Genomic DNA, 47,791 nt, shown 5'->3' with positions numbered 1-47,791 from the left:
GACCATCGACAGGTTCACCGCCATGCTCGACGAGTACATGGTCTGGTACAGGGACAAGCGCATCAAGACCGAATACGGCATGAGCATCATGGACAAACGCGTCGAGCTCGGGCTCGTCGCCTGAACATCTGTGATAACGTGCTGAACGACCATACAGACAACGAAGTCCAACAAAACGTCACCGCCCCCATCAGCTTTTGCCTCCAACTCCCCGGACGCCAATAGGCAGTAAGCCAGACAGGTGATTCACACCCACACAAACGCCCGAATAGCCATTTATTATCTCGCTTTCGCCGGGCGGCGCAATACTCTTTGTTTACCTTTTTGGTATATGATTTATACCATCTGATTACCGTTGGGAGGTTATTATGGGTAAAGTGATTGCCAATGTCGATGACGATGTGAAGACGCGTGCCGCCGCCCTGTACGAGTCCATGGGAATGAGCTTGAGCACCGCGGTGAACATGTTTCTGCGTCAGTCGCTCGAAGAGGACGGCGTGCCGTTCAAGCCCCGCCGGTATACGGGCGTGCGGTTGACGCCGACCGAGGAGACGCGACGCGCGATGGTGGAAGCTGAAGCCAAGGAGCTTGGGCTGATTCCTGACGACGCCGTGGAATGCCGTACGGAGGATGATGTGCGCGAGCACCTGCGCAAGCTGAGGGGACATGCCGAATGAGTTACATCATCAAGTTCGATTCGCGTTTCGATGCGGATTACGAGTGGCTGGGCCGCGTTCATCCCGAACTGCTGGATGATCTGGATGACGCCATTCTGATGCTACGTGAGGACGGCGAACTACCCGAGGGGTATCGTCCGCACGTGTTGGGCAACGCCGGCGGCAACTACAACGGGCATTGGGAGTTCCACTTGGCCGGTGATATCGACGTGCTGGTGCTGTACTGGAAACGCGCCGGCCATACCGTGATTCGCATGGTCCGCATCGGCACGCACGCCGAACTGTTCCAAGGCGAGGTGCTGTAGCCGAGGATTCCATCGAACCGCATCACATGCCCGTGGTGCGGTTTTCTTATGTCGTAAGGGCGAGAAAACGCTTAACCGTACGATAGGAGGCTTTTAGCAGGCGTCCTATCGTCCGGGGTGGTGACGTTTCGCTTTGGTGTCCGATGTCCGTGCGGCGGCGGTGCGTGTGCGGATGGTACGTCATCCCCTCATGAAGATAATTATTGGGCAACTTGACCAATTATGATGATGGCAGAAACTAGACGGCTTGCCTAGCATGGTGGCAGAACACAGATACAGGACGTAAGGAGGCCATCATGACGAATATCAATCAGGATCCCCGCGAACCGCGTGCCGGACAGAACGGCGACCCGTATGCCAACCCGTACGTGAACCAATCGAACAATCCGTATGCGGGGCAGTACGGACAGCCAGGAGGGAACGGTGGTTCGGGCGATCCGTGGAACAACCGCCCGGTCGACCCGTTCAAACTCATCGAGACCATGCTGCCGCAGCACACCAAGAACTGGGTGCGCGGCTTCTACGGCATAATCGGCGTGGCCGCCGTCCTGCTTGGCGCCGCCCTGCTGTTCTGGCCCGGAGCCACGTTGAAGGTCGCAGCCGTCCTGCTCGGCATATACCTCGTAGTCTCCGGCCTCGTGCGCGTGGTCGTCGCCATCGTCGAGCTCGGTCTGCCGAGCGGGTGGCGTGTGCTCGACATCCTCGTCGGCGTACTGCTCGCCGTCGGCGGCGTGGCCGTGCTCAAGAACGCCGCCCTGTCCGGACAGACCTTGGCGGTGCTCGTCACCATGACCGTGGGCATCGGCTGGATGCTCGAAGGTTTCATGGCGCTCGTCGAATCCTGGCGGCTCCCGAGCTCCGGATGGGCCGTGCTCTACGCCGTCGTCTCCATCATCGCTGGATTCGTGGTGCTGCTTTCGCCCATCAGCTCCACCGTGTGGCTCGTCGTCTTCGCCGGATGCGCGCTCATCGTCATGGGAGTCTCCGCCCTCGTGCGCGCCTTTACGTTCGGCAGGCTGCCGAAGGGCCGCTGAAGCGCGGTCGCGCGCTGAGCCATATCTGAGTTGGGACGTCTGGCCCATGCCGCCTGCCCACGCGTCCAGCATTCAGTCGTCGTCCCGGCCACCCCACCATCCCACCCCGCCCGATGTATCGCAACGCTGATAGGCTGGCATACGGTCTGAATCCTAGAACGAGCAGCGGCGACAAGCGTCCGGCGGCTGTTCGACAACCGTTTTCCAAGGAGACACGCATGGCTGAAAACACCGAACACCTCGCCCTGTGGGGCGGCCGCTTCACCTCCGGCCCGTCCGCCGCGCTCGCCCGCCTGTCCAAGTCCACCCAGTTCGACTGGCGTCTCGCCGACGACGACATCGCCGGCTCCCGCGCCCACGCGCGCGCCCTCGGCCGCGCCGGCCTGCTGAGCACCGAGGAACTCAACAACATGGAGGCGGCGCTCGACGAGCTCCAGCGTCGCGTGGACGACGGCACGTTCGCGCCCATCGAGGACGACGAGGACGAGGCCACCGCGCTGGAACGTGGTCTCATCGACATCGCCGGCGACGAGCTCGGCGGCAAGCTGCGCGCCGGCCGCTCCCGCAACGACCAGATCGCCTGCCTGATCCGCATGTGGCTGCGCCGCCACTCCCGCGTCATCGCGAAGCTCCTGCTCGAACTTGTGAACGCGCTCATCGCCCAGAGCGAGAAGGTCGGCCGCACCGTCATGCCGGGCCGCACCCACATGCAGCATGCACAGCCGGTCCTGCTCGCCCACCAGCTCATGGCCCACGCGTGGCCGCTGCTGCGCGACGTGCAGCGCCTGCTCGACTGGGACAAGCGCATCAACGCCTCCCCGTACGGTTCCGGCGCGCTCGCCGGCAACACGCTCGGCCTCGACCCGGAGGCCGTGGCCCGCGAGCTCGGCTTCTCCCGTGTGACCGACAACTCCATCGACGGCACCGCCTCCCGCGATCTCGTCGCCGAATTCGCGTTCGTCGCCGCCATGACCGGCGTGGACATCTCCCGTCTGTCCGAGGAGATCATCATCTGGAACACGCAGGAGTTCGCGTTCGTCAAGCTCGACGACGCCTACTCCACCGGCTCCTCCATCATGCCGCAGAAGAAGAACCCGGATATCGCCGAGCTGGCGCGCGGCAAGTCCGGCCGTCTCATCGGCGACCTCACCGGTCTGCTCGCCACGCTGAAGGGCCTGCCCACCGCGTACGCGCGCGACCTGCAGGAGGACAAGGAGGCCGTGTTCGACCAGGTCGACACGCTCGAGGTGCTGCTGCCCGCGTTCATTGGCATGGTGCAGACCATGCGCTTCGATGCGGACCGTCTTGAGACGGAGGCTCCGACCGGCTTCGCCCTCGCCACCGACATCGCCGAATGGCTCGTCAAGAACGGCGTGCCGTTCCGCCACGCCCACGAACTGTCCGGCGCGTGCGTGAAGCTCGCCGAAGGCCGCGGCCAGGAGCTGTGGGACCTGACCGACGAGGACTTCCAGTCCACGTTCGCTGCGTTCCTCCCCGCCGAGAAGGCGCCGGGCGTGCGCGAGGTGCTGTCCTCCCACGGTTCCGTCGACTCCCGCAACGGCAAGGGCGGCACCGCCTACGGCCGTGTGCGCGAGCAGATCGCTGACGCCAAGCGCGAGGTCGAGGAGCTCAAGGTGTTCGCCGACTCCAATTCCGACGGTTCCGCCTACAAGGCTCCCGGCACCTTCTGATTCGACGCCGGCCGCCGGCCGATGGACTGGTCGGCGGGGTTCCGTCCGGTTCCGTGACGTTCCAAGGGTCTTCTCCGATTCATCGGGGGAGACTCTCGTCGTATCCGCCGATTCGTCCGTCTTTCGCCCGTCCGTCCGGTTTCCGCATGTCCCGTCCATCCGCCCATGTCACGGCGGAGGCGTACTCTGGCCGCATAACGAACGGGAGCCGCAAGGCTGAGAGGAAGCACGAAGCTTCGACCGGGGAACTTGACGCGGGTCATGCCGCCGTAAGGAATCGTTGTCGTTTGGGATTTCCTTATCCAAGTCGACCGGGAGTCATACCGGGGACCGTTTCGCAACATAATCAAGCCATGTGGGTTGGCGAACGGCGGCCGTTACTCGTCCGGCCGCCCGGATCCTTCCCGCATGGTCGCATGTCAGGGCACATGAATGGGCGCACCACTCAAGGTACGGCTTCCGTTCGTGTGCCCTTTTTCGTCGGCGGCGCCGACGGGATCGTCATCCGTCACGACGGGGAAAGGAAGGAACACCCACCATGCAGGTCAACGGCGAACAGGTCACGTTGGAGAAGCCGGTCAGCGTCGCCGACTATCTCGAGGCGCACGGCTTCAGGGCCGAACGCGTCGCCATCGAGCTCGACGGCGAGATCATCCCGCGCGAACGCCGCGCCGAGACGATGCTCGACGACAGGAGCGTCATGGAGATCGTCCAGTTCGTGCAGGGCGGCTGAGGCCGCATCCGCACCTGCGGCATCGCCCGCATCCGTATCCGAGCCCACATCGCCCCGCATCCAATCCGGAAGGAACCCCATCATGAGCAACATCAACCCCGTCACCGAGGCGTCCGTCGACGCCACGCCGCTGCCGCCCCAGCCGGCGGTCATCAACCCGGTCGGCACCGCCGCGCCGATCCTACCCGTCGAGGACAAGCCGCTGAACCTCGGCGGCCACGAATTCCATTCGCGCTTCATCCTCGGCTCCGGCCGCTACGATCTGAACCTCATCAAGGCGACCGTCGAACATGCGGGCACCGAGATCGTCACAATGGCGCTGCGCCGCGCCACCACCACCGAGAACAGCGTGCTCGACTACATCCCCGAAGGCATCACGCTGCTGCCGAACACGTCCGGCGCGCGCAACGCGGAGGAGGCGGTGCGCATCGCCCGTCTCGCGCGCGAGGTGTGCCACACCGATTTCGTCAAGGTGGAGATCGAGCACGAGACCAAGTATCTTCTGCCGGACAACGCCGAAACCATCCGCGCCACCGAAATGCTGGCCAAGGAGGGGTTCGTCGTCATGCCGTACATGTTCCCGGACCCGATCGCCGCACGCCAGCTCGAGGAGGCCGGCGCCGCCGCCGTCATGCCGCTCGGCTCGCTCATCGGCTCCAACATGGGCCTGCGGATGCGTGACTTCATCGCGATCATCATCGCCAACGCGAACGTGCCGGTCATCATCGACGCGGGCATCGGCCGGCCCAGCCAGGCCGCCGACGCGATGGAGATGGGCGCCGACGCGGTCATGGCGTACACGGCCGTCGCCTCCGCCGGTAACATCCCGCTCATGGCCGAGGCGTTCAAGCACGCCATCGACGCCGGCCGCGCCGCCTACCTCGCCGGACTCGGCAAGGTGACCGAAGGCCACGCCGTCCCGTCCAGCCCGACCACGGGGTACCTGCACTGATGGCCGCGGACACGGGGGCCACGACGCTCACCGACGAACGGCTCGAACGCTATTCGCGCCATCTGATCCTGCGCGGCGTCGGCGTCACGGGGCAGAGGCGTCTGCTCGCCTCCTCGGTGCTCATCATCGGCGCGGGCGGACTGGGGTCGCCGGCCGCGCTGTATCTGGCCGCCGCGGGCGTGGGACGCATCGGACTGGCGGACGGCGACGTGGTCGACCTGAGCAACCTGCAACGCCAGATCATCCACACCACCGCACGAATCGGCGAGCCGAAGGCCGAATCGGCCGCCGCCGCGATCCGCGCGCTCAACCCGGACGTCACCGTCGAGACGTTCGACCGGCCGGTCGACGCCGACGATATCGCGGACCTCATCGCGCGCTACGACCTCGTCATCGACGCGACCGACAACTTCTCCGCCAAATTCCTCATCAACGACGCATGCGTGCTCGCCGGCAAGCCGTTCATCCACGCGGGTGTCGTCGGCTTCGCCGGGCAGGTGATGACCGTCGTGCCCGGCGCTGGCCCGTGTTACCGCTGCATCTTCCGCGACATGCCCGCCGCCGGCGAAGTACCCACCTGCCGCGAGGCCGGCGTACTCGGCGAGGTCGTCGGCGTGATCGGCAGCCTCGAGGCGACGGAGGCGCTGAAGCTCATCATCGGGGTGGGCGAGCCGCTCGTCGCGCGCATGCTCACCGTCGACGCGCTGACGATGAACATCCGCCGCGTGCCGCTGCCGAAGCGTGTGCCCGACTGCCCGGTGTGCGGCGACGCCCCGACCATCACCGCGCTCGACCCGGACCGCTACATCCAACCGGCCTGCGCGCTCTGACGCGTAGGTCCGGCATCATCGCGGGGCTCCGGCCGCGGAGCCCCGACCAATCGAAAGGGGAACCAGTCATGCCGATCGCACTGGACATCACAGGACTTGCCGGGGCCGACGTTTCCGGAACCGGTGCGGAACCGTCGTTCCGCCGCATCACCCCGGCCGAATTCGACGCGCTCGACCGAAACGACGTCACGCTGCTCGACCTGCGCGAGCCCGCCGACGTGGCCGCATATCCGATCGAAGGCGCGATCAACGCGCCGCTCGACCCGCTGGCCCGGGTCCTGAGGACCGTGCCGAAGGAACGCACCGTCGTCGTCTACTGCACCGAAGGATGGTGGAGCGAGGAGGTCGCCGAAATCCTCGCCGAGCGCGGCTACGACGTGGCGAGCCTCGAAGGCGGGTTCCGCGCATACCGCGAATTCCTGCGGGAACGGCGAGACGGGGAACAGGAGCCGGAGCCGCAGCGGCCATGAACGGCGGTCCTTCCGCAACCGTCCTTCCGCAACCGTCTTGTGAATCATCCTTGCGGGCGTGGCCTTCGGAAACGCGCGTGCCCTACCATCGGTCACGGAAACCCGACATATCCGCGACCGTCCGGTGGGATTCCGGATCCGGTGTCGCGCAACGAATCGATAAGGACGACAACACCGTGTCACGTCTGCTTACCCGTACGCAGATCCGTGAGCTGGTCGCCAGGCATGGCCGCGACGTGCTCGCACATCCGAACATGCGCAGCGAGCGCATGAACTACCAGCACGGCAACGTGACCACGTTCGCGCACTCCATCCGCGTGGCGTGTCTGGCCGTGTGGCTCGCCGACCGCATGCACCTGTGGCGGCGCGTCGACCTCAGGTCGCTGATCCGCGCCGCCCTGCTGCACGACTATTTCCTCTACGACTGGCACGACTGGGACGGCGGCGCGCACCGCCTGCACGGGTTCACGCACGGCAACGCGGCGCTGGTCAACGCGGCGCGGGACTTCCGCCTCAACGCCATCGAACGCGATGCGATCTCCTGCCACATGTTCCCGATGACGCCCACCGCGCCCAGCTATGCGGAGGGGTGGCTCGTCACGCTCGCGGACAAGCTGTCCGCCACGCGCGAGACGTTCTCCCTGGACCGGTTCAACAAGGGGAAACGGCCGGAGGGGGCCGCGCGATGAGTCCCGCGCCGTTCCCGCTCGCCCTCGACTACCTGTTCCTCTGGTTCCTGTTCTACAGCTTCTGCGGCTGGACGTACGAGTCGATTCTCGTCTCCGTGCAGGAGCGTCGCCCGGTGAACCGTGGCTTCCTCAACGGTCCGTTGTGCCCGATCTACGGCTCGGGCGCCGTGCTGGCCGTCGTCCTGCTCGGCGGATTGCACGGCAGGCCCCTCGCCGTGTTCGTCGTTTCCGCCGTGGGTGCGTGCGCACTCGAATACTTCACCTCATGGGCCATGGAACGGCTGTTCCATGCGCGATGGTGGGATTATTCGAACTTCCGCTTCAACCTCAACGGCCGCATCTGCCTGCTTGGCGCGCTGGTGTTCGGCGTCGGCGGCGTGGTCATCGTGGATGTGGTCCAGCCGCAGGTGGCGGCCGTCACCGCCATGATCCCCCTGACCGTGGTGCATTGGTTGTCCCTCGTGCTGTTCGTCGCGGTCGTCGCCGATACGATCGTCACCGTGACGGGCATCGTGGACCTCGAGGGCAGACTCGACCGGTTCCGCGAGACCGTCGCGAAATACGGCGACGCGATGCGCGAGAAGGTCGGCGACGCCGTCTCCGGCGTGGCGTCCGGCATGTCCGGTGTGGCATCCGGCGTGGCGTCCGGCGTCTCCGGCACGGTGGACCACGTGTCCGCCTACGCGGGCGAGGTGCCCGGCATGGTGGGGGACGCCGTCTCCGGCATCGCCGGCGTGGCCGGTCGCACCGGCGAACGGTTCGGCGAATCGCTCCAGTCCGGCCGTGAGATGTCCGCCGAATTCATGGCGCGCATCCGTCAGACCGCCGGCTCCGTGTTCAACCGTCAACAGCGCCGCATGATCGCCTCGTTCCCGAAGCTGCGCACCAGCCGCGACAGCCGCAACAACGAGGCCCTCGAACAGCTGCGCGAGGCGTTCGAAGGCAGGCGCGGCGACGGCCGCTGACCGTCGCCGCCGTCCGATGCATGCCGATGCGTTCCCGCGCGTTCCGGCCCCGTGCGGCCGTCGTTCCGGCCCCGTGCGCTCCGGTGCGGGCGGCCGATGCGATGGTCCGTATGGCGCCCTGCCTCACTGTCGCCGCGTCCTGCGAGACTGGGAGACGCTTGAAATCCGAGTAGAGCACCGTCAGTACACAATTCGATAGGGAGAGCGACCAAGTTATGGCTCACGTCATCGACTTCAAAGAGGCTGGGTTCGACACCCTGCTCGATGAACTGGAATGGCGCGGATTGATTTCCCAGTCCACGGACAGGGATCGACTCGCGAAGGCGTTGAACGGAGAGCCGATCAGCTATTATTGCGGCTTCGATCCGACCGCCGCCTCCCTGCACATCGGCAACCTCGTCCAGCTCATCAACATGCGTCACCTGCAGGCGGCGGGCCACCACCCGATCGCCCTCGTCGGCGGCGCCACCGGCCTCATCGGCGATCCGCGCCAGTCCGGCGAGCGCACCCTCAACCCGAAGGACGTGGTGGCCGGCTGGGCCGAGCGCCTGAAGAAGCAGATCGGCGGCATCCTCGTCACCGAGGGCGCGAACCCGGTGCGTTTCGTGTCCAACTACGACTGGACCGCGCAGATGAGCGTCATCGACTTCCTGCGCGACGTCGGCAAGAACTTCCGTCTGGGCACGATGCTCGCCAAGGACACCGTGGCCCGCCGCCTCAACTCGGAGGAGGGCATCTCCTTCACCGAGTTCAGCTACCAGGTGCTGCAGGGCAACGACTTCCTCCACCTGTACGACGAATACCACTGCACGCTGGAGCTCGGCGGCTCCGACCAGTGGGGCAACCTCACCTCCGGTCTGGACCTTATCCACAAGGTGCGCGGCGTGGACGTCAACGTGTTCACCAGCCCGATCATCACCGACGCGTCCGGCAAGAAGTTCGGCAAGTCGGAGGGTAACGCCGTCTGGCTTGACCCGACCATGCTCAGCCCGTACAAGTTCTACCAGTTCTGGATCAACCGTCCGGACGTGGAGATGGAGAGCCTGCTGAAGGCGTTCACGTTCCTGCCGAAGGCGGAGATCGAGCGTCTGGTGGAGGAGTCGAAGACCAATCCGGGCCGTCGCGAGGCGCAGAAGGCGCTCGCCTGGGAGGTCACCAGCTTCGTGCACGGCGAGGCCGCCACGCAGGCCGCGATCGACGCCTCCGCCGCGCTGTTCGGCCGCGGCGGCGACCTGAACGCCATCGACGAGGACACGCTCGAATCCGTGCTCGACGGCTTCAAGGTCGTCGATGAGAACGGCGAGCACGTGTTCCCGTCCGTCGAGGCGGGCGTGCGCGTGATCGACGCCGCGCAGGCCGCCGGACTGTTCAAGTCCGCGTCCGAGGCGCGTCGCGCCGTCAAGTCCGGCGGCGTGTACCTCAACAACGCGCGTGTGGAGGACGAGGAGGCCGTGCTCGGCGACGGCGATTTCCTCGCCGGCCGGTTCGCGCTGATCCGTCGCGGCAAGAAGGCGCTCGGCGCCGTCGAGAAGCACTGATTTTGTAGACGTTTCAAGACGTTTTCGGACGTCTCAGTAGGAAAGGCAAAGACACATGGCAGAAGGCAACGAGCGTTCCGGCAAGTCGTTCGGCGGACGCAAGGGCGGTTACGGCCACGGCTCCGGCCGTCCGGGCAACCGCGGCGGCAAGGGCTTCAAGCCGCGCGGCAACGGCGGCAAGTCGTTCGGCGGTTCCCGCGGCGGCTTCCATAAGGACGGCGAGCGCGGCGAGCGTCGCGAGGGCGGCTACCGCAAGGACTTCCACAAGGACGGGTTCCGCAAGGACTTCCATCGCGACGGCGACCGTGATTTCCGTCGTGACGGCGACGGCGAGCGTCGCGAGGGCAGTTTCCGCAAGGACTTCCACAAGGGCCCGCGCCAGGGCGGCGACCGTGACTTCCATCGCGACGGCGAGCGTCGCGGCTACGGCAAGTCCGGTGGCTTCCGCAAGGGCGGGTTCCGCAAGGACGGCGAGCGCGGCGGCTTCCGCAAGGACTTCCATCGCGACGGCGACCGTGATTTCCGTCGTGAGGGCGACGGCGAGCGTCGCGAGGGCGGTTTCCGCAAGGACTTCCACAAGGATGGCGACCGTGATTTCCGTCGCGACGGCGATCGTCGCGGCAACGGCGGCTTCCGTCGTGACGACCGCCGCGGCGGCAAGGGTGGTTTCCGCAAGGACTTCCATCGTGACGGCGACCGTGATTTCCGTCGTGACGGCGACGGCGAGCGTCGCGAGGGTGGCTTCCGCAAGGACTTCCACAAGGACGATCGTCGCGACTTCCACAAGGACGGCGAGCGTCGCGGCGGCAACCCGCGCTACCAGCGCGACGACCATCGCGAACGCAAGTTCCACAACGACGAGCCTCGCGAGGAGCGTCGCCGGTTCACCGACGAGGAGAAGCGCGAATACCGCGACCAGAAGCGCAGCGAGTACATGAGGAAGCCGCGCCGCAACTCCGACGGCACGATGAGCTTCCCTTCGCAGAACCCGTACACCGACCGCCGCCCCGGCGAGCCGAAGATGCCCAAGGGCCTTGAATATTCGATGCTGTCCAAGGACGAGAAGGAGCGTCTGCGCGGCCTGTCCAAGGAGCACTCCGAGAACATCGGTCTGCACATCCTCGCCGCCTACACGCTCATCGAGGACGATCCGAAGGCCGCGCTCGAACACGCCAAGTGGGCCGCCAAGCAGGCCTCCCGCATCGACTTCGCGCGTGAGACGCTCGCGTTCATCTGCTACCGCATGGGCGACTACAAGCAGGCGCTGCGCGAGTTCCGCACCGCCTACCGCATGAACGGCTTCCTTGACTACCTGCCGTTCATCGCCGACTGCGAGCGTGGTCTCGGCAGCCCGAAGAAGGCCATCGAGATCGCCGTCTCCGACGACGCCAAGTACCTCAAGGGCGAATCCAAGGCCGAGATGTTCCTCGTCTACGCCGGCGCCCTCGCCGACCTGGAGCTGTGGGACAAGGCCATCGAGATCGTGCACACGCTGGGCCGTTCCAAGGGCCTGACCGGTCCGTACCGCATGCGCGCCCTGCAGGCCGAGCAGCTGTTCCTCGAGGAGGCCGGACGCAACGACGAGGCCATCGATCTGGATCAGGTCATCGAGAAGCTGGAGAACCAGTACGCCGACTTCGACGAGGATGAGGAGAGCGACGACGTGGTCATCGACCACGACCTCGAGGGCCTCGAGGATCCGGAAGTGCTCGAACAGCTCGGTATCACCGAGGACGACGCCCAGTACGCGCCCGAGGACGAGACCGAGGAGGCCGAGGACGACGGCGAGGTCAAGGAGGGTGAGACCTCCGGCGAACCCGCCGAGGGCGAGACCGCCGACGAGGACGAGACCCAGGCTCCGGCCGAGGAGGCCGAGGACGGCGCCGAATCCACCGAGGAGCCCGAGTCGGAGGAGACCGAAGCCGTCGAGGAGAAGGCCGAGGAGGAGTCCGCCCCGGCCGAGACGGAGCCTGAATCCGAAGAGGCGGAGACCGAAGGCGAGACCTCCGACGAGGATGAGACCGAGGACGAGCCTGCCGAGGGCGAGACCGGCGAAACCTCCGCGGACGAGTCCGAGGAGCCCGCCGAGACCGAGACCGAAGCCCCGTCCGAGGCGTGAACACGGCCATGACGCAGTTCCTCAAAGGCACCGCCAAGCCGATCGCCGAAGCCTACCAGCTGGCCCTGCTGGACCTGGACGGCGTCGTCTACCGGGGCAAGAACCCGGTGGAATACGCCGCCGACTCCATCAGGGCCGCCGAACGGGCCGGCATGACCATCGAATACACGACGAACAACTCGTCGCGGTTCCAGCACGTCGTTGCCGACCAGCTCAAGGGCTTCGGCCTCGACGTGGAACCCTGGCAGGTCATCACCTCCTCGGTGGTGGCCGCCCGCATGGTCGCCAAGGCCCTGCCCGCCGGATCCACCGTGCTCGTCATCGGCGCGGAGCATCTGCGCGAGGAGGTCACGCGCGCCGGCCTCGTCATCACCGACGACCCGCAGGACCGGCCGCAGGCCGTCATCCAGGGCTGGTACCCGGAGATGACCTGGCAGATGATGGCCAACGCGGCGTTCGCCGTGGAGGCCGGAGCCACCTACTTCGTGACCAACCGCGACCTCACCATCCCGCGCGAGCTCGGCATCGCGCCCGGCTGCGGCTCCATGATCCGCGCGGTCATCGCCGCCACCGGTGTCGAACCCGTCGCCTCCGCCGGCAAACCCGAATCGTACATGTACGACGAGGCGCGCGAACTCAACGCCACCGGCGGCCAGGCGCTCGTCCCCAAGGAGCGTTCGCTCGCCGTGGGCGACCGTCTCGACACGGACATCGAAGCCGGCAACCGCGGCGGCTACGACTCCCTCGCCGTGCTCACCGGCGTGACCAACCCGCGCGAGCTCATGCTCGCGCCCGCCCACCTGCGCCCCACCTACATCGCGCCCGACCTGCGCGCGTTCGGCGAGACCATGCCCGAACCGCATGATCTGGGCGACGGCCGATGGGAGTGCGCCGGCCGTCACGCCACGTTCGACGCGGCCACACGCACGCTCGCCGTGGACGATGCCACGTCCGTCGACGCGCTGCGCGCCGCCGTGTGCGCCGCATGGCAGGCCGCGGACGCCGGTACGGACATGGACGGCGCCACCCTGCCGGAGTTCGCCCTGTGACGGATTCCGTGACGCCTCCCGCGACATCCGACGACGCGAGGGAACCGCTCGACGAGCGGTTCCCCGCGCTCAAGGACATCGACGCCATGGACGACGGGCGCCGCATCGACACGTTCCAGAACGTGCTGGACGCACTGCGGCGTGAACTCGACTCGATCGGCAAGTGAGGCCCCTATGCGCGACATGAACGACACCAACGACCTCGGCGTCGGCCCCGACGGCGCCGACGAACCCCTGGACATGCCCGACAGGCTCGACCTGTGGCTCGTGGCCGGGGGAGTGGTCGACTCGCGCACCAAGGCGCGCAAACTCATCAAGGACGGCAAGGTCACCGTCAACGGCACGGTCGTCACCAAACCCGCGTACGCCGTCACCGGCATGGCGCGCACGCGCATCGTCGTCGACAAGGGTGACGACTACGTCTCCCGGGGCGCCTACAAGCTCGTCGGCGCGTTCGAACGGTTCGGCGCGCAGGGCCTGCCCGAACCGGGCGGCATGGACTGCCTCGACATCGGCGCCTCCACCGGCGGGTTCACCGAAGTGCTGCTGCGGCGCGGCGCCGCGCACGTCATCGCGCTCGACGTGGGCCATGGACAGCTCGCGCCGCGCATCGCCGCCGACCCGCGCGTCATCGAGATGAGCGGCGTCAACGTCCGCGAGGTCACGCCCGCGGATCTGCCATGGCGGCCCCGGATGATCGTCTCCGACGTGTCGTTCATCTCCCTGACCTACGTGATCCCCGTCATCGCGGCCATCGCCGCGCCCGGCGCGCACATCGTCCTCCTCGTCAAACCGCAGTTCGAGGTGGGCCGCGAGGGATTGGGCGAAGGCGGCATCGTCACCGACCCGGACAAACGCGCATGGGCGCTCGACCATGTCACCGCATGCGCGCGCGAACATGGCCTCGACGTCGTCGCCACCGCGCCCAGCCCCATCGAAGGCACGCACGGCAACGCCGAATGGCTCCTGTACGCGCGGGCGTGAGCCCGCATGACGCGCCGCGTCCGCGGGAGCGCGCGTATCGCGGCACGTCAGGGGCGCGTCAGGCGCCGAGGAACTGGTCGATCTGGCTCTGCTTGCCGGCGAGGATGAGCTCGTCGTTGCGGCGCATGATGAGCTCCGTTCTCCCCGTACTGGAACTCCTTGCCCGGCGACTTCACGCCCACCACCACGATGCCGTAGCGGTCATGCACCTGCGCCTCGGCGATGGTCTTGCCGGCCATATGCGAGGGCGTATGCACCTTCACCACGGTGTGCGGTCCCTCGATCTCGATGTAGTCCAGGTAGTTGCCGGACACCAGATGCCCCACGCGACGGCCGGCGTCCGTCTCCGCGTTGATGACGTGCCGCGCGCCGATGCGCTGCAGGATGCGCGCGTGCTGCACGGACACCGATTTCGCCCACAGGTCCGTGATGCCGGCGTCCAGCAGGTTGCCCGTGGTGATGACCGAAGCCTCGACGCTGTCGCCGATGGCCACCACGGCCGTGTCGAACTGGGAGGCGTCGATCTGCTCGATGGCGAGCACGTCGGTCATGTCCGCCTGGACCACCGGCAGATGCGCCGACCAGCGGGCCACCAGCTCAGGATCCTTGTCCACGGCCAGCACGTCCTGGCCCAGCGCGTTCAGCGTGGACGCCACGGAACTGCCGAAACGGCCCAGGCCCACCACCAGGACGCTGCGGCCCTTGCGTTTGCTCGGTTTGACGGCCATATCACCATGCTCCTTCGAGGTTGGGAATCATTGAGTGGATCGATTGCGATCCGGTCGGGAATCAGCGGGGAATCGGTCGGGAGATCAGCCCACCACCACCGTCTCCTCGGGGTAGCGCACCGCCTCCGGCGAGCGCGGACGGCTGATCGAATACGCGATGGTCATCGGACCCAGCCTGCCCACCACCATGGTGATGGCGAGCACCGCCAGCGCGGCCGGATTGTCCTCGCGGGCCACGCCCACCGTGTACCCGCCCAGACCGAACGCCGAACAGGAGTCGAACAGGGCGTTCGTCAGCGTGGAGCCGGAGACCAGCATCAGCGCCACCGAGGAGGCGAGCACCAGCATCAGACAGGTGGTGGTGATGCTCACGGCCGTCATCGCCACATCGGTGTGCAGGCGGCGACGGAACACGTTGATGTCCTTGTGCCCGGTGAACGAGGCCCGGCAGATCAGCAGAATCACCGCGAACGTGGTGACGCGGATGCCGCCGGCCGTGGACGTGCTGCCGCCGCCGACGAACATGATGAAGCTCATGAACACCTTCGTCGGCTCGCTCACCTGCGGCACCCACGACAGGTCGAAGCCGGAGCTGCGCGGCATCACCGCGGCCACCACCGCGTGCCTCAGACGCGAATCCAGGTCCGCGTCCTTGAACAGGAACGGGTTGTCCCACTCCACGAGCAGGAACCATGCGAGCGAGACCGCCACGATGATGAACGTCATCGACAGGGCGATCTTCGTGTGCAGGCTCCACCGGCGCGGCGGCACGTGGCCTTTCGCGCAGCGCATGAGGTTGAGCAGCACGGGGAAGCCGAGCGTGCCGCAGAACGCGGACAGCATGATCGGCATGCCCACCGCCCAGCTGTTGACGTGCAGTCCGGCGCCGTCCGGCGTGAACCCGGCGTTGTTGTACGACATCACCGCGAAGAACAGCGCCTCCCACAGGCTCTTCTCCCAATCGCCCCCGTTGACCTTCATCAGACCGGGGGAGAGGGCCACGAAGGTGACGGACTCGATGAGCAGGGTGGTGGCGATGACCACGGTGAGCACGCCCTTGATCTCGTTGAGCTTCGACGTGCCCAGTTCGCTGGCCGTGAGCAGCCGCTGCGTGGCCTTGAGATGATGGTTGATGGCCAGGGTGATGAGCGAGGCGAACGTCATGACGCCCAGACCGCCCATCTGCACGGAGACGAGCAGCACCGCCTGGCCGAACAGCGTCCAGTGCGTGGTTGAGTTCACGATGGAGATGCCGCACGTGGACAGCGCGGACACGGCGGTGAAGAGGGCCGTGGAGAATGTGGTGGTCTCGCCCTTCGGCGTGGACGGGGGCAGCAGCAGCATGCCGGTGGCGATGACCACGAGCGCCATGAAGTAGATGATGGTGAGCCGTCCCGGATGGGAGATGAGATGCTGCAGGAACGTGCGCTTGCGCGGCCGTGTGTCCTCGGACGCCGCCTGTGCGAACGTGTTGCCGGAGAACCACCAGGCCAGTCCCCGGGAGGTTTCGCGGTTGGAGGACGATTCGTCAAAGACGAGGTTCGACATGGTCTCCTCTCCGCCGTCCGGGCCGTGGCCCCGTGCGCGACGCGTCCGTACGGTGACGGGACGCGTCGCGTCTTTACGATTTCCTTACCTCGACATTGTAGGCCCATTGGCGGTCAAACGTCCGTCCGGCGCCTGACGAGTTCGTTCGGTTCGGTTAGGATTGGTCGCGAGTATATGACCTTTTGTACCAAGGGGGATGGCAATGGCCGGCGTTCGTCATGCGGTGGTGGTGACACATACCCGGTTGCGTCGCAGCGGCACCGTGGTGTCCGATGTGGTGGGCCGTCTGCACGACGCCGGGTTCGACGTGTCGATCATCGACAACCTCGAGGCGCCCGCGTTCGACGTGCAGCCCCCCGTCGTGTCCGACGACACCGAGATCGTGGTGGTGCTCGGCGGCGACGGCACGATCCTGCGCGCCGCCGAACTCGTGCGCTGCACGCGCACGCCTATCCTCGGCGTGAACATGGGGCACGTCGGCTTCCTCGCCGAATTCGAGAGCTTCCAGATGGACGAGGCCATCCGGCGTATCGCCACCCGCGATTACTCCATCGACGAGCGCATGATCGCCCACGTGGACGTGTGGCTGCCCGGCGCCGACAGGCCCATCGAGAACTGGGCGCTCAACGACATCACGCTCGAACGCGCCGACCGCGGCAAGATGGTCGAACTGTCCATCAGCGTGGACGACGTGGAGATGAGCTCGTTCGGCGCGGACGGCGTCATCGTGTCCACGCCCACCGGCTCCACCGCGTACGCGTTCTCCGCCGGCGGCCCCATCATGTGGCCGAACGTCAAGGCCCTCCAGCTGGTGCCGCTCGCCGCGCACGCCCTGTTCGCCCGTCCGCTGGTCATCGGCGCCGACTCCACGTTCACCATCACCATCCTCGACGACTCCATGTCCGGCGGGTGGATCTGCTGCGACGGCCGACGCCAGCGCGCCCTGCCGAAGGGCACGCGCGTCGACGTGCGCGCCTCGCGCGGCACGCTGCGCCTCGCACGCCTGTCCGGCGCGCCCTTCACCGACCGTCTCGTCACCAAGTTCGACCTGCCGGTCGTCGGATGGCGCGAGCAGGCCGCGCACGGCGGCCCGAACCGTGCGCAGCGCGACGGCGCCGACTTCCGCTCCGCCTACGCCGACCACGCCGACTACCACGGGCACGGCGGGGATGCGGCCTCCGCCGACGGTGCCTCACCCGCGGACATGGAGGCCCGCTGATGCTCGAGGAACTCTCCCTGCGCGACCTCGGTCCCATCCGCTCCGCCGTCATCACGCCCGCGCCCGGCATGACCGCCATCACCGGCGAGACCGGCGCCGGCAAATCCATGCTGCTGAGCGCGCTGTCGCTCATCTCCGGCGGCCCCGCCAACGCCAAGCGCGTGTCCGTGGGCGCATCCGAAGCCTGGGCGCAGGGCATCTTCGCCGTCGACGACGAGGACGGCGCGGACGAGCCCGCCGAAGCCGAAGGCGACGACGCCGACGAGGCGCTCGCCGGCGGCGCGCTCGCCATCGCCCGCCGCGCCGGCGTCGAACCGGAGGACGGCGAACTGTTCCTCGCCCGCACCGTACGCGCCACCGGACGCTCCCGCGCCGTGCTGGGCGGCAGGACCGTGCCGCGGTCCGTGCTCGCCGCCGTGGCCGGCGAACTCGTCACCATCCACGGCCAGGCCGAACAGCTCAGGATCGCCTCCGCCGCCCGCCAACGCGACTTCCTCGACCACGCCGCCGGCGACGACCGCGAACTGGCCGCCTACCACGCCGCATGGCGTGCGCTGGCCGACATGGACGCGCGGCTGGAACGCCTGCGCTCGCAGGAATCGTCCGCACGCGCGCAGGCCGACTACCTGCGCGAATCGGTGGACCGCATCAACGCGGTCGACCCGCATCCGGGCGAACTGGAGGAGCTCAAGGCGAAACGCGAGCGCATCGAGAACGCGGCCGACATCGCCGAAGGCGTGTCCCGCGCAATCGGCGCGCTCGACGCCTCCCAACTGGACATCGGCGACATCGAGACGCCGGGGGCCTCCGACCTCATCACCCAGGCCGCGCAGGCGCTGCGCGGCATCCACGTCTCCGGCGGCGAATTCGGCGAACTCGCCGACCGTCTCGACTCCGTGAACACGGACCTCGCCGACATCGTCTTCACCCTGTCCGGCCATCTCGGCGAGGACATGGGGGAGACGGACCTGGACACGCTCAACGCGCGCATCCACGACCTCGACGAGCTCACCCGACGGTGGGGACCGTCCGTGGAGGACGTGATCGCCTGGCGCGACAAGGCCGCGTTCGACATCGAGGACCTGGACGCCTCGCCGGAGAAGCTCGCTGAACTGGAATCCGAACGGGGCCGCCTGCACGAGGCCGCCGCGCAGGCCGCCGACGCGTTGTCCGCGGCGCGCGCCGCGGCCGCCGCACGGCTCGCCGCGCGCGTCACCGAGGAGCTCTCCTCGCTCGCCATGGACGGCGCGTCCCTCGAGATCCGAGTCACGCCGCGGTCCGGCGACGACGCGCTCGACGCGAACGGCGGCGACGACATCGCGTTCCTGTTCACCCCCTACGAGGGGTCGCCGCAGCTGCCGATGGGCAAAAGCGCGTCCGGCGGCGAACTGAGTCGTCTCATGCTCGCCCTCGAACTGTCCGCCGCGGACATGCATACGGCGCCGGGCGGGGACGACGACGAGGCGGCGTCGGCGGCCTCCGCCGGCATGACGTTCATCTTCGACGAGGTCGACGCGGGCGTCGGCGGCAAAGCCGCCGTCGAACTCGGCAGGCGGCTCGCACGGCTCGCCCGCAGCTCGCAGGTCATCGTCGTCACGCATCTCGCGCAGGTGGCGAGCTGGGCGGACGCGCAGTTCGTCGTCACCAAGGAGCCGCCGGACGCGGACGACGACGATCTCGGCGTCGTCACCACCGTGAACGAGGTGCGGGACGACGCGCGCGTCCACGAGGTGGCGCGCATGCTCTCCGGCTCCGAATCCGAAGCCTCGCTCGACCACGCCCGCGAACTGCTGGAGGACTCCCGCCTATGACCGCTGACGTTTCCCGCCGCAAGGCCGCCATCTTCGACCTCGACGGCACGCTCCTCGATTCGATGGGCGTGTGGGACCAGGTCGACATCGACTTCCTCGCCAAGCGAGGGATCGCCGTGCCCGACGACTACATGACCATGGTCGCGCCGATGCAGTTCCGGCAGATAGCCGAATACACGATCGCGCGGTTCGGCCTTCCGGACACGCCCGAGGCGCTGATGGACGAGTGGGACGACATGGCGCGCGTCGCCTACGCCACCACCGTCGAGGCCAAGCCCGGCGCGCTCGATTATCTGAAGGACCTGAGGGCCCGTGGCGTCAGGCTCGGGGTGGCGACCTCCCTGCCGCCGCGTCTGAGGGAACCTGCGTTGGAGCATGTCGGCATGCTCGGGCTGTTCGACGAGATCGTCTCCGTCGACGATGCGAACGACGTGGGCAAGGACAGGCCGGACGTGTTCCTGCTCGCCGCCGCGCGGCTCGGGGTGGAACCACGCGACTGCACGGTGTTCGAGGACCTGCTCGTCGCCATCCGTTCCGCCAGGTCCGTCGGCATGCGCGTGTGGGCCATGCACGATGACTCGTCCGACGCCGACTGGTCCACGATCTGCGACGAGGCCGACGGCGTCCTCTTCGACTTCCACGACGCCCCGCGCGACTTGTAGGACGCGGCCCCGGTCCGGATGCGACGCGGGGCTCAGCGCACCGGCAGCAGGTCGGACGGACGCTCGGCCGCGTAGCGGCGGCGCTCCAGCTCCTCGCCCTCCTCACGTTCGACGATTTCGGCGGCGATGCGGTCCGTGAGCCGCTTGATCGGCGCCTTGTAGATCACCTCGTCGTACCAGCGGTCGTTGCGTTCCACGGCGTCGGCCTCGCGGTCGACTTCGATGAAGCCGAGTGATTCGAACATATGGCGGGCGCGCAGGTTGAACGACCACACCTTGACGGTGATGGTCTTCGCGTGCAGTTGTTCGGCGGCGAGACGGATGCCGAGCTTCATCGCCTGGCTGCCGTAGCCGCGGCCCTGGAAATACGGGCCGACGAGGATGCCCATCACGGGGTCGCGGTCCGGGTCCTCGCAGCCCCATGCGGCGATGTGCCCGATCGGGTTGCCTGCCGGGTCGAGGATGGTGCGGCCGAAGCGGTGATCGTCGTCGGTGTCGCTCCAGGCGTGGAACTGCTCGTCCACGGTGGCGGCGGGCACGGCATCGGTGCCGGCGCGGCATCCGTCGGCGATGGCGTGGTCGTTCCACCATTGTTCGAGCAGCGGGTAATCGGATGGTTCGGTCTTGCGCAAGGTAACGGCGTTGTCTGTCATGTTGGCTCCCTTCACGGCTCATTCTAAAACCGGCGGAATCGGCGACATGGCCGTGTTCACCGGCAATTCACATGGGTTGCCGGTGGTTGCCGGTCCCGGAGCACGAGGCCTTCCTGCCGTAGAACAAACCCCCTCGGTCGCACCGAAGACGACCGAGGGGGTTTCGGGGATATGAGGGGGCGCGACTACAGCGCTTTGGCGGCCTGCTCGACGAAGGCCTCCATGCCGTCGATCGGGACGACCGTGTCGAAGCGCACGTCGGCGGTCTCCAGGCCGCGCAGCGCGGCCGGGGCGGTCGTGCCGGTCTCCTTCGCGAGCACGTCCATGCACTCGAAATCGGTGCCGGTCGCGTCGAAGCCGAGCGACTCGTTCACCACACGCGGGAACTTGTACGGGCTCGCGGTGGAGAGGATCACGCGCGGGGTGAGCGGATCGCGCGGCATCTGCTGCGCCACGAAGTACGCGCACGCGGTGTGCGGGTCGATGACGTAGCGGTTCTTCTCCCAGCAGTCGGCGATCATCGCGCGCACCTGGTCCTCGTCGGCCCAGCCGCAGCCGAAGAACTTGCGGATCTTGGCGAGCAGCGTTTCCGGGATCTCATACGTGCCCCAGTTCCTGAGGTCGTTCATGAGCATCGAGATGAGGCGCGTGTCGCCGTCGGACAGGTAATAGAGCATGCGCTCGAGGTTCGATGAGATGAGGATGTCCATAGAGGGGCTGATCGTCTGGAAGAACGGGCGCTGGCGGTTGTACGTGCCGGTCGTCAGGAAGTCGAACAGCACGTTGTTCTTGTCGGAGGCGACCACGAGGTGCTTGACCGGCAAGCCGAGCAGCTTGGCGTAGTAGCCGGCGAGGATGTCGCCGAAGTTGCCGGTCGGGACCACGAACTCGACTTCGTCGCCCACGTTGATGACCTGATCGGCGAGCAGCTGCGCGTACGCGGAGAAGTAGTAGACGACCTGCGGCACGAGACGGCCCACGTTGATGGAGTTCGCCGAGGAGAGCACCACGTGCGCGTCCTTGGCGAGACGCCCGGCGAGCTCCTTGTCGCCGAAGATGCGCTTGACGGCCGACTGCGCGTCGTCGAAGTTGCCCTCCACGGCGGCCACGTTCACGTTCGAGCCGGTCTGCGTGGTCATCTGCAGCTCCTGCACCTGGCTCACCTTGCCCTCCGGGTAGAAGACGGTGATCGCGGTGCCCGGCGCGTCGGCGAAGCCGGCCAGCGCCGCCTTGCCCGTGTCGCCGGAGGTGGCGGTGAGGATCATGATCTTCTCGTCCGTGTCGCCGCCGGCCGGCGTGGTGCGCGCCATGAAGCGCGGCAGGATCTGCAGGGCCACGTCCTTGAACGCGGAGGTCGGGCCGTTGAACAGTTCGAGGATGTAGTCGTCGCCGAGCGGCTTGAGCGGCGTGATGCGCGGGTCCGACCACTGGTCGCCGTAGGCGGCGTCGATGCACGCCTTGAGCTCGTCCGCGCTGAAGTCGGGCAGCAGGGCGCCCAGTACCTCGGCCGCGATCTCCTGATAGGACTTGCCCGGCAGGGAGGCGACATCCACCTTGGTCTTGCCCAGATCGTCCGTGACGAACAGGCCGCCGTCGTCGGCGATGCCCTTGCGGATCGCCTGCTTGGCGGTCAGCGCGTCGGTGGTGGAACGGGTGGAATGGAATGTGGTGGCCACGGCGGATTCCTTAATATGCGAAACGGGGATGATAAACCACTCACCAGTCTACCGGCGACCCTCCCAACGTGCGGCGCTTCTCCCATGGTGCGGTCACACATAATCAACACAACGGCGGAATCGTGCCGTTCCGGGACACCGCACCATGAGGGTTTTGCCGCACCATGCGCATAGGGCAGATGGAAAGGGCGGGTGTGGGGCGGCGTCCAATGGGTGAGATTCGTCATACGGCGGAAACAGGTTCGCCACAAACGCCCCGTACACTCGGCGCCCGAACGGCAAACCAGTCGTTACCCACACCGTCTAAGGAGCACGAATGACCGCTTCACCCCTCGCACAGAAAGCAACCGACGCGTTCAACGCGCCCATCAGCGCCGCCGATCCCGAGATCGCCGAGCTGCTCGACTCCGAACTGCGCCGCCAGCAGAGCGGCCTGGAGATGATCGCATCCGAGAACTTCGTGCCGCGCGCCGTGCTGCAGTGCCAGGGCTCCGTGCTCACCAACAAGTACGCGGAAGGCTACCCGGGACGCCGATACTACGGCGGCTGCGAGTACGTCGACCAGATCGAGACCATCGCCCGCGAACGCGCCAAGAAGCTGTTCGGCGCCGAATACGTCAACGTCCAGCCGCACTCCGGCGCCCAGGCCAACGCCGCCGTCTACCAGGCGCTCGTCAAGCCCGGCGACACCGTCCTCGGCCTCGCCCTCGACCACGGCGGCCACCTCACCCACGGCATGAAGATCAACTTCTCCGGCAGGTTCTACCACGCCGAAGCCTACGGCGTGAACCCGGAGACCTTCCGCATCGACCCGGAGATCATCCGCCAGCGCGCCCTCGAGACCCACCCGGCCATGATCATCGGCGGCTGGTCCGCCTATCCGCGAATCGAGGACTTCAAGGCCATCAAGGAGATCGCCGACGAGGTCGGCGCCAAGTTCTGGGTGGACATGGCCCACTTCGCCGGCCTCGTCGCCGCCGGCCTGCACCCGAGCCCCGTGCCGTACGCGGACGTCGTCTCCTCCACCGCCCACAAGACGCTCGGCGGCCCGCGTTCCGGCTTCATCCTCGCCAAGCAGGAGTACGCCAAGAAGCTCAACTCCTCCGTGTTCCCCGGCCAGCAGGGCGGCCCGCTCATGCACGTCATCGCCGGCAAGGCCGTCAGCTTCAAGGTGGCCGGCTCCCCGGAGTTCAGGAACCGCATGGAGCGCACCCTCGAAGGTGCGAAGATCATCGCCGAGCGCCTGCTCGCCGATGACGTCAAGGCCAACGGCATCTCCGTCCTCACCGGCGGCACCGACGTGCACCTGGTGATGGTCGACCTGCGCAACAGCGAGATGGACGGCAAGCAGGGCGAGGACCTGCTCGCCCAGTGCGGCATCACCATCAACCGCAACACCGTCCCGTTCGACCCGCGCCCCGCCTCCGTGGCCTCCGGCCTGCGCATCGGCGCCAGCGCGCTCGCCACCCGCGGCTTCGGACCGAAGGAATACGAGGAGGTAGCCGACATCATCGGCACCGCGCTCGCCGCCGGCCCGTCCGCCGACGTCGAGGCGCTCAAGGCGCGCGTCGACAAGCTCGCCGAGGACTTCCCGCTCTACCCGGACCTCGACCAGATCCACTGATCGGCCGAGCCGCCCACGGCCAGGCGCGGATCGCGCCGGCGCATCCAGCAGGCTCCCCTCCTAGGGGAGCCTGCTTCCGTATTCCGGTACATGTATCTGGCCTCGATGTACGCTACAGTTGGGGTCTATGACGAACAGGAGGAATCCATGGTGACATCGGTGTCGTTGAAGGTGCACAACCAGGTGTGCATGCGTGCCCTGCATGCCGCCAGGGCCCAGAAGAAGCTGGCGCGGACGCACGCCGACGCCAAGAACGCGCTGCTGAACGCCATCGCCGACGCGCTCGACGCGCGCGCCGGGGAGATCGCCGCCGCCAACGCCCTCGACATGGCCGCATCGCGCGAGGCGGGCATGGACGAAGGCAAGCTCGACCGCCTCCGCTTCGACGAGCCGCGTGTCAAGGCCGCCGCCGAAGGCGTGCGGCACGTCGCCACCCTGCCCGACCCGGTCGGCGAGATCGTACGCGGCTACACCCTGCCCAACGGCCTGCGCCTCAACCAGACGCGCGTGCCGATCGGCGTCATCGGCATGATCTACGAGGCCCGGCCGAACGTCACCGTCGACGTCGCCTCCCTGTGCATCAAATCCGGCAACGCCGCCATCCTGCGCGGCGGCCACGCCGCCGAACGCACCAACGCGGCCACGCTCGCCGTCATCGGCGACGTGCTGGAGGAGCGTGGCTTCAGGCCGGGGCTGGTCGCCTCCGTCGACGAATTCGGCCGTGAAGGCGCCACCGCGATGATGGAGGCGCGCGGCTACATCGACCTGCTCGTGCCGCGAGGTGGCAGGGGACTCATCCAGGCGGTCGTCGAGAACTCGAAGGTCCCGGTCATCGAGACCGGAGCCGGCAACGTGCACATCTACGTGGACGCCTCCGCCGATCAGGACAAGGCCCTGCCCATCCTCATCAACGCCAAGACGCAGCGGGTCGGCGTGTGCAACGCCGCCGAGAAGCTCATCGTGCACGCCGACGTCGCCGACGAATTCCTGCCGAAGGCCGCCGCCGCGCTGTTCGCGCACGGCGTGGTCATCCACGCCGACATCCGCGCGTACGAGACCCTCGGGAAGGCGTTCCCCGAACAGGTCCGCACCGATGCGCAACCTGAGGGGCTGCTCTGCATCGCCAGGGACGAGGACTGGGACACCGAATACCTGGCGCTCGAGATCGGCGTCAAGGTCGTCGACTCGCTCGACGAGGCCATCGACCACATCAACGAACACTCCACCGGACACACCGAATCCATCGTCTCCGAGGACTACACGGCCATCGAGGAGTTCACCTCCCGCATCGACTCCGCCGTGGTCATGGTCAACGCGTCCACGCGTTTCACCGACGGAGGCGTCTTCGGCTTCGGCGCCGAACTCGGCATCTCCACGCAGAAGATGCATGCACGCGGCCCCATGGGACTGCGGGAGATGACCACCACGAAATGGATCGGCTACGGCATGGGACAGGTGCGCGCATGAGCGAAGGAACGGACGAAGGGACGGACATGAACGAGAACATGACGGGTGTGACGGATACGACCGACGCGACCTCGGACGGCGTGCAGGGTCCGCAGACCGACGTCCCCGCCCCGGACGACGGCATGAGCGTGCCCATCACCGAGCTGCGCACCGACCTCGACCTCGACGATCCGCGCTGCGGACTCAAGATCGCCGCCGAGCGCCTGAGCATCGTGCGTTACGTGTTTCTCGTGCAGATCGAGGACGGCATCGCCTCCGCATCCCAGCGCGCATCCCTCGAATACGCGGACGCCGTGCTCATCGGCTGGCCCGAGGAGGACGCGCCCGACGTGGTGGATCTGGACGAGACGCAGCTCAAGTCCGTGCGCTACCACATGGAGCTCATGGAGGACTACATCCGCCGCTTCTCCACGCTCGAACGCGAAGGCGACGTGGACGGCATGACCGACACGCTCATCCGCGTCACCGAGCGCGTGGCCGAGGTGCGCCGCATGTACCAGCCGGACTTCCCGCTGCCCACGTTCGCCGAGATCCGCCGCGTGGTGCAGGACGAATGGGACGAGGACATGGGCAAGATCGACCCGAAGGACGACGATCCGACGGCCGCGCAGATCGAACGGGAGACCGAACAGGAGGACGGGCAGGCCGCCCGCGGTGAGCGTCCCGACGACGCCGTCGCGGCCTCGGAACGCCCGGACACGAAGCCGACGGCGGGTGATCGCGCGTGAACGCCGACGAACGCCGTATGTCCGACCTGTCCGCCGACTCGGTGCTCGCCGGCGCCAACGCGGCCAACGTGGGCGTGCCCGGCGCCGGGGGAGCGGGCGCGTCGGCCCCCTCCGAAGGCGCACGTTCGGCGGTGCGCCGCTCCGCGCGGGGCAACCTCCACGCCACCCCGCGCATCGGCATCATGGGCGGCACGTTCGACCCCATCCACAACGGCCACCTGGTCGCTGCCTCCGAAGTGGCATGGGTGTACGACCTCGACGAGGTGATCTTCGTCCCCACGGGCCGGCCCGTGTTCAAGCTCGACAAGCACGTCACCAACGCCGAGGACCGCTACCTCATGACGGTCATCGCCACCGCGTCCAACCCGAAGTTCACCGTGAGCCGCGTCGACATCGACCGTCCCGGCGTGACCTACACCATCGACACGCTGCGCGACATCCGCGCCCAGCATCCGGACGCCGAACTGTTCTTCATCACCGGCGCCGACGCCGTCGCGGAGATCATGCAATGGAAGGACGCGGACCTCATGTGGGAGCTCGCGCACTTCGTGGCCGTCACACGCCCCGGCTACTCCTCGCCCGAAGGGGTCAGGCTCCCCGAAGGCAAGGTGGACACGCTCGAGATCCCCGCGTTGGCGATCAGCTCCACCGACGTCCGCCGCCGCGCACGCCACGACGAACCGGTCTGGTATCTCGTGCCCGACGGCGTGGTCCAGTACATCGGCAAGCACGGGCTGTACCGGTAGCCGGTTCCGTCCGTCTCCGTCCGATTCCGCCGCTCGGCCGCGGGCGAACGCGTCCGAGGGCATTCCCGGGTTGTCTGTAGGGTGGAATCATGTCATTCTCAGATTTCCTCGGCATGTTCGACCCCGGATCCAACCCCCGCGGCCCGCGCGGCGCCCGCCGCGACGATGAAGGCCCGGACGACGACATCGTCATCGACGTGGAGGACGACGACGCCTCCCGTTCCGGCTCCCGTTCCGGCACGAACGGACGCGCCGGGAACCCGTACTTCCCCCGCATCACGCGCAAAGGCTCCCGTCCAAGCGGACCGGGCTTCCGCCCCGGCGCGCCGGGACGCGGCACGAAGATCCTCATCGGCGTGGTGGCGGCGCTCGCCATCCTCGCCGGCCTGTTCGTGGGCCTCACGCAGTTCCTCACCGACCTCATGTGGTACGGCCAGCTTGGATTCCAGTCCGTCGTCTGGACGCAGCTGGGCGTGAAGGTGGGGCTGTGGGTCGCGTACGCGCTGCTCATGGCCGTCGTCGGCTTCGTATCCGCATGGCTGGCCATCCGCGCCCGCCCCGATGCCGCCGACGGTTCGCGCGTGCGCGTCGACGGCGACGTGGTGGAGGTCGGCCGCACGGTCAGTTCGAAGACTGCACGGCGCATCGCCGTGGCCGTCTCCGCCGTGGTCGGCGCGGTCTTCGGCGCGCAGTTCAACGCGAACTGGGCCGACGTGCTCCTCCTGTTCCACGCCCAGAGCTTCGGCGTGAAGGATCCGCAGTTCGGCATCGACAACGGCTTCTACGTGTTCGTCCTGCCGGGTCTGCGGCTCGTCATGTCGGCCGTCTCGATGCTGCTGCTCGTCGGCATCGTCTTCTCCGTCGTCACCAACGTGCTCATGGGCGGCATCCGCCTGACCATGCCGGTCAACGGCCGCGGCCTGTTCGCCATCACCAGGCGCGCCCGCCGCCAGACCGCCATCTGGCTCATGCTCAACCTGTTCGGCCTGTCCGCGCAGATGGTCCTCGGCGTCTTCGCCCACCTCACCCAGCAGGGCTCGCGTATCACCGGCGCCACCTACACCACGGTGAACGCCACCATCCCGGTCACGTTCGTCATGGCGGCGCTCGTCGCCATCCTCGGCGTGGTGCTCGCCGTCTGGCTCATGCGTTCGCACGCGCTCGAGGGCAGCGCGCCCATCGGCGTGCGCGCCTCCGCGGCGCTCAAGGCGTGGCGCACGCCCATCGCGGCCATCGCCGTCGTGGTCGTCGTCTCCATGGTCCTCACCGTCGTCTGGCCGGCACTCCTGCAGCGCTTCCGTGTGAACCCGAACGCGCAGGAGATGGAATCCACGTACATCCAGCGCAACATCGACGCCACGCGCGCCGCCTACGGCCTCGACAAGCTCAAGACCGAGAACTACAAGGCCACCACCAAGGGCGAGTCCGGGGCGTTGAGCGCCGAAGGCGAGACCACCGCGCAGATCCGACTGCTCGACCCGCAGGTCGTCTCCCCGACGTTCAAGCAGCTCCAGCAGTCCAAGCAGTACTACACGTTCGCGGACACGCTCGCCGTGGACAAGTACGAGATCGACGGCAAGAGCCAGGACACGGTCATCGCCGCGCGCGAGCTCGACCTCGACGGCAACGACAACCGCAACTGGGTCAACGACCACACCGTGTACACGCACGGCTACGGTGTCGTCGCCGCCTACGGCAACCAGGTGACCTCCGACGGCCAGCCGCGCTTCTTCGAATCCGGCATCCCCACCCAAGGCAAGCTCACCGAAAGCCAGAAGTACGAGCCGCGCATCTACTTCTCGCCCAACATGAGCGAATACTCGATCGTCGGCGCGCCCAAGGGCACCGCCGCATGGGAGTTCGACTACCCGACCGGCTCCAAGGGCGCTACGAACACGTTCAACGGCGACGGCGGACCGTCCGTCGGCAACCTGTTCTCCCGCCTGCTGTACGCGATCCGCTTCGGCTCCGACCAGATCCTGTTCTCCGACCGCGTCACCAGCGCCTCGCAGATCCTCTACGACAGGTCCCCGCGCGAACGCGTCGCCAAGGTCGCGCCGTACCTCACGCTCGACGGCCGCGTCTACCCGGCCGTGGTGGACGGGCGCGTCAAGTGGATCGTCGACGGCTATACCACGTCCGACGCCTACCCGTACTCGCAGATGACCGACCTGGGCGACGCCACGCGCGACTCCACCACCGTCTCGTCCTCCACGGTGAGCGGTCTCGGCTCCCAGCAGGCCAACTACATCCGCAACTCCGTCAAGGCCACCGTGGATGCGTACGACGGCTCCGTGGACCTGTACGTGTGGGACAAGGACGACCCGGTCATCAAGGCGTGGGAGAGCGTGTTCCCCGGCCAGTACCATCAGCTGAGCGAGATCAGCGGCGACCTGATGAGCCACATGCGCTACCCGGAGAACCTGTTCAAGGTGCAGCGCGAGCTCCTCGCCAAGTACCATGTGACCTCCGCCAGCCAGTACTATTCGGGCGAGGACTTCTGGCAGACGCCGGTCGACCCCACCGAATCCCAGCAGGCCCAGGCACAGGACATCCTCCAACCGCCCTACTATCTGACGCTGCAGACCGGCGGCACCAAGGAGCCGGTGTTCTCGCTGACCTCCTCGTACATCCCCGCCGGCACGTCCACGCGCGAGATCCTCACCGGATTCCTCTCCGTGGACTCCGACGCGGGCGACGAGAAGGGCGTGATCGGTCCGAACTACGGCACGCTGCGATTGCAGGAGCTGCCGAAGGACTCCAACGTGCCCGGTCCCGGCCAGGCGCAGAACAACTTCAACGCGGACGCCGACGTGTCCAAGGAGCTGAACCTGCTGCAGTCCGGCTCCACGAACGTGGTGCGCGGCAACCTGCTCACCCTGCCGTTGGGCGGCGGTCTCGTGTACGTGCAGCCGGTGTACGTCAAGTCGTCCGGCACCACGTCGTTCCCGCTGCTGAAGAAGGTGCTCGTGGCGTTCGGCGACCAGGTCGGGTTCGCCGACACGCTTGACGAGGCGCTCGACCAGGTGTTCGGCGGTGATTCCGGCGCCTCGGCCGGCGACGCCGGCAATGCGTCCGGTTCGGGTTCGTCTGGTTCGTCCGATTCGTCCGGTTCGAATGAGGGTTCGGCGACGGGCGACGGTTCGACGTCCGGTTCCGGTTCGTCCTCGTCCGGGGAGGGGACCGATGCGTCCGGCGGATCGGGTTCGTCCGGTGCGTCGTCCGCTGAGCTGAAGCAGGCGCTTGCCGACGCTTCGCAGGCGATGAAGGACGGTCAGGACGCGCTGAAGAAGGGCGATTGGACGGCGTACGGCGAGGCGCAGCAGCGTCTCGAGGAGGCGCTGGACAAGGCCGTCGAACTCGAGCAGTAAGGCGTCGTCGCCGGCAGCCGTGCCGGCATGATTTGAGGCCGATTGCCGCGGGAACCTTCCGGCTCCCACGACAATCGGCCTCCTGCGTTATGTGAGCGGCCGAATGCCGCGTTGACATACCGGTCATCGCGACAATCGGCCGTTGGCGTCGCGTAGGCGGCCGAATGCCGCGGTATGGTTGCGATTGCCGCGATTCCCGGCCTCCTGAGTCGCGTAAGCGGCCGATTCCCGCGGACGATGGTGTGTCGTCGCGACAATCGGCCGCTTGAGGTGAATCACTGATTCCTCACCGTAAGGCACCGGGACGCTGGCCCCGAGAGAAGGTCCGGGACGCGGGTCAGTTCTTATGCAGCTTCTCGTTGAGCTCGATGCCGGTCTTGCGGTAGCGGGCCTCGATGCGGCCGTTCACCGAGTTGCGGATGAACAGGATGTTGTCCTTGCCGGACAGATCCGCACCCTTGACGACCTCGAGCGGTTCGCCCGCGGCGGCCTTGGCCTTGTCCCAGACCGTGACCTTCGTGCCGGCGGTGACATACAGTCCCGCCTCCACCACGCAGTTGTCGCCCAGGGAGATGCCGATGCCGGCGTTCGCGCCGAGCAGCGAGTGCTCGCCGATCGAGTTCCTGAGCTTTCCGCCGCCGGAGAGCGTGCCCATGATCGAGGCGCCGCCGCCGATGTCGGAGCCGTTCCCGACCACCACGCCCTGCGAGACGCGGCCCTCCACCATCGAGACGCCGAGGGTGCCGGCGTTGAAGTTCACGAAGCCGGCGTGCATCACGGTGGTGCCCTCGGACAGGTGGGCGCCGAGACGGACGCGGTCGGCGTCGCCGATGCGCACGCCGGTGGGGACGACGTAGTCGATCATGCGCGGGAACTTGTCCACGCCGAACACGTTCACCGTCGTGGCCGGGGCGACGGCCGGAAGTCCGGCGTTCGCGGCGAACGACTGCGCCGCGGCGGTGGCCGCCGCCTCGACGTCGGCCTTGCGCAGACCGAAGTCCTCCACGGCGAACGGACCGTAATTGGTCCACACCACGTTGGAGAGCGCCGCGAAGATGCCGTCCAGGTTCAGCGTGTTCGGTTTGGCCAGACGCATGCTCAGCAGGTGCAGCTTCAGGTACGCGTCCTCGGCGCTTTCGATCGGGTCGTCAAGACCGGTCACGGTGAACACCGGCACGCGGCGCACGCCGCGCGCATCGGCCTCGTCGTGCGCGAGCACGCCGAAATCATGGTTCGGGCGGTCGGCGTCGGCCGGTGCGGCGCCCACGGTCAGGCTCGGATACCACACGTCGAGGGTGTTGCCGGCGGCGTCGATGCTCGCCAGGCCCCAGCCGTACGCGGTGCGTTCTTCAGTCATCTGCGATGCTCCTTACATCAGGCGGACAAACGATATGACACCGCCCACTGTAACGCCTGGGGAGGGATGACGCCTGCATCCGCCCACGTCCCCGCGCCCGGCGGGCGACGCGTCGTTACGCGGTGGGCGTCATATGACCAAGCGGTACGTTACAATCACGCATCGTGAGTGACTTCAGGCAGGATGAACGCGGGCAGCGCGAGCGCCGCCGCCGCACCATGGTGCGCGCGGTGTGCATCGTCATCGCCGCCGCCATGCTGCTCTCCCTGGTCGTCCCCGCCATCTACGCGGGGCTTTGACGCATCGTCACGCGCATCCCACGCGTGACGTTCCCTTCGCCATCCCCGGCAGGTTCGCGGCCGTGCGGGAGGGAGGGACCACGGAACGCGGCGATGGTGCGCGGACGCACGGTCCTGCGGGAAGCTCGGCGGGACATCCATTCCAAGGCAGTTCATAGGAAACAACGTAAGGTAGTGAACGATGGCAGAATTCGATTATTCCCAGGCGCTCTCCGACGTGCGCGCCAAGTATGACTCCATCGCCAAGGCGCTGGACGTCGACCGCATGAAGGCGGACATCAAGGAGCTGGAGCAGCAGGCGGCCGCTCCCGGCCTGTGGGACGACCCCGAGAACGCGCAGAAGGTGACGAGCCGTCTTTCGGCCGCCGAATCGCAGCTCAAGCGCCTCACCTCCGCCGGCACGCGCATCGACGACGTGGAGACCCTCATCGAGCTCGGACGCGAGGAGGAGGACCAGGACTCCCTTGACGAGGCGCAGGCGGAGCTCGGCAAGATCGGCGAGGACCTCGACGCCATGGAGATCCAGACGCTGCTCGACGGCGAATACGACGAGCGCTCCGCGGTCGTCACCATCCGCTCCGGCGCGGGCGGCGTCGACGCGGCCGACTTCGCGCAGATGCTGCTGCGCATGTACCTGCGCTACTGCGAGCGCATGGGCTTCAAGGCGAAGGTCATGGACACCTCCTACGCGGAGGAGGCGGGCATCAAGTCCGCCACCTTCCAGGTGGACGCCCCGTACGCGTACGGCCGCCTGAGCGTCGAGGGCGGCACGCACCGCCTCGTGCGCATCTCCCCGTTCGACAACCAGGGCCGCCGCCAGACGAGCTTCGCGGCCGTCGAGGTCGTGCCGCTCGTCGAGGCGACCGACCACATCGATATCCCGGACACGGACATCCGCGTCGACACGTACTGCTCCTCCGGCCCCGGCGGCCAGGGCGTGAACACGACCTACTCGGCCGTGCGCATCACCCACCTTCCCACCGGCTTGGTCGTGACGATGCAGGACGAGCGCTCGCAGATCCAGAACCGTGCCGCCGCCATGGCCGTGCTCCAGTCCCGACTGCTCGTGCTGCGCCACGAGGAGGAGGCCAAGAAGAAGAAGGAGCTCGCCGGCGACATCAAGGCCAGCTGGGGCGATCAGATGCGCTCCTACGTGCTGCATCCGTACCAGATGGTCAAGGATCTGCGCACCGGCTACGAGACCTCGCAGACCCAGGCCGTGTTCGACGGCGACCTCGACGGCTTCATCCAGGCGGGCATCCGCTGGCGCCACGAGGAACGTCGTGCGGCGCAGCTGGAGGCCGAGCAGGCGGCCCAGGCCGCGTAACGCGCGGCGGTCGACGCGTATGACGGCCGGCCCCTCCTCATCCCGGATCGAACGGACGGGGGAGCGGGGCCGGCCCCGCGGCCTCGGGCCGCATGATGCATCCCGCAGGAATGTGAAGGGCGAGAACCAGGAAGGGGCAACATGGCGCTCATCTCACTATCGCACGTCAGCAAGGTCTATCCGAAGGGCACGCGTCCCGCGTTGGACGATGTCAACCTCGACATCGAACGCGGTGACTTCGTGTTCCTCGTGGGGGCGTCGGGCTCCGGCAAGACCACGCTGCTGAGCCTGCTGCTGCGCGAGGAGGAGGCCACCGGCGGCGAGATCCGCGTGGCGGGCAACGATCTGAGGCGCATCTCCAATCGTCAGGTGCCGCAGTACCGCCGCTCCATCGGATTCGTGTTCCAGGACTACAAGCTGCTCAACAACAAGACCGTGTGGCAGAACGTGGCGTTCGCCCTCGAGGTCATCGGTACGCGGCGTTCCACCATCAAATCCCTGGTGCCGAAGGTGCTGCAGACCGTGGGACTCACCGGCAAGGAGCACAACTACCCGCATGAGCTGTCCGGCGGCGAGCAGCAGCGTGTGGCCATCGCCCGCGCCTACGTGAACCATCCGCAGATCCTGCTGGCCGACGAGCCCACCGGCAACCTCGACCCCACCACCTCGCTCGGCATCATGGAGGTGCTGGACGCCATCAACCGCACCGGCACCACCATCGTGATGGCCACGCACAACGAGGAGATCGTCAACTCCATGCGCAAGCGTGTGGTGGAGCTCCACACCGGAAGGATCGTGCGCGACGAGGAGCACGGCTCCTACGATTCCGCCGTGTTCTTCCCGGACGCCGCCGTCGAATCCAAGGCCCATCAGGCGTTGGGGACGGACGCCCGGTTCCGCCCGCAGGCCGCCGGCGGCGACGGCGAAGGCGAGGTCGACGCGGCCGCCGCCATCGAGGCGGGCGCCGCGGCGTCCGGACTGATGGACGCCCACACCGCCATGGGCATCGACGGCGACGAGGGCATCGCCCGTCTCGCCCAATCCGTGCATTCGGGACGCACGGGACGCTACGGCGAGGCGTTCGCTCCCGTCGAGACCACGCTCACCTGGGGCAGGGGCCTCAACCTCGAGGAGCTCGCCAAGGCCAAGGAGCAGGCGGAGCTGCAGACGGCCGGAAAGGAGACCTCCGCGGCGGACGCCTCCGAAGGAACGGGAGACACGGACCAGTCGGCGTCTCCCCGTACCGGTGCCGACGCGGCCGGAACCGACGGACGGTCGGAAAGCGTCGCGCCCGCGGACCAGGACGCCGCCGGGACCGACGGCCGTGACGACGCCGATCGGGACGAGCCCGCCCGGGACACGCATGACGAAGCCGTACGGGAACGCCGTTCCCAGGAGCCGCCCGCGCCTCCGGCATCCCCCGCATCGTCGACGTCGCAGGAGAAGAACACGGACGATACGGCGAAGCACGCCGGCGAAGGGCTGCTGACGCCGCCCGCGCCGCCGTCGTTCGCGGCCGGCGCCCGCGTCGGGGTCGACGGAGGACAGCACACGGACACCATGCAGAACAAGGGGGAGACCCGATGAGGGCGCGATTCATCCTTTCCGAAACCTGGACGAGCCTCAAACGCAACGTGCCGATGATCATCTCGGTCATGCTCGTCACGTTCATCTCCTTCGTGTTCATCGGGGCGTCCGCACTGCTGCAGGCCCAGGTCACCCGGGCCAAGGGCGAATGGTACGACAAGATCGAAGTGGTGGTATGGCTCTGCCCGGACGGCACCAGCCAGGCCGCCACCTGCGCCTCCGGCAAGGCGCCCACGCAGCAGGAGGTCGTGGACCTCGAGGAGTTCATCCAGGACGAGCTCACCGACAACGTCTCCAAGATCACCTACGTGAGCCGTGAGGACTTCTACAAGAACACGTTCCTCAAGCAGTATCCGGACGGCAACTACCAGGGGCGCACCCTCACCGCCGCCGACATGCAGGATTCGCTCCAGCTCAAGCTCAAGGACCCCACCAAGTACAAGATGGTCTCCGAAGTGCTGTCCGGCAAGACCGGCGTGGAGGAGGTCGTCGACCAGAAGCAGATCTTCGACCCGGTCTTCGCCGTGCTCAACCGCGCCACGGCCGTCACCGTGGTGTTCGCCGCCGTGATGGTGGTGGTGGCCATCCTGCTCACCGGCACCACCATCCGCATGTCCGCGGCGTCCCGCAAGAACGAGACGGAGATCATGCGTCTCGTGGGCGCCTCCAACTGGACCATCCGCCTCCCGTTCATCCTCGAGGGCGTGGTGGCCTCCGGCATCGGCTCCCTGCTCGCCTGCGGCACGCTCGCCGGCATCGTGCAGGTGTTCATCACCGACTGGCTGGCCCAGTCGGTCAGCTGGATGCCGTTCGTCACGCAGTCCACGGTATGGCTGTTCGCCCCGGCGCTCGTGGCCGGCGCCATCCTGCTGTCCGTGGTGGCCTCCGCCATCTCGCTGCGACGCTACCTCAAGGCCTGAGCCCGGACGGCTGCCGGAAGGGGCCGCCGGTGAAGCCCCGGGAGGAATCCCGCTGGACGTTTCAGGAACCTCCGTTACAATGGCACTCACGTGACATGAAGGAAGGACGATTACAAGTGGTGAACCGTTCGAAATACGTCGATGCAGGCATCGGTCTCATGCTGTCCGCCGCGATGACGCTGGCGGGAGGAATGGCGCTCACCGTCATGCCCGTCCCGCAGGCGAAGGCGGTCTCATACTCCGAGTACCAGCAGAAGGTGGCGAACCACAAGAACCTCAAGGCGCAGCTGGCCGGCGTGAACCAGGACCTCGCCAACAAGATCATCCAGCTGGACAGCCTCACCAACGACCAGATCCCCGCCGCCAAGGAGGCCGCGAGCAAGGCCCAAGAGACGGCGCAGCAGGCGCAGGACCTCGCCGACGCCACCAACGAGCGTCTCGAGGCGGCCAAGAAGGACAAGGCCGATCTGGAGGAGAAGATCAAGCAGACCGGCGCCGAATACGACGACGCCAAGGATTCCGTGGCCGAGATGGCCCGCAACAGCTTCCACGGCTCCGACGCCTCCACGGTGATGGAGGTGGTGACCAACGCCACGACCACCGACGATTTCGTGGCGCAGATGCAGTCCGACGCCGCCGCCACGCGCTCCGCCGCGAACGCGGCCAACAGCGCGGCCACCACGCTCAACACCTCGATGAACCGCAAGGAGCGTCTCGCCGCCATCGAGGACCAGATCACCAAGCTCAAGAACCAGGCCGACGAACAGGCAGCCAGCGCCAAGAAGGCCTCCGAGGACGCCGCCGCCAAGCAGAGCTCCCTGGAGACGCTGCAGAGCCAGGTCTCCTCCGCCCGTGAGGAACTGGAGAAGCAGAAGAGCAGCCTGACCACGCAGGCGGCCAAGGAGGCCGCCGACATCCTGTCCATCGAATCCCAGCTCGCCGCCCAGAACACCGGCAGCAGCGGCAACATCTCCTCCGGCAGCGCCAGCCAGCAGACCGGCGGCTCGTCCGGCGGATCCTCGTCCGGAAGCTCCTCCCGCCCGTCCAGCGGCGGCTCGTCCTCCTCCGGCTCGTCGTCGAACAGCGGTTCCTCGTCGAACAGCGGTTCCTCCTCCGGCTCCTCCGGTGCGAGCGGTATGAACTACGCGGTGCCCGGCAATTGCCCCGAAGGTTCCAAGTTCTGCTACGGCCACAACACGGGCAACACGGTGGGCGGCTCCGCCTACCCCTCCCGCCAGTGCACGCTGTGGGCGTACATCCGCCGCTCCCAGCTGAAACTCCCCGTCGGCTCCTACATGGGCAACGGCGCCGAATGGGGTGCCAAGGGCCGTGCGCTCGGCTACTACGTGAACACCACGCCGCATGTGGGCGCCGCCATGGTGTTCCGCCGCGGCCAGCGCGTCACCTCCTGGTACGCCAACCGCCTGTACGGCCACGTGGCCGTGGTGGAGCGCGTCAACTCGGACGGCAGCCTGCTCATCTCCGAGGGTGGCACCGGCTTCGCCACGTTCCCGGCATGGGAGACGGTGTGGCCCAACAACAACGAGTTCGTCCACTACTGATCATCATCCGCCTCCCACCGCTCCGCCCGGCTTCCGCAAACGGACCTGCGCGGACGGCATAATCGAAGCGCCGCACGGTTTCGGCCGGCGGCGCCTCATGCTATCGTCTATGGGGCGAAGACGGGCCGGTCGGGCGAAGGATGCCGCGGCCGGACGCCGCAGCATCGGAAGGAGGTCCGCGATGGCGAAGGAACAGGGGACGAAACCGGTCGTCCAGAACAAGAAGGCGCGTCACGACTACGCCATCGAGGACAAGTACGAGGCGGGCATCGTCCTCACCGGCACGGAAGTGAAATCCCTGAGGGAGGGACGCGCCTCGCTCGCCGAGGCGTTCATCACCATCGACCGGCGCAACGAGATCTGGCTGGAGAACGCCAACATCCCCGAATACTTCAACGGCACGTGGAACAACCACGCGCCCAAGCGCAAGCGCAAACTGCTGCTCCATGAGCGGGAGATCCTCAAACTGGCCCGCCAGTCCGAGGCGAAGGGGTACACCATCATCCCGCTGAGCCTCTATTTCAAGGACGGACGCGTCAAGGCGGAGATCGCCCTGGCGCGCGGCAAGCGCGAGTTCGACAAGCGTCAGGCCCTGCGCGAGGAGCAGGACAAGCGCGAGGCCCTGCGCGCCATGCGCTACGCGAACAAGCGCGGCGGCGCCCGCTGACGTCGGGCAGCGGCGTCCCGGCATCGCGCCGGTGTCGTCGCCTCTTCCGCAACCCGGTGCCGTCTCACGTTATGAACCATATCCGTGAGATTTACGCTTTCGTAGCATAGGGACCCTAGCTTTCGGAATCAGTCGGGAAACATACCCGCCCGATCGACATTCCGAGAGAGGAAATCCTATGTCATTCAGCAAGGGAATCAAGACCATCGCCGCCGCCACGCTGGGCGCGGCCATGGTGTTCGCCGCCGCGGCATGCGGCACGTCCGACGCCTCCGACGGCTCCTCGAGCGGTTCGGCCTCCGGCTCGTCGGATTCATCCAAGATCGAAAGCTTCGACGTCTCCGGCATCCAGAAGGACGATGCGATCGCCGCGCTGCTGCCGGAATCCGTCACCAAGGACGGCGTGCTCACCGTCGGCACCGACACCTCCTACGCGCCCGCCGAGTTCCTCGCCGCCGACGGCAAGACCCCGGTCGGCTACGACGTCGACCTCACCAAGGCGCTCGGCAAGGTCTTCGGATTGAAGACCGAGAACGTCACCTCCACGTTCGATTCGATCATCCCGTCCGTCGGCTCCAAGTACGACCTCGGCATCAGCTCGTTCACCATCACCCCCGAGCGCGCGGAGGCCGTCGACTTCGTCAGCTACTACAAGGCCGGCTCCACGTGGGTCACCAAGAAGGGCAATCCGGACAAGTTCGACCCCTCGAGCCTGTGCGGGCTCAAGATCGCGGTGCAGACCGGCACCACGCAGGAGGAGGAGGTCAACGCGGCCGACAAGCAGTGCCCGGCCGACAAGAAGATCGAGGTCCTCTCCAACAAGCTGCAGACCGACGTGACCACGAACGTGGTCACCGGCAAGGCCGTGGCCTTCTACGCCGACTCCCCGGTGGCCGGCTACGCGATCAGCCAGACCGGCGACCAGCTCGAGTCCGTCGGCGAGGACGTGGGTGTGGCCAAGCAGGGCGTCGCCATCAAGAAGGGGGACACCGCCACCGCCGAGGCCGTGCAGAAGGCCATCCAGAAACTCATGGACGACGGCACGTACACCAAGCTGCTCGACCACTGGGGCGTCAAGTCCGGCGCCATCGACAAGGCCGAGATCAACCCCACCGACGTGGAGGGCTGACCGGTTCGGTCCGTGTCCCCGGCCCCGGTCTCGTGGACATGACGTGACGTTTCACGGCGGTCCCTATGGTTCCGATGCGGCGATGCCTTAGGATGAGGGCCGGATGCGGCGGCAGGGGCCGTCGACGTCCGGCCCCGCGCCGTCTCGTGGGATCGCCGCGTCGTCCCGGCGGGATTCGCCGCGTCGTTCGTCAAGCAATTGTGAAGGAAGGAAACGTCATGTCGTTCCATGTCTCGAAAACCATCGCCGCCGCGCTCGCCGTGGCGCTGATGACGCCGCTTGCCGCGTGCGGCACGTCCGATGGGAGCGACGCCGCCTCGGGTGACGGCGGTTCCGGTTCGACCTCCTCCGACATCCAGGGGTTCGACACCAGCTCCATCAAGAAGGATGACGAGATCGCCGCGCTGCTGCCGGAATCCGTCACCAAGGACGGCGTGCTCACCGTGGGCGCCGACACGTCCACGCCGCCCGCCGAGTTCCTCGCCTCCGACGGCAAGACGCCCGTCGGCTTCAGCGTGGACCTGTCCAAGGCGATGGCCGCGCTGTTCGGCCTCAGGGAGCAGACGATCTCGTCCACGTTCGATTCGATCATCCCGTCCGTCGGCTCCAAGTACGACCTCGGCATCAGCTCGTTCACCATCACGAAGGACCGTCTCGAGGCGGTCGACTTCGTCAGCTACTTCAAGGCCGGCTCCACGTACGTGGTGCGCAAGGGCAACCCGAAGAACATCTCGACCGACGACCTGTGCGGGCTCAAGGCCGCCGTGCAGACCGGCACCACGCAGGAATCGGAGCTCGACAAGGCCAACGCGAAATGCAAGGCCGCGGGCAAGGACGAGATCGACGTCCAGTCGTCCAAGCTGCTCACCGACGTGACCACCGCCGTGGCCTCGGGCAAGGCGGACATCATCTACACGGACTCCCCGGTGGCCGGCTACGCGATCAAGCAGACCGGCGGCGAGCTCGAGGCGCTCGGCGAGGACGTGGGCGTGGCCCCGTACGGCATCGTCATCAAGAAGGGCGACGCCAAGACCGCCGAGGCCGTGAGCAAGGCCATGCAGAAACTCATGGACGACGGCACGTACGGCAAGATCCTGGACACGTGGGGCGTCAAGTCCGGCGCGTTGGACAAGGCCGAGATTGATCCGGCCGCGTAGTGACGCACGTCGTGTGGCGTCGTGCGGCGCCAGAAGGCGTCGGAAGGCGTGCGGGTCGAACGACGCCACCCACCAGCTTGCATATGTATGCAGGTTAGTGTATAAAAATTGAATACCGCGGGCGGTGAATGGCCTCCCGCCCTGAGAGAGCACATCACCGAACATCACGGGAAGAAGAAGACCATGTCGTTCACCAAGGGAATGAAGACCATCACGGCCGCCGCGCTGAGCGCCGCCATGCTGTTCGCCGCCGCCGCGTGCGGCACCAGCGACGGATCCGATTCCGCCGAAGGCTCCGGCGACGCCGCGACCATCACCAGCTACGATGTGAGCGGCGTGAAGAAGGACGCCGCCATCGCCGCGCTGCTGCCGGAATCCGTCACCAAGGACGGCAAGCTCACCATCGGCACCAACCCCTCCTATGCGCCCGCCGAGTTCCTCGACGCCGACGGCAAGACCCAGATCGGCTACGACATGGACCTGGCCCGCGCCCTCGGCAACATCTTCGGCCTCAAGACCGAGATCGTCTCCTCCAACTTCGACACGATCATCCCGTCCATCGGCTCCAAGTACGACCTCGGCATCGCCGCGTTCACCATCACGCCCGAGCGTATGAAGTCCGTCGACTTCGTCTCCTACTTCACCGCCGGCATGGGCTACGCGGTGAAGAAGGGCAATCCGGAGAAGATCGACCCGAACGACCTGTGCGGCCTCAAGGTGGCCGTCGAGACCGGCACCGTCGAGGAGGAGGCCATCGCCAAGACCGCCAAGCAGTGCAAGGCGGACGGCAAGAAGGACATCACCGTCCAATCCTCCAAGCAGCAGACCGACGCCACCACCGCCGTCGTCACCGGCAAGGCCGACGTGTTCTTCGCCGACTCCCCGGTGGTCGGCTACGCCATCGCCCAGACCGGCGGCGAGCTCGAGCAGCTCGGCGAGGACTTCGACTCCGTGCCCAACGCCGTGGCCATCAAGAAGGGCGAGACCGGCACCGCCGAGGCCGTGCAGAAGGCCATGCAGAAGCTCATGGACGACGGCACGTACGGCAAGATCCTCAAGCACTGGGGCGTCGAATCCGGCGCGCTGGACAAGGCCGAGATCAACCCGGACGTCGAAGGCTGAGCCTCCCCGTCCAACGTCACTCCATGAAGGGGCGCCCATGCGGCATGCGGAACCGCGCATGTAACATAGGCGCCCCTCACGTACACTAGGCTGGCTATCCTAGTCAACCTCAATCGAGGCATGCAGCATTGAAGGAACCGAACATGGCGAAGAAACAAGCGGACGGCGAGGGACTGGACATCCCGAACCGCATCAAGGCGCTGCCGGTCAAGCGCACCGGCCCCATCGTGGCGGCCGTCATTGTGGCCCTGCTGGCCGCGATGCTCATCCAGGGGCTCGTCACCAACCCGCGTCTCGACTGGCCCACCGTATGGAAGTACCTGTTCAACGAGAACGTGATCGAAGGCATCGGCTACACGCTGCTGCTCACCGTCATCTCCATGGTGGTGGCGATCATACTGTCCGTCATCCTCGCCATCATGCGCAAATCCATCAACCCGGTGCTGCGCGGCGTGAGCTGGTTCTTCATCTGGTTCTTCCGCGGCACCCCTGTGTACACGCAGCTCGTGTTCTGGGGCCTGTTCGCCGTGCTCATCCCCAAAATCGGCATCGGCGTGCCGTTCACGTCCATCGAATTCTGGAGCATCGACTCCGAGACGGTCATCACCGCGTTCAACGCCGCATGGATCGGTCTGGCGCTCAACGAGGCCGCCTACCTCTCCGAGATCGTGCGCGCCGGTCTCGAAGCCGTCGACCCCGGCCAGACCGAGGCCGCCAAGGCGCTTGGCATGAGCCGTACGCTCATCATGCGCCGCATCGTCCTGCCGCAGGCCATGCGCATCATCATCCCGCCCACCGGCAACGAGACCATCGGTATGCTCAAGACCACGTCCCTCGTGCTCGCCGTGCCGTTCACCCTGGAGCTCCAGTTCGCCACGAACGCCATCGCGAACCGCATCTACAAGCCGATTCCGCTGCTCATCGTGGCCTGCATCTGGTACCTGCTCATCACCTCCATCCTCATGGTCATTCAATCCCGTCTCGAGAAGCACTTCGGCAAGGGATTCGACGCGCGTCCGGTCGGCTCGCGCGGCAAGCAGCCGCCGCTGCCCGGCAAGACGGAGGGCGAACCCAAGGACGATGTGAGCAAGCTCAACGACGCCACATTCAACGGATTGACGGCGTGAGCAGGAAGGACGACACACGATGACACAGACCAGCATCCCCGCGAACGCGCCCGCCCCGGCATCGCGTCCGGCGTCCGGTGTCCCGGCCGTCAAGGCCACGCAGGTCCACAAGGCGTTCGGTTCCCTGCATGTGCTCAAGGGCGTCGACCTGACCGTCGAACCCGGCACCGTGACCGTGATCCTCGGCCCCTCCGGCTCCGGCAAATCCACGTTCCTGCGCCTCATCAACCAGCTCGAGACCCTGACCGGCGGCTCGATCGAGGTGGACGGCGAGCTCATCGGCTACAAGCATGTGACGAAAAACGGGCAGGACATGCTCCAGACCCTCAACGACAAGGAGATCGCCGCCCAGCGCTCCAAGCTCGGCATGGTCTTCCAGCGGTTCAACCTGTTTCCGCACATGACGGCGATCGAGAACGTCATGGAGGCGCCCGTCCACGTCAAGCACATGAACAAGGCGCAGGCGCGCGAACTCGCCAAGCAGGAGCTCGAACGCGTGGGTCTCGGCGAACGTCTCGACTACTACCCGGCGGAGCTCTCCGGCGGCCAGCAGCAGCGCGTCGCCATCGCCCGCGCCCTCGCCATGCAGCCCGAGATCATGCTGTTCGACGAACCCACCTCCGCCCTCGACCCCGAGCTCGTCGGCGAGGTGCTCAACGTCATGCTGTCGCTGGCCAAGGCCGGCATGACCATGATCGTCGTCACCCATGAGATCGGCTTCGCCCGCGAGGTGGCCGACCAGGTGGTGTTCATGGACGGCGGCGTGGTCGTGGAGGCCGGCGGTCCGGAGATCATCGACCACCCCACCGAACCGAGGTTCAAGGACTTCCTGCAGCACGTGCTGTAAGACACGCGCCGCAGGAAGGCTGCCATGTCTCCTCGGCACTGCCGTGCCTCGGCGTCGCCTACGGGCAGTCCACCGGACTGCCCGTTCGACGGCTCCGTCTGCAGCACGTGCTGTAGGCGGAATGGGATTTGTAATCATTCGGTATGTTTCGTGCGCCCCGCAGCATAGCGCTGCGGGGCGTTACGTTTTGTTGGTAGGGTAGAGAGCCATGTGTGGAATCGTTGGATATGCAGGACAAGTTGAAACCGCGTGCGGCAAGCCGCTGGAGGTGTGTCTCCAGGGTCTGAAGCGCCTCGAATACCGCGGCTACGATTCGGCCGGCGTGGCGCTGACCGCGCCCGGCATGGACCATGTGGCGGTACGCAAGAAGGCCGGCCGCCTCTCGAACCTCGTCGAGGACATCGAGAAGAAGCCGATGCCGCTGGCGACCGTCGGCATCGGACACACGCGCTGGGCCACCAACGGCGTGCCGAGCGACGTGAACGCCCACCCGCACACCAGCGAGGACGGCAAGGTCGCCATCATCCACAACGGCATCATCGAGAACGCCTCCCAGCTGCGTCTCGACCTGCAGGCCGAAGGCTACCATTTCGCGTCCGCGACAGACACCGAGGTCGCCGCTAAGCTGCTCGGCAAGATCGTCGACACCATCATCAGGGAGGACGGCGCCCCCGACCTGTTCAAGGCCGTGCGCCGCATGGCCCGCATGCTCAAGGGAGCGTTCACGATCCTCGCCACCGACTGCCGCCAGCCGGATATCGTCGTCGGCGCCCGTCATGACTCCCCGCTCGTCGTCGGGCTCGGCGACGGCGAGAACTTCCTCGGTTCCGACGTCGCCGCGTTCGTCGCGTACACGAAGCGCGCGATGGAGGTCGACCAGGATCAGGCCGTGTGCGTCTCCGCGGACAAGGTCATCGTCACCGACTTCAACGGCAACGTCATCGCGAACCCGAAGACCTACACCGTGGACTGGGACGCATCCGCCGCGGAGAAGGGCGGCTGGGATTCGTTCATGGACAAGGAGATCCACGAGGATCCCGCCGCCGTGCAGCGCACGCTGCTCGGCCGCTTCGACAAGAACGGCGACGTCGCCCTCGACGAGGTGCGCATCGACGAACACGATTTCAAGGCCATCGACAAGATCATCGTCATCGCCTGCGGCACCGCCGCGTACGCGGGCATGGTCGCCAAGTACGCGATTGAGCATTGGGTGCGCATCCCGGTCGAGATCGAGCTGGCGCACGAGTTCCGCTACCGTGACCCGATCCTCACGCCGCGCACGCTCGTCGTCGCGATCTCGCAGTCCGGCGAGACGATGGACACGCTGATGGCGCTGCGCCACGCGCGTGAGCAGGGTTCGAAGGTGCTCGCGATCTGCAACACGCAGGGCGCCTCGATCCCGCGTGAATCCGACGCCGTGCTCTACACGCACGCCGGTCCGGAGGTCGCGGTCGCCTCGACCAAGGCGTTCGTCGCGCAGATCACCGCCGCCTACCTGCTCGGCCTGTATCTGGCTCAGGTCAAGGGCGCGATGTTCCGCGACGAGATCCGCCACATCCTCGATTCGCTCAAGAACATGCCGCGCAAGATCCAGTGGGTGCTCGACACGCAGACCAAGACGATCCATGACGCCGCCGAGCGCATGATCAACGCGCAGTCGTTCCTGTTCCTCGGCCGCCACGTGGGCTATCCGGTGGCGCTCGAGGGAGCGCTGAAGCTCAAGGAGATCGCCTACACGTTCACCGAGGGCTTCGCCGCCGGCGAGCTCAAGCATGGCCCGATCGCGCTGGTCGACGAGGGTGAGCCGGTCGTGTTCATCGTGCCGCCGGAACGTGGCCGCAACGTGCTGCACGCCAAGGTGCTGTCCGGCATCGAGGAGGTCAAGGCGCGTGGCGCGTTCATCATCGCGGTCGCCGAGGAGGGCGACAAGGACGTGGAACGCTACGCGGACGTCGTCTTCTGGCGCCCCGCCTGCCCCACGCTGATGAGTCCGCTCGTCGACGTGGTCCCGCTGCAGCTGTTCGCCATGGACATGGCCAAGCTCAAGGGCTATGACGTGGACAAGCCGCGCAACCTCGCCAAGTCCGTCACCGTGGAGTGATGTGAGGGGCTGATGGGAGGCCATCGGTTCGTGACGTCCGAGCCTCATATCCCGTTCGAATTGGACGTGGTCTATGAGGATTCGGGCATCATCGTGGTGGACAAGCCGCATTTCCTGGCCACCACGCCCCGCGGCATGTGGTATCGCGAGACCGCGCTCATGCGGTTGCGCGAGCTGTACCATGACGACGCGATCACACCGGCGCACCGGTTGGACCGGCCCACCGGTTGGACCGGCCCACCGCCGGCATCGTCGTGTTCGTGCGCGACCCCGCGTTGCGCGGGGCGTATCAGATGCTGTTCCAGGAGCGGCGTACGGAGAAGACCTACGAATGCCTTGCGCCGTGCGCGCCGGTCGTGCGGCCGCGATACGGCACGGTCGACGCGTTGGAGCCGCCGCGTGTGTTCCCGTTGCGTCGGCGGTCACGCATCGTCAAGGAACGTGGGCGATTGCAGGCGTATGAGACGCCGGGCGTCGTCAACGCGGAGACGGTCGTCGAATTGGGGAAGTGGCGGGGTTCCGACGCCATGCGTCGGACGTCGCCGTCCGTCTTGCTTTCCGGCGCGCCGGCCGCGCGAGTCTACACGCTGCATCCGAGGACCGGCAAGACGCATCAGCTGCGCGTCCATATGAACGCGTTGGGATTGCCGATCGTCGGCGACGACTTCTATCCGCGCGTCGTGCCGCGTGCGTACGACGATTTCTCGCGTCCGTTGGAACTGGTGGCGAGACGTCTCTCGTTCGTCGACCCGGTCAGTCACGAGCCGCGTGAGTTCGTCTCCCGTGTGCCGTTGGGTGGAACGACGGAGAGGGCGACGACGGTGACGCTCAGTCGTTGAGGTCGCGTACGGAGCCGCGTTCGACGAATTCGGTGGGGATGACGGTCTTCACGCCGACGGGTACGGTCTCGCCTTCGCATTGGCGACGCACCATGGAGAACGCGGTGGAGCCGATCTCGTCGAACCGCATGCGCATGGTGGTCAGGTTGAGCCGCGGCACCATGTCCACGAGGGAATCGTCCACGCCCACCACGCTGACGTCTTCGGGCACGCGTTTGCCGGCTGCCTGGAGGCCGAGGATCGCGCCGTACGCCATCTGGTCGTTGGCCGCGTAGACGGCGGTGCAGTTCGGATCATGCGCCAGGGCCATGCCGGCCTGATAGCCGGAGTCGGCGCCCCAGTCGCCCACGTAGATGCTGGGGACGGTTGCGCCAATCTGTTCGAGCGCGTCCCTCCATCCGCGCGAGCGGCTTTCGGCCGCGCGTGAGCTGGCTGGTCCGGCGATGTGATAGACCGTGCGGTGCCCCTTGCTCATGAGGTAGTCGACGATGGCGGTGGAGCAGCCGTACTGGTCCGCGTCGATGGTGGGGCAGTGGTCGGCGGCGCCTTCGGTGACGAGCACGACGGGCAGGTCCTTGGGCGGCTTGTAGCCGGCGAAGTCGGAGATGCGCTCCTCGAGGATGACGATGACGCCGTCGACCGGCTGTTGCTTCATGCGTTCGACCGCGGCGGCGATGGTGCGGTCGCCGTGCTTGGGCATGATCTGCATGGTGATGGAGTAGTCGTCGGCGATGGCGGCGTTGAGGACGCCGTCGAGGATGCGCGTGTTGCCGTAGGAGACCATGTTGAACAGGACGACGCCGATGTTGCGGAAGCTGCCGTGTTTGAGCGCGCGGGCCGCGTAGTTCGGCCGGTATCCGAGCCGTTCCATGGCCGCCTCGACGCGTTGGCGCGTGTCCGGGCGCACCGCGCTGCTGCCGTTGGCCACGCGAGACACGGTCTGCGGCGATACGCCGGCTTCCTTGGCGACGTCCTGCATGGAAACCTGGATGGTCCGTGTCATGATTCTCGTTCTCCTCAGGTGGCGGCATCCGCGTGGGGCCGTCGACGGTTGTGGTGGTTCGGCTGCGCCGCATGTGACCGGGCAATGACGGTAATGTTCGCGTCATTGTTCGACATTACGTGGAACCAAACAACGATGTTTTCGTGACCATTATATGCCATCGTTGGAAAACATGGGAAATCGCCGGAGTGGACAGGTGCCGGAATGATGTTATGATGATAACGCAAACATTTTAGGGGAGATGGAGAAAGCCGAAAGGGTTTCTTCATCCCAAGCCTTCGAAGGAGAGGGGCTGCAATGGTTTCAGCGCAGGCCTCACCGGCAGCGGCCGTCAGTCCGTCCGTTGCCCGTGAGAATAGGCATAAGGCGGATTGGCGTGGTTGGAAGTTCATGTGGCCGTTCGCGGTGGTGTTCGTGTTCGTGTTCATCATCCCGATCGTGTACGCCATCTATATCAGTTTCTTCAAGAAGCAGATGA

The 47,791-nt window shown here is 66.8% G+C and carries 40 protein-coding genes, 3 pseudogenes and 1 riboswitch; of the genes and pseudogenes, 37 read left to right on the top strand and 6 right to left on the bottom strand.

The genetic code is table 11. The features are described 5' to 3' along the window. The first annotated feature begins 368 nt into the window (after positions 1-368). The 15 genes from JS531_RS10015 to JS531_RS09940 all read left to right on the top strand — a co-directional run bounded on the left by JS531_RS10015 (position 369) and on the right by JS531_RS09940 (position 14,036). Positions 369-677, top strand: a complete 309-nt coding sequence (locus tag JS531_RS10015) for a type II toxin-antitoxin system RelB/DinJ family antitoxin (protein ID WP_214315623.1) — start codon at positions 369-371, stop codon at positions 675-677. Continuing rightward, positions 674-982, top strand: coding sequence for a type II toxin-antitoxin system YafQ family toxin (locus JS531_RS10010; protein WP_214315622.1), 309 nt, complete (start codon positions 674-676; stop codon positions 980-982). Before JS531_RS10015 ends, JS531_RS10010 begins: the two co-directional genes overlap by 4 nt. Positions 983-1,278: 296 nt before the next feature. After that, positions 1,279-2,016: a DUF308 domain-containing protein gene (locus JS531_RS10005; RefSeq protein WP_214315621.1), complete on the top strand. Its 738-nt coding sequence runs from the start codon at positions 1,279-1,281 to the stop codon at positions 2,014-2,016. 218 nt (positions 2,017-2,234) lie between these two features. Next, positions 2,235-3,707 (top strand): argininosuccinate lyase, encoded by a 1,473-nt coding sequence (gene argH / locus JS531_RS10000; RefSeq protein ID WP_214315620.1) that lies wholly within the window; start codon positions 2,235-2,237, stop codon positions 3,705-3,707. A 191-nt stretch (positions 3,708-3,898) separates the two neighbouring features. Then, positions 3,899-4,001: riboswitch (TPP riboswitch) on the top strand. A 244-nt stretch (positions 4,002-4,245) separates the two neighbouring features. After that, complete coding sequence (thiS, locus tag JS531_RS09995) at positions 4,246-4,440, top strand: sulfur carrier protein ThiS (RefSeq protein ID WP_214315619.1); 195 nt, start codon at positions 4,246-4,248, stop codon at positions 4,438-4,440. Between the two features lie 82 nt (positions 4,441-4,522). Further along, positions 4,523-5,392 carry a thiazole synthase gene (locus JS531_RS09990; RefSeq protein WP_214315617.1) on the top strand — a complete coding sequence of 290 codons (870 nt, stop codon included), beginning with the start codon at positions 4,523-4,525 and terminating at the stop codon, positions 5,390-5,392. Then, positions 5,392-6,222 (top strand): thiazole biosynthesis adenylyltransferase ThiF, encoded by an 831-nt coding sequence (gene thiF / locus JS531_RS09985; RefSeq protein WP_214315615.1) that lies wholly within the window; start codon positions 5,392-5,394, stop codon positions 6,220-6,222. The genes JS531_RS09990 and thiF overlap by 1 nt, the downstream gene beginning before the upstream one ends. Positions 6,223-6,290: 68 nt before the next feature. Continuing rightward, positions 6,291-6,692, top strand: coding sequence for a rhodanese-like domain-containing protein (locus JS531_RS09980; protein ID WP_214315613.1), 402 nt, complete (start codon positions 6,291-6,293; stop codon positions 6,690-6,692). 176 nt (positions 6,693-6,868) lie between these two features. Continuing rightward, positions 6,869-7,381 (top strand): HD domain-containing protein, encoded by a 513-nt coding sequence (locus JS531_RS09975; protein ID WP_214315611.1) that lies wholly within the window; start codon positions 6,869-6,871, stop codon positions 7,379-7,381. Next, complete coding sequence (locus tag JS531_RS11165; protein ID WP_240542168.1) at positions 7,378-8,346, top strand: putative ABC transporter permease; 969 nt, start codon at positions 7,378-7,380, stop codon at positions 8,344-8,346. Before JS531_RS09975 ends, JS531_RS11165 begins: the two co-directional genes overlap by 4 nt. 215 nt (positions 8,347-8,561) lie before the next feature. Further along, a complete protein-coding gene (gene tyrS / locus JS531_RS09960) occupies positions 8,562-9,884 on the top strand; it encodes a tyrosine--tRNA ligase (RefSeq protein WP_214315609.1) in 1,323 nt (440 codons plus the stop codon). 55 nt (positions 9,885-9,939) lie between these two features. Then, positions 9,940-12,003, top strand: a complete 2,064-nt coding sequence (locus JS531_RS09955) for a helicase (RefSeq protein WP_214315607.1) — start codon at positions 9,940-9,942, stop codon at positions 12,001-12,003. 8 nt (positions 12,004-12,011) lie between these two features. Continuing rightward, positions 12,012-13,052, top strand: a complete 1,041-nt coding sequence (locus JS531_RS09950) for an HAD-IIA family hydrolase (RefSeq protein ID WP_214315605.1) — start codon at positions 12,012-12,014, stop codon at positions 13,050-13,052. Continuing rightward, entirely contained in the window at positions 13,049-13,219 is a 171-nt protein-coding gene (locus JS531_RS09945; protein ID WP_214315604.1) for a hypothetical protein, read from the top strand. The genes JS531_RS09950 and JS531_RS09945 overlap by 4 nt, the downstream gene beginning before the upstream one ends. Positions 13,220-13,292: 73 nt before the next feature. Then, entirely contained in the window at positions 13,293-14,036 is a 744-nt protein-coding gene (locus tag JS531_RS09940) for a TlyA family RNA methyltransferase (RefSeq protein ID WP_214315625.1), read from the top strand. Between the two features lie 58 nt (positions 14,037-14,094). Here JS531_RS09940 and JS531_RS09935 read toward each other — a convergent pair. Further along, positions 14,095-14,764 (bottom strand): annotated as a pseudogene (locus tag JS531_RS09935) (TrkA family potassium uptake protein). 84 nt (positions 14,765-14,848) lie between these two features. After that, entirely contained in the window at positions 14,849-16,312 is a 1,464-nt protein-coding gene (locus tag JS531_RS09930) for a potassium transporter TrkG (protein WP_214315602.1), read from the bottom strand. Between the two features lie 202 nt (positions 16,313-16,514). On the opposite strand from JS531_RS09930, the gene JS531_RS09925 reads away from it, so the two are divergent. Genes JS531_RS09925 through JS531_RS09915 form a run of 3 tightly spaced genes read left to right on the top strand, consistent with a single transcriptional unit; the run spans position 16,515 to position 20,004 of the window. After that, complete coding sequence (locus JS531_RS09925) at positions 16,515-17,531, top strand: NAD kinase (RefSeq protein ID WP_240542167.1); 1,017 nt, start codon at positions 16,515-16,517, stop codon at positions 17,529-17,531. Continuing rightward, positions 17,531-19,342, top strand: coding sequence for a DNA repair protein RecN (gene recN, locus JS531_RS09920; RefSeq protein ID WP_214315598.1), 1,812 nt, complete (start codon positions 17,531-17,533; stop codon positions 19,340-19,342). The genes JS531_RS09925 and recN overlap by 1 nt, the downstream gene beginning before the upstream one ends. Further along, entirely contained in the window at positions 19,339-20,004 is a 666-nt protein-coding gene (locus tag JS531_RS09915; RefSeq protein ID WP_214315596.1) for an HAD family phosphatase, read from the top strand. The genes recN and JS531_RS09915 overlap by 4 nt, the downstream gene beginning before the upstream one ends. Positions 20,005-20,036: 32 nt before the next feature. On the opposite strand, the gene JS531_RS09910 is transcribed toward JS531_RS09915, so the two are convergent. Further along, positions 20,037-20,657, bottom strand: coding sequence for a GNAT family protein (locus JS531_RS09910; protein WP_214315594.1), 621 nt, complete (start codon positions 20,655-20,657; stop codon positions 20,037-20,039). A 185-nt stretch (positions 20,658-20,842) separates the two neighbouring features. Continuing rightward, positions 20,843-22,333, bottom strand: coding sequence for a threonine synthase (gene thrC / locus JS531_RS09905; RefSeq protein ID WP_214315592.1), 1,491 nt, complete (start codon positions 22,331-22,333; stop codon positions 20,843-20,845). A 316-nt stretch (positions 22,334-22,649) separates the two neighbouring features. Here thrC and glyA point away from each other — a divergent pair, with 316 nt between their 5' ends. The 5 genes from glyA (at position 22,650) to JS531_RS09880 (ending at position 30,269) form a co-directional block, all read left to right on the top strand. Further along, entirely contained in the window at positions 22,650-23,957 is a 1,308-nt protein-coding gene (gene glyA / locus JS531_RS09900; RefSeq protein ID WP_214315590.1) for a serine hydroxymethyltransferase, read from the top strand. A 105-nt stretch (positions 23,958-24,062) separates the two neighbouring features. Then, on the top strand, positions 24,063-25,424 hold the full coding sequence (locus tag JS531_RS09895; RefSeq protein WP_214315588.1) for a glutamate-5-semialdehyde dehydrogenase: 1,362 nt from the start codon (positions 24,063-24,065) through the stop codon (positions 25,422-25,424). A 122-nt stretch (positions 25,425-25,546) separates the two neighbouring features. Next, positions 25,547-26,152, top strand: a complete 606-nt coding sequence (locus JS531_RS09890; protein ID WP_240542170.1) for a phosphoribosylglycinamide synthetase — start codon at positions 25,547-25,549, stop codon at positions 26,150-26,152. Positions 26,153-26,169: 17 nt separating this feature from the next. Next, positions 26,170-26,898 (top strand): nicotinate-nucleotide adenylyltransferase, encoded by a 729-nt coding sequence (gene nadD / locus JS531_RS09885; protein WP_240542165.1) that lies wholly within the window; start codon positions 26,170-26,172, stop codon positions 26,896-26,898. An 89-nt stretch (positions 26,899-26,987) separates the two neighbouring features. Continuing rightward, entirely contained in the window at positions 26,988-30,269 is a 3,282-nt protein-coding gene (locus JS531_RS09880) for a UPF0182 family protein (protein WP_214315586.1), read from the top strand. A 337-nt stretch (positions 30,270-30,606) separates the two neighbouring features. On the opposite strand, the gene dapD is transcribed toward JS531_RS09880, so the two are convergent. Further along, positions 30,607-31,626: a 2,3,4,5-tetrahydropyridine-2,6-dicarboxylate N-succinyltransferase gene (gene dapD / locus JS531_RS09875; protein WP_214315584.1), complete on the bottom strand. Its 1,020-nt coding sequence runs from the start codon at positions 31,624-31,626 to the stop codon at positions 30,607-30,609. A gap of 164 nt (positions 31,627-31,790) precedes the next feature. Between dapD and JS531_RS11275 the strand changes: the two genes are divergently transcribed. From JS531_RS11275 to JS531_RS09815, 13 genes and pseudogenes are all read left to right on the top strand, one after another. After that, positions 31,791-31,925 (top strand): hypothetical protein, encoded by a 135-nt coding sequence (locus JS531_RS11275; protein ID WP_338024114.1) that lies wholly within the window; start codon positions 31,791-31,793, stop codon positions 31,923-31,925. A 181-nt stretch (positions 31,926-32,106) separates the two neighbouring features. Then, positions 32,107-33,252, top strand: coding sequence for a peptide chain release factor 2 (gene prfB / locus JS531_RS09870; RefSeq protein WP_214315582.1), 1,146 nt, complete (start codon positions 32,107-32,109; stop codon positions 33,250-33,252). A 141-nt stretch (positions 33,253-33,393) separates the two neighbouring features. Further along, complete coding sequence (gene ftsE / locus JS531_RS09865; RefSeq protein ID WP_214315580.1) at positions 33,394-34,839, top strand: cell division ATP-binding protein FtsE; 1,446 nt, start codon at positions 33,394-33,396, stop codon at positions 34,837-34,839. Beyond that, positions 34,836-35,759: a permease-like cell division protein FtsX gene (gene ftsX, locus JS531_RS09860; protein ID WP_214315578.1), complete on the top strand. Its 924-nt coding sequence runs from the start codon at positions 34,836-34,838 to the stop codon at positions 35,757-35,759. The genes ftsE and ftsX overlap by 4 nt, the downstream gene beginning before the upstream one ends. Positions 35,760-35,917: 158 nt before the next feature. Continuing rightward, the gene (locus JS531_RS09855) at positions 35,918-37,321 is read left to right on the top strand and encodes a CHAP domain-containing protein (RefSeq protein ID WP_240542169.1); all 1,404 of its coding nucleotides are present in this window, start codon (positions 35,918-35,920) and stop codon (positions 37,319-37,321) included. Between the two features lie 181 nt (positions 37,322-37,502). Further along, complete coding sequence (smpB, locus tag JS531_RS09850) at positions 37,503-37,988, top strand: SsrA-binding protein SmpB (protein WP_214315574.1); 486 nt, start codon at positions 37,503-37,505, stop codon at positions 37,986-37,988. 178 nt (positions 37,989-38,166) lie between these two features. Then, entirely contained in the window at positions 38,167-39,117 is a 951-nt protein-coding gene (locus JS531_RS09845; protein WP_214315572.1) for an ABC transporter substrate-binding protein, read from the top strand. Between the two features lie 218 nt (positions 39,118-39,335). Continuing rightward, the gene (locus tag JS531_RS09840; protein ID WP_214315571.1) at positions 39,336-40,274 is read left to right on the top strand and encodes an ABC transporter substrate-binding protein; all 939 of its coding nucleotides are present in this window, start codon (positions 39,336-39,338) and stop codon (positions 40,272-40,274) included. 183 nt (positions 40,275-40,457) lie between these two features. Further along, the gene (locus JS531_RS09835) at positions 40,458-41,396 is read left to right on the top strand and encodes an ABC transporter substrate-binding protein (protein WP_214315569.1); all 939 of its coding nucleotides are present in this window, start codon (positions 40,458-40,460) and stop codon (positions 41,394-41,396) included. 143 nt (positions 41,397-41,539) lie between these two features. Then, entirely contained in the window at positions 41,540-42,523 is a 984-nt protein-coding gene (locus JS531_RS09830) for an amino acid ABC transporter permease (protein WP_214315567.1), read from the top strand. Between the two features lie 19 nt (positions 42,524-42,542). After that, the gene (locus tag JS531_RS09825; RefSeq protein WP_214315566.1) at positions 42,543-43,370 is read left to right on the top strand and encodes an amino acid ABC transporter ATP-binding protein; all 828 of its coding nucleotides are present in this window, start codon (positions 42,543-42,545) and stop codon (positions 43,368-43,370) included. Between the two features lie 208 nt (positions 43,371-43,578). Continuing rightward, the gene (glmS, locus tag JS531_RS09820) at positions 43,579-45,471 is read left to right on the top strand and encodes a glutamine--fructose-6-phosphate transaminase (isomerizing) (RefSeq protein ID WP_214315564.1); all 1,893 of its coding nucleotides are present in this window, start codon (positions 43,579-43,581) and stop codon (positions 45,469-45,471) included. A gap of 30 nt (positions 45,472-45,501) precedes the next feature. Beyond that, a pseudogene (locus JS531_RS09815) lies at positions 45,502-46,310 on the top strand (pseudouridine synthase). Here the strand turns inward: JS531_RS09815 and JS531_RS09810 are convergent. Next, positions 46,300-47,289 carry a LacI family DNA-binding transcriptional regulator gene (locus JS531_RS09810; RefSeq protein WP_214315624.1) on the bottom strand — a complete coding sequence of 330 codons (990 nt, stop codon included), beginning with the start codon at positions 47,287-47,289 and terminating at the stop codon, positions 46,300-46,302. The pseudogene JS531_RS09815 and the gene JS531_RS09810 overlap by 11 nt on opposite strands. A gap of 321 nt (positions 47,290-47,610) precedes the next feature. Between JS531_RS09810 and JS531_RS09805 the strand changes: the two are divergent. Then, positions 47,611-47,791: pseudogene (locus JS531_RS09805) on the top strand (sugar ABC transporter permease); the annotation flags it as partial.

This window comes from Bifidobacterium sp. CP2, assembly GCF_018555635.1.
Lineage (GTDB): Bacteria > Actinomycetota > Actinomycetes > Actinomycetales > Bifidobacteriaceae > Bifidobacterium > Bifidobacterium saguinibicoloris.
Note: the sequence above shows the minus strand (reverse complement) of the source record. Positions and strands in the feature narration are given on the sequence as shown.

Excerpts from the sequence above, each read along its gene's own strand:
- JS531_RS10015 (WP_214315623.1), top strand. The coding sequence starts at position 369 with ATGGGTAAAGTGATTGCCAATGTCGATGACGATGTGAAGACGCGTGCC.
- JS531_RS10010 (WP_214315622.1), top strand. The coding sequence starts at position 674 with ATGAGTTACATCATCAAGTTCGATTCGCGTTTCGATGCGGATTACGAG.
- JS531_RS10005 (WP_214315621.1), top strand. The coding sequence starts at position 1,279 with ATGACGAATATCAATCAGGATCCCCGCGAACCGCGTGCCGGACAGAAC.
- argH (WP_214315620.1), top strand. The coding sequence starts at position 2,235 with ATGGCTGAAAACACCGAACACCTCGCCCTGTGGGGCGGCCGCTTCACC.
- thiS (WP_214315619.1), top strand. The coding sequence starts at position 4,246 with ATGCAGGTCAACGGCGAACAGGTCACGTTGGAGAAGCCGGTCAGCGTC.
- JS531_RS09990 (WP_214315617.1), top strand. The coding sequence starts at position 4,523 with ATGAGCAACATCAACCCCGTCACCGAGGCGTCCGTCGACGCCACGCCG.
- thiF (WP_214315615.1), top strand. The coding sequence starts at position 5,392 with ATGGCCGCGGACACGGGGGCCACGACGCTCACCGACGAACGGCTCGAA.
- JS531_RS09980 (WP_214315613.1), top strand. The coding sequence starts at position 6,291 with ATGCCGATCGCACTGGACATCACAGGACTTGCCGGGGCCGACGTTTCC.
- JS531_RS11165 (WP_240542168.1), top strand. The coding sequence starts at position 7,378 with ATGAGTCCCGCGCCGTTCCCGCTCGCCCTCGACTACCTGTTCCTCTGG.
- tyrS (WP_214315609.1), top strand. The coding sequence starts at position 8,562 with ATGGCTCACGTCATCGACTTCAAAGAGGCTGGGTTCGACACCCTGCTC.
- JS531_RS09955 (WP_214315607.1), top strand. The coding sequence starts at position 9,940 with ATGGCAGAAGGCAACGAGCGTTCCGGCAAGTCGTTCGGCGGACGCAAG.
- JS531_RS09950 (WP_214315605.1), top strand. The coding sequence starts at position 12,012 with ATGACGCAGTTCCTCAAAGGCACCGCCAAGCCGATCGCCGAAGCCTAC.
- JS531_RS09940 (WP_214315625.1), top strand. The coding sequence starts at position 13,293 with ATGCCCGACAGGCTCGACCTGTGGCTCGTGGCCGGGGGAGTGGTCGAC.
- JS531_RS09930 (WP_214315602.1), bottom strand. The coding sequence starts at position 16,312 with ATGTCGAACCTCGTCTTTGACGAATCGTCCTCCAACCGCGAAACCTCC.
- JS531_RS09925 (WP_240542167.1), top strand. The coding sequence starts at position 16,515 with ATGGCCGGCGTTCGTCATGCGGTGGTGGTGACACATACCCGGTTGCGT.
- recN (WP_214315598.1), top strand. The coding sequence starts at position 17,531 with ATGCTCGAGGAACTCTCCCTGCGCGACCTCGGTCCCATCCGCTCCGCC.
- JS531_RS09915 (WP_214315596.1), top strand. The coding sequence starts at position 19,339 with ATGACCGCTGACGTTTCCCGCCGCAAGGCCGCCATCTTCGACCTCGAC.
- JS531_RS09910 (WP_214315594.1), bottom strand. The coding sequence starts at position 20,657 with ATGACAGACAACGCCGTTACCTTGCGCAAGACCGAACCATCCGATTAC.
- glyA (WP_214315590.1), top strand. The coding sequence starts at position 22,650 with ATGACCGCTTCACCCCTCGCACAGAAAGCAACCGACGCGTTCAACGCG.
- JS531_RS09895 (WP_214315588.1), top strand. The coding sequence starts at position 24,063 with ATGTACGCTACAGTTGGGGTCTATGACGAACAGGAGGAATCCATGGTG.
- JS531_RS09890 (WP_240542170.1), top strand. The coding sequence starts at position 25,547 with ATGAGCGTGCCCATCACCGAGCTGCGCACCGACCTCGACCTCGACGAT.
- nadD (WP_240542165.1), top strand. The coding sequence starts at position 26,170 with ATGTCCGACCTGTCCGCCGACTCGGTGCTCGCCGGCGCCAACGCGGCC.
- JS531_RS09880 (WP_214315586.1), top strand. The coding sequence starts at position 26,988 with ATGTCATTCTCAGATTTCCTCGGCATGTTCGACCCCGGATCCAACCCC.
- dapD (WP_214315584.1), bottom strand. The coding sequence starts at position 31,626 with ATGACTGAAGAACGCACCGCGTACGGCTGGGGCCTGGCGAGCATCGAC.
- prfB (WP_214315582.1), top strand. The coding sequence starts at position 32,107 with ATGGCAGAATTCGATTATTCCCAGGCGCTCTCCGACGTGCGCGCCAAG.
- ftsE (WP_214315580.1), top strand. The coding sequence starts at position 33,394 with ATGGCGCTCATCTCACTATCGCACGTCAGCAAGGTCTATCCGAAGGGC.
- ftsX (WP_214315578.1), top strand. The coding sequence starts at position 34,836 with ATGAGGGCGCGATTCATCCTTTCCGAAACCTGGACGAGCCTCAAACGC.
- JS531_RS09855 (WP_240542169.1), top strand. The coding sequence starts at position 35,918 with ATGCTGTCCGCCGCGATGACGCTGGCGGGAGGAATGGCGCTCACCGTC.
- smpB (WP_214315574.1), top strand. The coding sequence starts at position 37,503 with ATGGCGAAGGAACAGGGGACGAAACCGGTCGTCCAGAACAAGAAGGCG.
- JS531_RS09845 (WP_214315572.1), top strand. The coding sequence starts at position 38,167 with ATGTCATTCAGCAAGGGAATCAAGACCATCGCCGCCGCCACGCTGGGC.
- JS531_RS09840 (WP_214315571.1), top strand. The coding sequence starts at position 39,336 with ATGTCGTTCCATGTCTCGAAAACCATCGCCGCCGCGCTCGCCGTGGCG.
- JS531_RS09835 (WP_214315569.1), top strand. The coding sequence starts at position 40,458 with ATGTCGTTCACCAAGGGAATGAAGACCATCACGGCCGCCGCGCTGAGC.
- JS531_RS09830 (WP_214315567.1), top strand. The coding sequence starts at position 41,540 with ATGGCGAAGAAACAAGCGGACGGCGAGGGACTGGACATCCCGAACCGC.
- JS531_RS09825 (WP_214315566.1), top strand. The coding sequence starts at position 42,543 with ATGACACAGACCAGCATCCCCGCGAACGCGCCCGCCCCGGCATCGCGT.
- glmS (WP_214315564.1), top strand. The coding sequence starts at position 43,579 with ATGTGTGGAATCGTTGGATATGCAGGACAAGTTGAAACCGCGTGCGGC.
- JS531_RS09810 (WP_214315624.1), bottom strand. The coding sequence starts at position 47,289 with ATGCAGGACGTCGCCAAGGAAGCCGGCGTATCGCCGCAGACCGTGTCT.